Source organism: Microcoleus sp. S36b_A4 (assembly GCF_036700645.1).
In the GTDB taxonomy this organism is placed as follows: Bacteria; Cyanobacteriota; Cyanobacteriia; order Cyanobacteriales; family Microcoleaceae; genus Microcoleus.
The window spans coordinates 1-57,671 of sequence record NZ_JAUBPI010000037.1 but is presented as its reverse complement, the minus strand read 5'-3'; the positions used below and the strand labels follow the sequence as shown (position 1 = coordinate 57,671).

Here is a 57,671-nt window from a genome sequence, read left to right as displayed (position 1 = left end):
TTTTGATTCTGCCTTCTACCTTCTACCTTCAGATCCGGCTGTCTTCTACCTTCTACCTTCTACCTTCAGCTTTTTACCTTCTACCTTCGGTAAGTGCTTCTTGCCGAAGCCCAAATAACCCGTATTCTTTGTTATAGCTTAACTTGGATTTTTCAGAGAATTGGATTTTAAGCAAAATAGGTGCTATATTAGTTTTTCCAACACCTGATAATTTTTTTATAAAAAAACGCCAAATTATTGTATACTTGAAAATTGCGCGCAAGAAACCGTGACTTTAACTCGTGACGGTGGAAACACCGCAAAACGCCTCCGTAACACCCGTGTCATACCTGTGGGTATTGTCAGGGGTAAAAAACAGGCAGTTAAATGAGTCAATAAAAAATTATTGCGCGGGCGTCGCCAAAAAGTAGCCACAGACTCAGCTCAATCTGAGCGAATCGAGAGTGGCTGTCTCACTCCGCTCTTAAAAATCAAGCTTTTTGCGGATCGATCCCGAAAAGGTTGTCCTTCAAAATCCCCGTGTCTTGAGACTGTCTTGAGACTAGGGTGTATCAATGAATACCTACTTCCAGCAACTGAACTATGGCAAATATTAAGTCCGCCGTCAAACGAGTCAAAATCGCCGAACGTAACCGCTTGTACAACAAATCTTACAAGTCAGCGGTCAAAACTTTGATGAAGAAATATTTCGCTGCCGTAGACAAGTACGCCGCAGCTCCGAGCCCGGAATTAATGCAAGAAGTTCAGCAGCGCATGTCTGAGGCCTACAGCAAAATTGACAAAGCTGTCAAAAAAGGTGTACTCCACCGCAACAACGGCGCTCGCAAAAAGTCCCGCTTGGCAAGAACCCTCAAGCCGCACGAAGTATCGGTAGCATCTTAAGGAAGCAGAAAGTTCGGCAACGAAGCAGTGTACAAGATTGAAGGGATGGATGTTGAGGGAAGAAGTCAATCGATTTTCGATTTTCGATTTTCGATTTTCGATTGAAGCATTGACCCCACGGATAAATTCGGGGGGCAAGTTTCATCGGATACAGGTTTTTTATTTCTGGACGGATGAATCACGTGGCGGGTATCCTGGATGCTTGATTGTCAAGCGTGAAGAAGTCCAGCGTGAAGCAGGAAGAAGGAAGAAAGAAAACGGAAGATTTTTCCCATACACTCTCTCCCACTCCCACTCCCAGACTCTCTCACTCCCCCCTCGCACTATCCCACCAGGACTCTCCCGTATCACCTCTAATCTGCTTCCCCCATGCAGCTCATCGACACTCACGTTCATATCAACTTTGAGACCTACAAATCTGAGTTAGAAGCCATTCGAGAACGCTGGCGCGAAGCTGGTGTAGTTCGGCTGGTTCATTCTTGTGTAGAGCCAGAAGAGTTTGCCGGCATTCAAGCCATCGCCAACCAGTTTCCAGAAGTGTCCTTTGCGGTTGGACTCCACCCCCTAGATGCCGACAAGTGGAAAGACGAGACTGCGAGCCAGATTAGGGAATTAGCAAGTTCGGACTCTAGGGTCGTGGCGATCGGCGAAACCGGACTGGACTTTTATAAAGCTGACGATCGAGAACACCAGTTTAAAGTGTTTGAGGCACAGCTTTCAATCGCCCAGGAACTTGACAAACCAGTCATTATCCACTGTCGCGACGCCGCCGCCCCAATGGCCGAAATGCTGAGGAACTTTTGGCAAACACGCGGGCCAGTGCGCGGAGTTATGCACTGCTGGGGAGGCACACCCGAAGAAACCCAGTGGTTTTTAGACCTAGGTTTCTACATTAGTTTTAGCGGAACAGTCACCTTTAAAAAAGCCTTGCAAATACAAGAATCAGCTTGTATGGTAAATAGCGATCGCATCCTAGTCGAGACAGATTGCCCTTTTCTCGCCCCCGTACCCCAGCGGGGAAAACGCAACGAACCAGCCTATGTCTACTACGTAGCCGAGCAAGTTGCTAAATTGAGAGGAGTTTCTCTATTAACTTTGTCCCAGCAGACAACCAAAAATGCCTGTCAGCTATTCGGCTTTTCAGTTTAGTTATAGCAGAACAGAGAAACGAGGAAAACAGGTTGATTTAGGAACCCGCGATCAGGAAAATCCCATTTCTATCCTGCCAGAAAAACCGGATTCATCCTTTATTGGAGATTCTTTTGGCGTTGCCTGTTGCGATCGGATTTGCGTCCTATAATAAAAAGAACCAACCGATCGGGCGTTAGCTTAGTATCCGCGACTGCGATGTCGCCCAGTTCCGGCCAACACAACGCGAGTACGCTAACCTTCGGAATCGGTCAAAACTTCACGCAATACCTCAAACTTACACATCAGAAGAAACTTGGAACCTCAGCAATTTGGCAATAGCTGTCAAGTCAATTTTAGGAGTCAAAAGTGTAGGGAATTCACCCTGGGATACCACGAGATCGGAGCTAAAAGCATCTCGATCGAAACTCAAATCCGCACAAAAATACTGCGAGCCACAAGCAAAAATAACCATTGCAGCAGTTGGCAGGCGATCGAAAACATCATATAAATTCTCTCACACAATCAATCAAAAAAACGCAACAAGGTAAAAAAGCCCAGCCTTGGCGCCATGTAAAAAGCTAGAGCCACTGCGGAAAAAGGACCCCCATGACCACTAAAGATTACACAGAATTCGCCTTCACCTTGCCCGACCTGATCGAAATCCAGCGGGCAAGTTTTCGCTGGTTTCTAGAAGCCGGGCTGATCGAAGAACTCGACAGCTTCTCTCCGATTACAGACTACACGGGGAAGCTGGAACTCCACTTCATGGGCAAAGACTTCAAACTCAAGCGCCCGAAATACGACGTGGACGAAGCCAAGCGCAGGGACAGCACCTACTCGGTGCAAATGTACGTACCCACCCGCCTGATTAACAAAGAAACAGGGGAAATCAAAGAACAAGAAGTCTTCATCGGCGATTTGCCCTTGATGACCGAGCGCGGCACTTTCATTATCAACGGCGCGGAACGGGTCATCGTCAACCAAATCGTTCGTTCCCCAGGCGTGTACTACAAATCGGAAACCGACAAAAACGGTCGCCGTTCTTACAACGCCAGTCTGATCCCCAACCGCGGCGCTTGGCTGAAATTTGAAACAGACAAAAACGATTTAGTCTGGGTCAGAATCGACAAAACCCGCAAACTATCGGCTCAGGTGCTGCTCAAAGCCCTCGGACTCACAGACGGCGAAATCTACGACTCACTCCGCCACCCGGAATACTTCCAAAAAACGATCGAGAAAGAAGGACAATTCGGCGAAGAAGAAGCTTTGATGGAGCTCTACCGCAAACTCCGTCCAGGCGAACCCCCCACCGTGGCAGGGGGCGAACAGCTCCTTAACTCGCGCTTTTTCGACCCCAAACGCTACGATTTGGGCCGAGTCGGCCGCTACAAACTCAACAAAAAATTGCGCTTGACAGTCCCCGATACGATGCGGGTGCTGACATCGCAAGATATCTTGACGGCGATCGACTACTTAATTAACCTCGAATTCGACATCGGCTCCACCGACGACATCGACCACTTAGGCAACCGTCGCGTCCGCAGTGTCGGAGAACTGCTGCAAAACCAAGTCCGAGTCGGCCTCAACCGCTTAGAACGGATTATCCGCGAAAGAATGACCGTCTCGGATGCCGACTCCCTCAGCCCCGCTTCTCTGGTCAACCCCAAACCGCTGGTAGCAGCAATCAAGGAATTCTTCGGTTCCTCCCAGCTATCGCAGTTCATGGATCAAACCAACCCTCTGGCAGAACTGACTCACAAACGTCGGCTTTCCGCCTTGGGCCCTGGAGGTCTGACTAGGGAACGCGCCGGGTTTGCAGTGCGGGACATTCACCCGTCCCACTACGGCCGGATTTGCCCGATCGAAACACCAGAAGGCCCTAACGCCGGTCTGATCGGTTCCTTGGCAACCCACGCCCGCGTCAACCCCTACGGCTTCATCGAAACTCCTTTTTATCCAGTAGAAAAAGGACGGGTGCTGCGCGACAAAGCCCCTGTTTACATGACAGCCGACGAAGAAGACGATTTGCGCGTCGCCCCCGGAGACATCAGCCTCGACGAAAACAACAACCTCTTGGGCGAAACCGTAGCCGTCCGCTACCGCCAAGAATTTACTACCACCACTCCGATGCAGGTGGACTACATGGCGATTTCGCCCGTGCAAATCGTCTCCGTCGCGACATCGTTGATTCCGTTCTTGGAACACGACGACGCCAACCGAGCTCTGATGGGATCGAATATGCAGCGGCAAGCTGTGCCGCTACTGAAACCAGAACGGCCCCTCGTCGGTACGGGCTTGGAAGCTCAGGCCGCCCGAGATTCCGGGATGGTTGTGGTTTCCCGGATCGACGGCGAGGTGATTTACATCGACGCTACCCGGATTATTGTCAAACCCCTGGCTGTAGATGCCGAATCGAATTCCAGCGAAGAACATTTCCTGATTAAGGAATACGACGATCTCAAAGTCAAACAGCCCTCGGTTTGGAAGCAAAAATATGCTGGCTGCATCGAACACGAACTGCAAAAATATCAGCGTTCTAACCAGGATACTTGCTTAAACCAGCGTCCGCTGATTTATGAGGGCGATCGCGTCGTAGCAGGTCAAGTGCTCGCCGACGGTTCCTCCACCGAAGGGGCAGAACTCGCTCTGGGCCACAACATCCTCGTAGCTTATATGCCTTGGGAAGGATACAACTACGAAGACGCCATGCTAATTAGCGAGCGTTTGGTGTACGAAGATGTCTACACTTCGATCCACATTGAAAAATACGAAATCGAAGCCCGCCAAACCAAACTCGGCCCCGAAGAAATCACCCGCGAAATTCCTAACGTCGGCGAAGACGCGCTGCGCCAGCTAGACGAACAGGGGATTATCCGCAAAGGTGCTTGGGTAGAAGCCAGCGACATCCTAGTCGGAAAAGTCACCCCCAAAGGTGAATCCGACCAACCGCCGGAAGAAAAACTACTGAGGGCAATCTTCGGCGAAAAAGCCCGCGATGTACGCGACAATTCCCTCCGCGTCCCTAACGGCGAAAAAGGCCGCGTGGTGGACGTGCGGGTGTTTACCCGCGAACAGGGCGACGAACTGCCCCCCGGCGCTAACATGGTCGTCCGCGTCTACGTGGCTCAAAAGCGGAAGATTCAAGTCGGCGACAAAATGGCCGGCCGCCACGGGAATAAGGGTATTGTGTCCCGGATTTTGCCGATGGAGGATATGCCCTACTTACCCGACGGGACTCCGGTTGACATAGTGCTCAATCCCTTGGGCGTACCGTCGCGGATGAACGTGGGTCAGATTTTTGAGTGCTTGCTGGGATGGGCCGGCGAAAATCTCTCGATGCGGTTCAAGATGGTGCCTTTTGATGAAATGCACGGCGCTGAAAAGTCGCGGGAAACCGTACACGGTAAGCTACAGGAGGCACGGGAAAAAACCGGTAAGCCTTGGGTGTTTAATGAAAAGCACCCCGGCAAGACTATTGTCTACGATGGCCGAACTGGGGAACCGTTCGATCGCCCGATCACAGTCGGCATCGCCTATATGCTGAAGCTGGTTCACTTGGTAGACGATAAGATCCACGCCCGTAGCACAGGCCCTTACTCGCTGGTAACGCAGCAGCCTTTGGGCGGCAAAGCGCAGCAAGGGGGTCAGCGGTTCGGAGAAATGGAAGTCTGGGCTCTGGAAGCGTTCGGCGCAGCTTATACTTTGCAAGAGTTGCTGACTGTCAAGTCGGACGATATGCAGGGGCGGAATGAAGCGCTGAATGCGATCGTCAAAGGCAAAGCTATTCCGCGCCCCGGTACGCCGGAATCTTTCAAGGTGCTGATGCGGGAGTTGCAGTCTTTGTGCTTGGATATTGCTGTGCACAAGGTGAATACGTCCGACGAGGGCAGCGAGCACGTTGAGGTGGATTTGATGGCGGATGCTGGGGGCAAGCGATCGCCCTCCCGGCCTACTTACGAATCCCTTTCTCGTGACGAACTTGACGAGGATTAGGCATTAAAGATTAAAGATTAAAGATTTTTTGACAGCATTGAATTCTTTAATCTTTAATCGACAATCTCAAATTAAAATGCCTCAGCAGTGGTACGAACACTGCTGAGGCGAATCAACGCTCTAAACAGGAGAGACGCTGAACATGAATATTGTAACAGTTGTCCCAGGAATTCAAGGAGAAGTTGACCGGGCGACGGGCTGTATTAATTGGCAAGGGAGCAAGTTTGGCAACGGTTACGCGCGCAAGTGGATCGATGGCAAAACAGTATTAGTCCACCGTTTAGTCCTCGAATCAAAAATAGCAGGATTCCTCGGTTCCGGTTATTTTGGTTGCCATACCTGCGACAATCGAAGCTGCATCAACCCGGCACATCTGGTAGTAGGTACTGCTGCTGAGAATACTGGGCAGATGATTGGGCGCGATCGCAAAACTCCCAGACGCAAAAGTATTCCCGGTATTGGCATATTGTCGATCGCACAACTACGGGAAATTCAGACTAAATATTTATCTGGAACAGTCAAAAACCACCTAGCAAAAGAGTATGGGGTACAACATGAAACTATTACTAAGATACTTCAGACAAATATTCCCGATAACTTCACTACAGTTTCGCCAGGTTTTTTAGGAGAAATTCAAGACAACGGCTGCATCATTTTTCAAGGCTCAAAGGACGGTCAAGGCTATGGCAGGTACTTTAAAAATGGGAAATCGAAATCAGTCACTCGTGCTGTTTTAGCAGAGAAATTAGGATGTGAAATTCCCACTTCAATAGATGCTTGTCATAGCTGCGATCGTCCCAGTTGCATCAATCCAGAACACCTGTGGGGTGGTACCCGTTCCCAAAATTCATTAGATGCTTCTAAGAAAGGACGCACTCAAGGCAAAAGTCATCCCCTTTCCAATGCCAAATTAGATTGGGAAAAGGTGCGAGAAATTCGACAAAAGCTAGCAGCAGGAGAGAGGATGAAGGATGTAGCACAGGAATACAGTGTCGGCCGCAAAACCATACACGATATTAAATATCACGTCACTTGGAATGAAGCAGGTCAACAGGTTCCACTTCCTCGCATGGGTGGACATCTTGATCGCAAATTTACTTTTGCTCAAGCTCTTGAAATCAGAGAACGAATTCAAGCCGGAGAATCCATTGCTAAAATTGCTCAGGAATTTGGGGTATCCAGAAATGTCATTTCTGATATCAAAAGGAATGTCACATATAGAGGAGAATAAAATTGATTTAAGCCGCAAAAAAATCCAACAAAAAAGATAAATTACCACAAATTATCGACTGTAAATCATCAATTGGAGTCAAGAATGGCTAAAATAGAACAACGCTTTGATTACGTCAAGATCGGGTTAGCTTCACCAGAAAGAATTCGACAGTGGGGAGAGAGAACTTTACCCAACGGTCAGATAACCGGCGAGGTGACAAAACCCGAAACAATAAATTATAGGACATTAAAACCTGAAATGGATGGCTTGTTTTGCGAGCGCATTTTTGGGCCTGCAAAAGATTGGGAATGTCATTGTGGGAAGTACAAACGAGTTCGCCATAGAGGCATTGTTTGCGAAAGATGCGGTGTAGAAGTCACTGAATCTCGCGTCCGCCGTCACCGGATGGGATTTATCAAATTAGCGGCTCCAGTAGCTCACGTTTGGTATCTCAAAGGCATTCCGAGTTACATGGCTATTCTGCTAGATATGCCGCTCCGAGATGTCGAACAAATCGTTTATTTCAATGCCTACGTTGTCCTCAATGCAGGTAATGCAGAAAAGCTGCAATACAAGCAATTGCTCACAGAAGATGCTTGGCTGGAAATAGAAGACGAACTTTACAGCGAAGATTCCACACTCACAGGTGTAGAAGTAGGGATTGGTGCTGAAGCTTTGCAAGTTTTGCTGCAAAATATTCCGCTAGAAAGTGAAGCGGAAAAGCTGCGGGAAGATATTGCTAATGCTAAAGGTCAAAAACGGGCGAAGTTAATTAAACGCTTGCGAGTGATTGACAACTTCATCGCTACGGGTTCTCAACCCGATTGGATGGTGCTCAATGTGATTCCGGTGATTCCCCCCGACTTGCGGCCGATGGTGCAGCTAGACGGCGGGCGTTTTGCAACGAGTGACCTCAACGACCTTTACCGGAGAGTAATCAACCGGAATAATCGGTTGGCGAGACTGCAAGAAATTCTGGCACCGGAGATTATCATCCGCAACGAAAAGCGGATGCTACAAGAAGCTGTGGATGCGCTGATTGACAACGGTCGCCGGGGCCGGACAGTGGTGGGGGCAAACAACCGCCCGCTGAAGTCGCTGTCGGACATCATTGAAGGGAAACAAGGTCGCTTCCGGCAAAACTTGCTGGGGAAACGGGTTGATTACTCCGGGCGTTCGGTGATTGTGGTGGGGCCGAAACTGAAGATTCATCAGTGCGGTTTGCCGAGGGAAATGGCGATCGAACTTTTCCAGCCTTTCGTCATCCACCGCCTGATCCGCCAAGGATTGGTCAACAACATCAAAGCTGCCAAAAAACTGATCCAGCGCAACGATCCCAGCGTTTGGGACGTGCTTCAGGAGGTGATTGAAGGACACCCGGTAATGCTGAACCGGGCGCCGACGCTTCACCGTTTGGGGATTCAAGCCTTTGAGCCGATTTTGGTGGACGGGAGGGCAATTCAGCTTCACCCGCTAGTCTGTCCGGCTTTTAACGCTGACTTTGACGGCGACCAAATGGCCGTGCACGTGCCTTTGTCTCTGGAATCTCAGGCGGAAGCGCGCCTGCTGATGCTGGCTTCTAACAACATTATGTCGCCGGCAACCGGAAGACCGATCGTTACTCCTTCTCAAGATATGGTGCTCGGTTGCTATTACTTGACAGCCGAGAATCCTGACGCTCAAAAAGGAGCCGGTCACTATTTCTCCAACCTTACCGACGCGGTTGTAGCTTACGAACAAGGAATCGTTGACTTGCACTCTTATGTGTGGGTGAGGTTTCAAGGCGCCATAGAAAACACAGAACCCGAGGGAGAACCGCTGAAGGTGGAACGCTCTACCGACGGTATAGTGACAAAAGAATACAAGTTCCGCCGGGTTCGGGAAGACGGAGAGGGCAAGGTACTCAATCAGTTCATTCGCACTACTCCGGGCCGGATTATCTATCACCAAACGATCGAATCGGTAATTAACAATTAGAAATGGGTAATGGGTAAGAGGTAATGGGTAAGAGGTAATGGGTAAGAGGTAATGGGTAATAAGTGACCAAAGATCGCTAACAAATAATAGTGATTGAATCCGGAAAAATTACCCATTACTACTCAGCAATACTTCGGCTCTGCGGTTCCTGAGCGAAGTCGAAGGACAGTAAAAGTTACCAATTACCAATTAAGTAGGTAGGTGAAAATAAACTTTCTTATGGGAAGAGCAGGTGAGTGCATTCATCTTCTAGCTTAGCTCTCTTCCTTATACGCTAAACCCACTCCTACAAAATGCTTGGTGTTTTTCCCCACCGCTCTACTTCTCAATTACCAATTACCAGTTACCAATTACCAATACTTCGGCTACATGGTTCCTGAACCCTTCGGCTTCGCTCAGAAACAGAAGTCTAACGGCAGTTAAAGTTACCAATTACCAATTACCACTACTCAGAAAAATGACAGAAAATAAGGAAATTGTTTTTCGCAATCGAGTTGTTGACAAAGGTCAGCTCAAAAAATTAATCTCTTGGTCTTTCATGCACTACGGAACGGCCCGTACAGCGCAAATGGCCGATAAACTCAAAGACTTAGGTTTCCGCTTTGCGACACGAGCGGGAGTTTCGATTAGCGTAGACGACCTGCAAGTGCCCCCGTCAAAACGATCGCTCCTAGATGCAGCCGAAGAAGAAATCCGCATCACCGAACAAAAATACACCAGAGGCGAAATCACCGAAGTCGAACGCTTCCAAAAAGTAATCGATACCTGGAACAGCACATCAGAAGACCTCAAAGACGAAGTAGTCAAAAACTTCCGAGCCACAGACCCCCTAAACTCGGTCTACATGATGGCATTCTCCGGGGCGCGGGGAAACATTTCTCAAGTGCGGCAGCTAGTCGGAATGCGCGGATTGATGGCTGACCCCCAAGGCGAAATCATCGACTTGCCAATTAAAACCAACTTCCGCGAAGGACTCACTGTCACCGAATACATCATCTCTTCCTACGGCGCGCGCAAAGGCTTGGTAGATACAGCGTTGCGGACGGCAGACTCTGGCTATCTGACTCGCCGTTTGGTGGACGTATCCCAAGACGTAATTGTGCGGGAAGTGGACTGCGGCACTCAGCGGGGAATTCGAGTCCGGCCCATGACAGACGGAGCAACAGTGCTCATACCCCTCAAGGACAGGCTGCTAGGGCGGGTGTTGGCCAGAGATGCGGTACACCCCAAAACAGGGGAAATCGTGTCTTACGGCAGCGAAAAAGCCGTCCGAAATCAGCCAATTACCGATGAGTTGGCGACGGAAATTGGTAAAGCTGGGGTGGCAGAGGTGTATTTACGATCGCCCCTGACTTGCGAATCGACCCGATCCGTTTGCCAGCACTGCTACGGCTGGAGTCTTGCCCACTTGAAAATGGTGGACATGGGAGAAGCGATCGGGATTATTGCAGCTCAGTCGATCGGGGAACCGGGAACCCAGCTCACCATGCGTACCTTCCACACCGGGGGCGTATTCACCGGAGAAGTCGCCAAACAAGAACGCGCCCCCTTCCCTGGCGTAGTGAAATTCAAGAACCTGCGTACTCGCTCCTTCCGCACAAGACACGGCGAAGAAGCACTGGTGGCAGAAAACAACGGCAAACTCGTATTTGAGGGCGACGGATTTGAAGAAGGAAAATCCGGTGCCAAAAATCAAAAACTGAAAATCGAATTGGCGATCGTCCAGGGTTCGACTCTGATGGTCAAAGACGGACAGCGCGCCATTCCCGGTCAAGTTTTGGCAGAAGTGCCGATCGTCGGTCGCGCCGCCCGCAAAACTACGGAAAAAGTGACTACAGACGTGGCTTCCGACTTAGCCGGAGAAGCCAAATTTGCCGACTTAGTACCAGAAGAAAAAACCGACCGCCAAGGGAACACCACCCGCACAGCCAGCAAAGGCGGGCTGATTTGGATTCTCTCAGGAGAAGTCTACAACTTGCCCCCTGGTGCCGAACCGGCAGTGAAAAATGGCGATCGCATTCCAGCAGAAAGCGTGATTGCCGAAACTAAACTCGTCTCCGAACACGGTGGCGTAGTCCGCATCGCTGACCCCAGAGAAATCGAAATTATCACCGCCCAAGTCCTGCTCGACCAAGCAGTCGTGCGGGCTGAAAGTGCAGGCGGCCGCGACCACTACACGATCGAAACATCTTCTAAGCAGCGGTTTTCCCTGAAGACTGCTCCTGGGAGCAAAGTCATCAACGGGGAAGTCGTCGCCGAACTGCTCGACGACAGCTACCGCACAGCTACAGGGGGCATTGTCAAGTACGGCGGGGTGGAAGTCCACAAACGCGGCAAAGCTAAACTTGGCTACGAAGTCGTTAAAGGTGGCACTCTGCTCTGGATACCGGAAGAGTGCCACGAGGTGAATAAGGATATTTCTCTGCTGCTGGTCGAAGATGGTCAGTACGTAGAGGCCGGTACAGAAGTCGTTAAGGATATTTTCTGCCAAACCAGCGGGGCAGTGGAAATCACTCAGAAAAATGACATCCTCCGGGAAATTGTGATCAAACCGGGCACACTCCATGTGGTTGACCGCCCGCCGCTAACTTTCGGAGAAGGTCAAATCGTCAACGCGGGTCAAGAAATTTCCCCGGGCTTGATTGCCGAAGAGTTGGGCTATGCCGAGTATATCGAAACTCCCGAAGGCCCGGCTTTGCTGCTGCGGCCTGTGGTGGAGTTTCCGGTGCCGGATAAGCCACCAGTGCCTTCTCAGACGGCGCTGAATGAGTCAATCTCTTTGAAAGCGGTGCAGCGACTTCCTTATAAGGATGGGGAGCGCGTCAAATCTGTCGAGGGATTGGAACTGCTGCGGACTCAGCTTATTTTGGAAATTGGTTCTGGAGCTCCGCAACTGGCGGCGGATATTGAGCTCCTGCCCGATGAAGATGATGCTATGGCTTTTGGAGCAGACGGTTCGGGCCCGGCTTGGGGATCGGCTGAAGACGGTACGGAGTCGCAAGAAGTGGCGATGACAGTAGCCGATGGGGGCGATCGAGTTTCCAAGACTTTCCGCTTGCAGCTAGTCATTTTGGAATCGCTAGTGATTCGGCGGGATGTGTCTGCTGATCCGACTCAGGGCAGCACTCACACGCGACTGTTGGTCGAAGATGGGCAGTCGATCGCGCCCGGGGCCGTAGTCGCCCGCACCGAGATTCTCTGCAAAGAAGCCGGTATCGTTCGGGGCATCCGTGAGGGACATGGCGAACCAGTGCGCCGACTGTTGGTGATGCGAGATGCCGATTCTATTTCGATAAGCGTGGCCGGTACGCCGGATGTGAGTCCGGGTCAACTGCTGGTAGCCGGTACCGAAATAGCTCCGGGGGTTGTTCTCGAAGAGTCCGGCCAAGTTGTGAAAGTTGTACCTGCGTCGGAGACAGAACCGGCGAAACTCTTGCTCAGGGTGGCTCGTCCTTACAGGGTTTCGGCTGGTGCTGTGCTGCACGTAGACGACGGCGACTTGGTGCAGAGGGGTGACAATTTGGTGATTCTGGTGTTTGAGCGGGCAAAGACTGGGGATATCATTCAAGGTTTGCCACGGATTGAGGAACTTCTGGAAGGGCGGAAGCCGAAGGAAGCTTGTATTTTAGCCAAGCGGCCGGGGACGGCTCGTGTGGTTACTGATGACGATGTTGTGGAACTTGCGGTGATTGAGGATGATGGCCGGATTGAGGAGTATCCTTTGTTGCCTGGTCAAAACCCGATCGTTTCCGACGGACAGCGCGTCGGCGTCGCCGAAGCTTTGACCGACGGGCCTGCTAACCCTCACGAAATTCTGGAGGTGTTCTTCCACGTACTCAAGGAGCGACAGTCTACTTTTGAGGCTGCCTTGGAGAGTTTCCAACAGGTGCAGACGTTTTTGGTGAATGAGGTGCAGTCGGTTTATCAGTCTCAGGGTGTGGATATTTCCGACAAGCATATCGAGGTGATTGTCCGCCAGATGACCAACAAAGTCAGGATGGAAGATGGCGGCGATACTACTATGCTCCCCGGCGAGTTGGTAGAATTGCGGCAGGTTGAGCAGGTGAATGAGGCGATGTCAATTACTGGTGGAGCGCCGGCGGATTATACTCCGGTGTTGCTGGGGATTACTAAGGCTTCGCTGAATACTGATAGCTTTATTTCCGCTGCTTCGTTCCAGGAGACTACGCGGGTGTTGACTGAGGCTGCGATCGAAGGTAAGTCTGACTGGCTCCGGGGGCTCAAGGAAAATGTCATCATCGGCCGCCTGATTCCTGCGGGTACTGGGTTCAATGCCTATGAGGATGCTGGGGTTCAGGATGCGGGTTTTGATGGTGCTGTGTTTGATGAGGACATCCACGATTTGCAGGAGGATGTGGTACTTGATGACCGATCGGCGCGCCGTGCTTATACGATCGAGAGCGGTTTTGAGATCGGGCGCCCGTCTGATCTTGAGCCTGATGAGGATTTTGAGGAAGTTGAGGTGGATGAGGACGATTTTGTCGCTGAGACTGAGGATGATGCCTTGGGACCTGATGTTGACGATGATGATGATATCGGTTTTGACTTCGATGAGGACGAAGACTAATCATAGTTTTGAGATTGCATGAATGAGTGAACAGCGTTGCGATCGCTGAGGATAATTTGGTTCCTCGCAGCAACGCACACTTCGATTTCATGACTTGAAAAATCTCAAATTATCCTCACTAATTAACAGCCCGAACTCATAGCCTTGTGCGATGAGACATCCAAAGGAAGAAGGAAGAAGGAAGATTCAGAGTTTAAGCAAACTTTGTAATTCTAGAGTTTTAATTGTTTGTTGGTTTAAACAAACAATTCTTTCTTCCTTCTTCCTTTTTCCTTCTTCCTTCTGCATATATGGTTCACTCAATCAGGCAGCAAAGCCTTGATTTGATTAACAAACTCTTGATGGTCTACCACAGGTTTAGAGATGTAACCGTCGGCACCGCTTTGATCCAGAAATGTTTCTTTATCACCAGCCATCGCGTGAGCAGTCACCAAAATAATCGGCAGCGATGCCGTTTGTGGGTCAGCTTTGAGCAGTTGAGTAATCTTAATCCCGTCAACAGATTTGCCCTGGTACACGCTGCGCGAAAGAGACACATCCATTAAAATCAAATCAGCTTCGCCGTTGGCAGCAATCTGCATCACCTCTTCAACATTTTCCGTGTGCTTCACGGCTAAGCCCCCCCGCTTAGTCAGAATTTTGGAAAAAACCCGAGCATTAACCAAATCGTCCTCTACAATCAGAACGGTTTTCATAAATAAATATGGGAAGTATAGAAACTTTGTGACTTTAGTCCAAAGAGGAACACGACACGGGGACTACATTCCCCGTCAAAAATGCAGAGTTTTTAGCGCCATCAGCCGGGAACCCTGCAAAACCCGTATGTATATCCTTGAGCCACTAGCTGTGAGAGGGTTTACAGATGCCTAGAAGCATCCAGTACCATCATTTAGACTACTACACACAGACAGTTTAGTTGTTTTTTATAACTAGACCTGGCACTCGTGAGAGCCTCAAGATTCTCAGGTAGCAGGTTTCTAGTACAATCTAGGAGGCAGGGACGGCGCCTCGCAACCCAGCTTTTGCTCGTTTCGGTCGGCTATAACGAACTATTTCTATGAAAAAACCGGGTTTCTGACTACCCGTGCGTCTTGGACTTATAATATCCTCTCTTTCGGTAAAGCCTCCGGCTTCTACCATTTTAGAATTTAGAATTTAGAATTTAGAATTTAGATTTTAGATTTTAGATGGGAACTGATTGACTGGATATAAGTTTGGAACACGGGCCTACAGTTGCATTATTTTTTGAACGGGGATTAGAGTCGGGAATGTGTGATAATTATTTTCCTTCTTGCTCATTATAATCAAGCCATGTTTATTCACATACTCCCGTCGCCACAGCCTTTGAAGTAGCGAATCTAGCGGGGATTGTTGGAGATTCCTAATACTCAGTTTTAACCCCTCAAAACGGCTCAAAATATCGACGCTTGCGTTCATCAAGGGGATGTCAGACTAGGAGATATCGCCAGGAGAGCTTTTGACTGATGAATTCATAAATATCGGCATTTTTGACACTCTCAGCGAGTCACGGCCACGCTCTATGGTTCAATAAGCCCAAAACTTGGACTTCACTCATAGTCCAGTCGCCTCTACACGATCAGAACAAGTACCAGTACCAGACGTATTCCAATTCCGCTTACTTTTCTTTTTTAATACTTTCGGAGTCCATCACGCTTGCCAAAACACGGTAAGCTCGATCGTCTACCATTGCTGCTTGATCCACGCTACGGCTGTACTGAGACGAGATCAATCTGGGGTTTCTCCTGAATAAAATATTTCTTCGTGTAGATGGTTATTCCTAATTGCAATTAAATTCTATCATGGATTGACGGGGACTCAAGTCCCTCGTGACGCTTTCCTAGGAAAAGCTAAAGCCTCACTAGGTTCTGAGTTTTGGGCATTCCGTGTTCTCCTGTGAATCAATCTTCTCACGGCAGAAGGTAAATAGACAGGTAGGCACAAATGAAGGCAACATAGAGGTTAGGGTAAGAGTGGAGAGTAAGAGGCAAGTGTTGCCCGTCTTCGGGACTCTGATTCTGCTTTCACAAGTTAAGTTTATTTTTATTCTTCAACTGGGCGGTTGGGTCGAACTTTCGGTTCGCCTGCGGCAAAGGCTTTTCAATCGAGACAGGGAACCTCGGCATTATTGACAGAGGCTGTTTTCACTCAGGAATTAACGGACACAAAGACTCATGGCTAAACAACTCAACCTACTTTCCGGGCAAGTAATTTCTACGCCTCTGCACGCCGAGATGCAGCAATCGTACCTCGAATATGCCATGAGTGTGATCGTCGGGCGAGCTTTGCCTGATGTCCGCGACGGTTTAAAACCTGTTCACCGTCGAATTTTATATGCGATGCACGAACTTGGTCTGACGCCAGACCGACCTTACCGTAAGTGCGCCCGGGTAGTTGGAGATGTTTTGGGAAAATATCACCCCCACGGCGACCAATCGGTTTACGACGCTCTGGTACGCATGGTTCAGGAGTTTTCGAGCCGGTATCCCTTACTGGCGGGTCACGGCAATTTCGGTTCGGTGGACAATGATCCGGCGGCTGCTATGCGCTATACGGAAACGAGGCTGGCACCGATCGCCCACGAAGCTATGCTAACCCAAGTCGGCGATGCAACTGTTGATTTTACTGCTAACTTTGACAGTTCCCAGCAGGAACCAACGGCGCTGCCTGCTCAGTTGCCGTTTCTGTTACTCAACGGCTGTACGGGCATTGCTGTGGGGATGGCAACTAATATCCCGCCGCACAATTTGGGGGAGGTGGTAGACGGTTTAATTGCTTTGATTGAAAACCCGGAACTATCCGACGAGAAGTTGATAGAACTGATTCCGGGCCCTGATTTTCCAACCGGAGGGGAAATTGTCGCTACAGAGGGCATTGTTGACGCCTACACTAAGGGCCGAGGCAGCATTGCGGTCAGGGGTGTGGCCGGGGTGGAAGAGGTGCCAGGTAATCGCAAGGTGCGTACTAAAACGGCGATCGTGGTGACGGAGTTTCCGTTTCAGGTAAATAAGGCGGCTTGGATTGAAAAGGTGGCGGAGTTGGTTAATGCTGGCCGCCTCGACGGTATTTCTGATTTGCGTGACGAGAGCGATCGCGAAGGGATTCGAGTTGTGATTGAACTCAAGCGGGAATTTACCCCAGAAGCGGTTCTGGCTCGCCTTTACCAACAAACTGACCTGCAAACAAATTTTGGCGCGATTTTGCTGGCAATTGTCAACGGTCAACCGCGACAGTTGACACTCCGACAATTGTTGCAGGAATTTCTGGATTTCCGGGAAGTGACTCTTACCCGCCGCTACAATTACGAGTTGCAGGCTGCTGAACGCCGCTGTCATATTGTCCAAGGCTTAATGTTGGCTTTGACAAATCTTGATACCGCGATCGACATTCTCAGAAATTCTCCTGACGGCTCTACTGCTAAGCAAACTTTCCAAGTTCGCCTCAATTTGAGCGAAAGTCAAGCTGATGCGATTTTGGCGATGCCTATGCGGAGGCTGACTGGTTTGGAAAGGCAAAATTTGCAGTCTGAGTTGGATGAGTTGATGGCTAATATTCAAGAATTGCAGCGGTTGTTGAGCGACAGGCGCGAACTTTTGAAGGCTTTAAAGAAGGAATTTCGATCGCTAAAACGCAAGTACGCCGACCCCCGCCGCACTAAATTCGCCAATGGAACTGCACGCGCAGCAAACGCCGAATCACAATTTGCTGGTAAGAAAAATTCTGGGGTGAAGCAGTTGTCACCGGCAACGATTCAGCCTAACTTATTGCCCGTTCTTGAGCCAGAGGAAACTATTGTTGAATTTTCGCACAAGCAGTACGTGCGACGCTTGCCGACAGGGGAAAAGCCACGCTCGAAAAGTCGCGAAAAATCGGTTTCAGCTTTAGAAAAAAATGAAGATTTTATTGTGACGGCAAATCTGACGAAAACCGATCGCACTTTGGTCATCTTAACTCCTAACGGCAAAGCTTACCCGTTGAAAGTGGCCGATATTCCTAGTAGTAGCGCCAAAGACCGGGGAACGCCGATCGTTAGTTTGTTGTCGCCGAGTGCTACTAAAGACAGTGCCGGTCGCGCTTTGTCGGAAATCACAGTTGCACATTTTATTTTGCCGGGAAATTCGGAAGCGGCAGATTTAGTAACTCTGACTCAGCAAGGAAAAATTAAGCGCTTGCCGATGCAGGAATTTGCTGATTTGACTAATCGTGGCGTTACTGTTGTTAAACTCAAGGAGGACGATCGGCTGCGCTGTGCGAGTCTGGCTAAAGTCGGCGAGCAAGTGGCGATCGCAACTTCAGGAGGCCGAGTCCTTCGGTTTGAGATTGATGACGAACAACTGCCGCCAATGGGCCGCGCGGCCCAGGGTTCTCAAGTAACCAGGTTGCGGAAGCAGGAACAGTTGGTGGGCTGCATCACTCTCTACCCGGACGACAGTCTGGTGCTATTTTCCGAGTTGGGTTGGGCAAAACGAATGCCTGCAGGTTCTGTCAGACTTACTAACCGGGGCGAAATTGGCACTCAAGCTTTTCGTTTCTCAGAGCCTAAAGATGCTTTAGTTGGCTTGCTGCAGGCTGTTCCGGGTACGGATGTCAAACTTTTTACTAATTCTGGCCGCGTGCTGCGATCGACTATTGATGCTATAGCTTTTTGGGGGAAAGATGCTGCAGGCGATCGAGTTTTTGACCTAAATCCAGGTGAAAGAATCATCAAAGTTATCAGCAGTCAATAGTCAATAGTCAATAGTCATGGGGCATGGGGCATGGGGCATGGGGCATGGGGCATTAATCTGATTTGTGACCTCTGACTTCTGACTTCAACATCCATCCGTTAAATCATTTAAATCCTGTACACTGCTCGTTCCCCAACTTCCTCCTTCCTTGAATATCTCAATTACCAAGACCCAATGCCCTATGCCCAATTCCCAATTCCCAATTCCCCCATCTAAAATCTAAAATCTAAAATCTAAAATTGTTTAATGGCGCAAGTTGTATTAGAAAATATCTACAAAAGTTTTCCTCTCCGCCAAGGAGAACAGGAAAAAGAAGCAAACACTGTCGCAGAAAATGTCTCGCCTATAGCCGATCGCCCTGCGTCTAACAGCGTTTTGCGGCGCATTAACCTAACGGTCGAAGACGGGGAGTTCATGGTGCTGGTGGGCCCTTCTGGCTGCGGAAAAAGCACTTTGCTGCGATCGATCGCCGGTTTGGAAGTTTTGACTGCCGGCAATATTTGGGTGGGCGATCGGCTGGTTAACGATTTGCCTCCTAAAGACCGAGATATCGCTATGGTATTTCAAAATTATGCTCTCTATCCTCACTTAACAGTTTACGATAATCTCGCCTTTGGATTGCGCCGCTCGGAAAGGGAGAAAGACCAAAGAAGGAAGACGGAAGACGGAAGACGGAAGACGGAAGATGAAAGACGGAAGACGGAAGATGGAAGACGAAAGATGGAAGAAGAGCTAAGGCAGAAGGCAGAAGGAGGAAGAGAAGGAACTAGCCAGAATGCAGAAGGAATCAGCAAGAAAGTAGAAGAGGTTATTAATTATTTAGCTTCTAATTCTTTTAAAAATCCTCTTATTTATCTTTTGTTTGAGGACTTTTTAGGAGGAGCGACTCGCAAGCTGCCTCCGGGTTTGCGCTATTTATCGGAACGGGAAAAAGCCGTAGGAGAACGAGTCCTGAAGGTAGCTGAATTATTGCAAATAGAATCTCTTTTAAGTCGCTTGCCGAAACAACTTTCGGGAGGGCAAAAGCAGCGGGTAGCTTTGGGTAGGGCGATGGCTCGAAATCCTGAAGTTTTTTTGATGGACGAACCGTTATCGAATCTTGATGCGAAATTGAGGGCGGAAACTCGATCGCAAATTGTGCAGTTGCAGCGACAGTTGCGAACTACAACTATTTATGTGACTCACGACCAAACTGAGGCGATGACTATGGGCGATCGGATTGCTATTATGAATAGAGGCCAGCTTCAGCAAGTAGCTCGACCTCTAGAGCTTTACAATAAGCCGGCTAATTTGTTTGTTGCTGAGTTTATCGGTTCTCCGCCGATGAATTTTTTGTCGGTGGAATTTAGTGCTCCGCTGTTGATTTCTCACCCGCAATTTCGCTTTACTTTACCCGATATTTGGGCAAAAAGTCTACAACAGTATGACGGGCGAAAGCTAATTTTGGGCATTCGGCCGGAACATCTGAGCATTAACCCTCCGGCTACCAAAAATCTTTCGGTACAAGTGGAAATTGTAGAGGCTTTGGGACACGAAACTTATTTGGGGGTTTGTTTGACGGATGCTCCGGCGGTGAGGATGCAAGTGCGGGTTCCTCCTGAGCGATCGATCCGAGTTGGCGAGGAGCTTTGGTTGGCCATCGCCCATGACAAAATTCACTTGTTCGATCCTGATACAGAGTTGGCTATTTTTCCTGTTAGGTAAAATCCTCAAGGTCGATCGACCCTTGTTACCGATATCACTTTCACAGGTTCGTACTTTTTTCAAGTTAATGTTATATTTATTTACATAAGCCTTACTTACAAAAGTTAACGAAAGGAGTTCGCACTATGCAAGAACAAAAACGCAACGCTTGGAACTGGGGCTTTAGCGAGGGAGCCGAAAATTGGAACGGTCGTTTGGCGATGATTGGTTTCTCTGCCGCTGTCATCATCGAATTGGTTTCCGGTCAAGGCCTGCTGCACTTTTGGGGTCTGATGTAATTTTCTAGTTAAGAATTTGGTGACACTGCAAAGTTTGGGAGTTCCGTAATGGACTCCCTAATTTTTGGCAGCGGGATTTGGGCAGCAAATAGCCACTTGCTCCGGGCAGTTAGCAGCACAAAATTTAACCGCTATAACTCAAACCGGGGCGGGGGGTCTCCCCCCCAAAAAAAAGAGTGCGAATCACTCTTTTGGGTGATGCTAGCAAATTACTCTAGCGGATATATTCTTTTAAGATGCTGTTGCGGTTAGGATGGCGCAACTTCCGCAGGGCTTTAGCCTCGATTTGGCGAATTCGCTCACGAGTGACGTTAAAGATTTGACCAATTTCCTCCAAGGTCTTCATCCGTCCGTCATCTAACCCATAACGCAGCCGCAGTACATCTCGTTCTCGGGGGCTGAGAGTATCCAAAACGCTTTCCAAGTCTTCCCTAAGCAAGTTTTTCGAGACTTGATCTTCTGGTGTTTCCCCGTCAGATTCAATAAAATCTCCCAGACGTGAGTCTTCCTCTTTGCCGATCGGAGTTTCTAGAGAGATGGGCAACTGTGCGGACTTAGCAATGAACCGCAACTTCTCGATCGTCATCTCCATGCGGGTAGCAATTTCTTCTTCCGTAGGCTTGCGACCCATTTCCTGAGACAGGAGTTTGGTAGTTTTTTTGATCCGCGAAATGGTTTCGTAAAGGTGAACCGGCAGGCGGATAGTGCGCGATTGATCGGCGATTGCCCTGGTAATGGCTTGACGTATCCACCAAGTTGCGTAGGTAGAAAACTTGTAGCCTTTTTCGTGATCGAATTTTTCCGCGGCCCGGATCAGACCCAAAGAGCCTTCCTGAATCAAATCTTGGAAAGACAAACCGCGATTCATGTATTTTTTGGCGATCGACACCACCAAACGCAGGTTTGATTGCACCATTTTTTCCTTGGCCCGACGACCGACGTGGAGTCGGTGACGGAATGCAGGAAGTGCCATATCTACAGCATTCGCCCATTCGCTGTCTTTAGGTTCGCGGTTATACTCTTCGAGCAGTTGTTCTCGAACTCGCTCTAATTCCAGCAAATCTGCAATCTTGCGTGCTAGTTCAATCTCTTCGTCAGCTCGCAGCAGTCGAATCCGACCGATTTCTTGCAGGTAAAGACGAATAGAGTCTTCAGTATAATGCTTTTTCTTTGCCTGTGCTCGACGGCGGGCTTTGGCGCCTTTGCCAGATTTAGGATCTTCCTCAGATTGAGAGTCTAAGAATTCTTCTCGATCGTCTTCTTCGTCGATAAAGAGTTCTAACTCGCTCTCAGGTAGAACGCTTTCGGCGCTGCGAAGCAACTCGATTGTTTCCATTTCCGGTGTAATTGTGGTTGCGAGTACGGTGTTAGCTGGGATCATGCCGTCTTCCTCATGCTCCTGAATTAAAGAATAAATAACAGTGGAATAGTGTCTGTTTGTAGTTTAGACAAGTTAGCCAGTATTGACATTCCCGCAGGAAGAAATAGTGGGATTTTTGGTCTGCTAGCTGAATTTGTTACCGAAACTGCACCTGTTTTATGAGTCACGGTTCGAGTTCTGGTTTGAAGCAGTCAGCGCATTCAATTGATCGCAGATTTTAACATCGCGACCTTAAATTGAGCTAGCGGCTTTTTCTTTCGGAGCGAGTTACCACATCATCTGCAATACCTTGCCCAGAGAAGCAAACCATGAAGTGCGATCGATCACACTTCCAAAAATACTGGCTTTTTTACTCGGTACTTCGAGCTTTTACCCGTACAAGTTTTCCCGCACGGAACCCTCTAACTTTTGTATTGGAGGTGTCGAACTTTTGATTCGCCTTGCTTTCACTCTGGTTGTCAGACATGACAGTTGCACGGCAAGTTTTCGCCACCTTGGATGCCGGTCTGCTGCCTCAAATGCAACAGCAGAGGGTTGAAGCACCAAACGGGGAGAATCGGATCTTGCAAAGACCTTCCCGATTGTAGCCTTTCTCACAAAAAATGGAAGTTGTTTTCCATTGTTGGTCAAGAACTAGGAAAACTCTGTCAGCTTAGCTTGACAATACTAACTCATGTCCGGCTCTGCTAAATCCTGAGAACGGCCCGCAAAAACTTTGGCACGATCAAACGGCCCTGTTTTCTGCGTATATCTGGGTGAACGGCTGCGGCGTAGTTGGCCAGACAGTTAGCAGACAATTTTTGAGTTGCCCAAATGGGAACCAATACAATCCGTGTAGATACACCCATCATTACCCTGTTTCCCTGAATTGAATCATACGCAATCTGCGATTGAATAAAGCTCGTAGCTTTAGTTTTAAGTCGGTAACTCTGGATTAAAGACCGACTCTGACCCCCAATGAAGCGTTGCGGGTTGAGTAGTGCAACAGGGGCTTTCATTGTTAAGTTAGCTCAAATCTCAGAAATTGGGTTTAATTTTCACGTTAAATCACATTAAGTTCTTAACGTCACATTCTTATTTAAGCAGTTCGACACGAGTTTGTCGCGTCCATGGCAAAAACCACCAGGATAAATTCTACTGAGAGTTAACCCGCCGCGCAACTCTAGGCTGCGGACTTCTCTAAAATTTTTGGCTTTCGGTTCGCACTTGCGCGATCGCACGGTCTCACAAACAATACAATTCGACATCTCCCGGAAGTATAACTTCACGATTCCTTTAAATACATTGTGACAGTGTGAAGATTCAATAAACTCATTCCATCAATTTTAGGTACTATTCCCGAATTGTCTTGATAATTTCAAGCAGACGGAAAAAAGCCACAGCCGACTTTGCTGCAACTGCCTGCCGATGATAACTCTGCCAGGGAAGAAAAATTTATCCAGTTAGCGATGTGCTTGCTATGGTTAGAGAAGGCCTCAACTTCAGGATACTTAAAGCAATGGAACGGTAGGACGTTGGTGCGATGCTCAAAATTTTGTTATTATTTACAGCGTGTCCTCAGAAAGCACAGAGTCTCGCTTTATCCTCTACTCTGGTTTAAATTATGTGGCTTGACCGTTAGGGGATGAAGCTATCAAGAAAAATTTCGGCTCCCTGTCTATATTGACAACCCAACGAAGGTTTACTAGAAAGAATTAACCTTATTGAGAGAAAGATTTAGTAATTAATTAATCGGGCTGATATTACCATCTCTTTATAGCGTGTGTTTGTAGTCAGGACTTCAGTTTTTGTTATATTGCTGAATAACCACTAAAGTCCTAACTGCCAACTTAATTTAACCCCAAGACAGGTTACTGCTGATTCCGCAGGCGAGGATTCACAAACTCGTTTAATCCTTCTCCCACCAAAGACAGTCCCACCACCATTAAAGTCATTGCCAAACCGGGAAACAAAGCCGTCCACCAAATGCCGGTAGGTAGCGCATCTAAAGCTAAACGCAAGTCGTGTCCCCATTCGGGAGTTGCTTCGGGAAGTCCTAATCCGAGAAATCCCAAACCTCCTAATGTTAAAATTGCATCGGCAGCGTTGAGCGCAAACAGCACCGGTACGCTCTGAATCACATTGAGAAACAGGTAGCGCGAAAGCACTGTCCAAGTGTCAGCACCCATTGCTCGCGCGGCTTCGACAAACAATTCGGTTTTGACGCTGACGGTGTGATTCCTGACGACGCGGTAGTATTGAGGGATGTAGGAAATGCTCAGGGCGATCGCAGCATTAAAAACTCCTTTTCCCACTACAAACGCTAGCGTCAAAGAAAGTAGCAGCCCCGGCAAAGTATAAATTGTATCCATTAAAAATAACAACACTCGATCGAGCTTACCGCCCAAATAACCGCTAACCAAACCCAGCGGCACACCGATAAACAAACTCAAAGCAGTGGCTAAAATTACCACTTGCCAAGCCGCGCGAGAAGCAAACAGCGTGCGCGAAAACACATCGTAGCCGCTGCGGCTAGTACCAAACCAATAATTCGCCGACGGCGGTTCGTGGATGGGGTTACTCAAAGCCTCGGTAGGATTTTGCAGCCATCCCCAAGCTTGCATAGCTGGAGACAAGGTGGCTACCAATATAAACACGACAGTTATTGTCAAACCTGCCCACATCATTTTCATTGACAGGCTTGACGGTGAGGCACTGTTGAGAAATCGCGGCAGTCGGAGGCGGCTTTGAGCCATAATTGATAATTGGTGCGTCAGATTTGTTTTCATCAGCATATCAATATTTACCGAAAACCATAGGAAGACTTTTTAACCGCAGATGAACGCAGATACACGCAGATCAGATTACATCAGCGTTCATCCGTGTTCATCCGCTGATCTCTGCGGTTAAAAAGTCTTCGCTAATTTGCCTTTCTACAAATTACTGGCAATTAACTCGCGGTACTGGCTTTTCGGCTTAACTCCTTTGAGCTCAGCCACCAAATCTTTGTCTTTGAAATACTGAATCGTCGGCGTACCAATCACGCCAGCATTTTCAGCAATTTCTGGATCTTCTTCGATGTCAATTTCCACATAGTGGATTTTGCCCTCGAACTCATCTACTACTTTGCTCAAAATTGGCTTGAGGCTGTGGCAAGGCCCACAACTCGGAGAGGCATATTTGACCACAATCAGTCGATCGCTATCGTGGAAAAGTTTCCGCAGAGCATAACCTCCTTCGTGGCGCGTGTCTTGGATATCAAAGTTCGCGCTGGTTTTGCGTACTTTTTGAGCTTCCGGCGCTGCGACGGGTTGCTCGGATTCCTCGGTTTGGTGGAATTCCTGAGCTAAACCATTGGACGACAGCCACCTTTCTGCCAACATCGCCCCCATACAACCGCTACCGGCGGCGGTGATGGCTTGGCGAAACTCGTGGTCTTGTACGTCGCCGACGGCGTAAACTCCCTCGACGCTGCTTTCTACCGAACCGTGTTTGGTAATGATATAACCTACTTCGTCGAGTTCTAGCTGACCTTGGAACAGTTGAGTGTTGGGAGTGTGACCGATCGCATAAAACAATCCTTTCACCAGCAAATCGCTCTCGACGCCGGTCTCGATATTTCTAAGTCTCACCCCGTCCATTTTGCCCCCTGGCTCTCCCAAGATATCCACTGCTTCGGTGTTCCAGTGCACGGTAATTTTGGGATTGCTCAGCACTCGGTCTTGCATGGCTTTGCTCGCGCGCATTTGATCGCGCCGCACCAGCATATGTACGTGAGAGCCGTATTTTGTCAAATAAATAGATTCTTCCGCTGCTGTGTCGCCCGCGCCGATTACAGCTAAATCTACTCCTTTAAAAATTGGGGTAGCGCCGTCGCAAATCGCACAGGCAGAAATGCCGTGACTCCAAAATACGTGTTCGCTAGGCAGCCCCAGCCTTTTCGCTGTCGCGCCTGTAGCGATTACTATCGTGTGGGTTTTGATTTCTCTGTCTTCCGATCGCACTGTAAACGGACGCTTGGTCAAATCCACCGAAATTACATCTTCTGTGTATAATTCGGCACCCCAGCGCGCTGCTTGAGCTTTCATCCGATCCATCAGTTGCGGCCCGGTGATGCCTTCGGGAAAGCCGGGGAAGTTTTCGACTTCTGTGGTGGTCATCAGTTGACCGCCGGGGACGCCTCCCGCTTGGTAGCCTTCAAACACTAAGGGTTTCAGGTTTGCCCTCCCAGCGTAGATGGCTGCGGTGTAGCCGGCAGGGCCTGATCCGATAATTACTAGGTTTTCTACGGTTTCGTTGGTCATAGCTCTTTACTTAAACTCATAACGACTTCGTTTTACTAATTTTAGCAGAGTTCGATCGAGTTTGGTTGGATGCCATTGGGCGATCGAGCATCTGTATCTATTTTTGAGGGTCGATCGGTCTTCGGGGCAATTCCAGCTACTTTAATAAGCAAAAACAATCTAAAAGTTGATTTAGTTTTAAATGTTCGATCTATTTTGACGGCTGAAATCTTAAGAAAATCTAAAAATGACGAAAATTATTGACTTCATTCTCAATTATTTTACCTATTTACTTGCTTTGAGGCTTGTGGTACGATTTTCACAATCCAGGGGCATTATGACTAATTTAAGTTTTTGACCCTGAAAGCTTTTAAAATCGTAAAATTAACGAACTCTGCAAATGTAATAAGTACAATTATTTATGCAAAACCCGCATTTTATGGTTTAAGAATTGTAACGCCGATTTTGCCAAGTTTGACAAAATATAGTATTTGTGGTAAAGAAGGTGCGATCGGGGGAAAATTAGAAGGAAATTTTTAACCGCTTTGGAAGCACAGGCGGGACGCCTGTGCCACGATAAACATAGAATTTTGTAATTGTGTCTGAATGGATAAAATCAAGATATTGTTTGTGTGCAGTCAGAATAAGTGGAGAAGTTTGACTGCCGAGAAGATATGCGAGAAGGTTAGCGGCTACAGTGTACGATCAGCTGGAACAGAAAAAGGTGCAAGAATTAGAGTCACTGAGGGTCTTGTCGGTTGGGCGGATTTAATATTTGTGATGGAGAAGAAGCATGGCGATCGACTTCGCAGCAAATTTCCCGAAAGTCTCGAAGGCAAGAAAGTTATTTGCCTGCAAATCCCGGACAATTACGAATATATGGAACCGGAGTTAATCGAGCTTTTGCAGGCGAAACTGAACCCCTATATGGCAATGCCAGATAACGAGATAAATTTTATGCAGCGAGTTTTAGAACCGGAAGTGATGGATTCCTTGGATGAGGCGATCGAATACGATTCGATGGACTTTACTGAGGTTAATGCTGCTTTTGCTCAGAGTGCTGCGGCGTTGGGGCCGGTTTTTGGAAACGTTTTGGATGCGGGGACGGGTACGGCGAGAATTCCGATCGCAATTTCTCAAATGCGGCCAGCATGGAAATTGACCTGCATCGATTTGTCGGCAAATATGCTGAAAGTCGGGGCCCAAAATGTGGAAAAGGCGGGCGTGCGATCGCAAATTAGTCTCGAACTGATCGATGCTAAAGCCATGCCTTACCCTGACAATTATTTTGATATGGTGATTTCCAACAGCATTATCCACCATTTGCCCGATCCGCTGCCGTTTTTGCAGGAAGTCAAACGGGTGTTGAAGCCGCAGGGAGCAATTTTTTTGCGGGATTTGCTGCGGCCGGAAAAAGCGGAAATCAGGGATAATTTAGTCAATCTGTATGCGGGAGATTGCAACGCGCATCAGAAACAGTTATTCAGCGATTCGTTGCAAGCAGCATTTACGCTGGATGAAGTTGAGGAGATGATCCAAAATGCCGGGTTGGATGGGTTGAGGATTTATGAATCTTCAGACAGGCACTGGACGGCGGAGCGTGCTTGGTGCGAGTCTTTGTAGACTGGGGACGATCGCCCGATAACATTTCAAATGAGAATAGGAGCGATCGCGCCTTTCCAGCTATGCGCCTTAGCGTTGCGCGATCTGTTTGTGGTTTAATTACTGTTTTCGGGTCGGAAAAATTAGTATGATTGAACCGCGAAGACGCGAAAAACGCGAAGGAAGAATCAGAAGTAGATAATCTTCTCCGAGGAAGGAAGTAAGATGTTTAAGCATCTGATCGGAAAAATCTGCGATCAAGGATATGCCGAAAAAGCCCGTTCCGCGACCTGAAGATCAAGAGTCGCATTTGAAGAAGCTCAGGGAAGAACTGGAGATGAGTCAGGAAGATTTGGCGCGAGAGCTTGGCGTTTCGTCGCAAACAATCAGCCGTTGGGAGTTGGGGAAGAATGTACCCACCTTCACCGTCAAGCAGATGAAAGCTTTGGAGAAATTGCTGGCTACCATCGGCAGGTCGATCAGCGATTTGCTCGATAATCTATGATGGAAACCATTAAACAAGCCCCGGATAAATCCGTGGATCACTTTTTTCAATCTCAAATCTCAAATCTCAAATCTCAAATTACTCGATCGCGCCCTAAGTCTTTAGCTTGATAAAGCGAACGGTCTGCCGCCGCAAGCAGTTTTTCCGGGGAAGTTTCGGGCTGAGGAACCGTACTCGCTACCCCCAAACTCAGGGTCACGAAAGAACACACCTCTGAATTAACGTGTTCAATTTTTAGTTTTTTAATCCACACTCGAATTTTCTCTGCAATCCAGACAGCTATTTCCGGTGAAGTCTGAGGCAAAATCACTGCAAATTCTTCGCCTCCGTAACGGGCTACCAGACTCTCGCCCGAAACTTCGCCTGTTGAGTAATTTACCGCTTCCAAAATGGCTTGGGCTACCTGCTGCAAGCAAGTATCTCCCGCCTGATGTCCATAAGTATCGTTGTATTTCTTAAAAAAGTCTACATCGCATAAAATTAAAGATAGTTCTGATGCTGCTTCCGCCAATTCTTGCCACTTTTTCTCTAAGTATTCGTTAAAACAGTGACGGTTGGCAACCTGAGTTAAGCCATCTAAGTTGGCAAGGCGATACAATTCGGAATTAGCTGCTTTTAATTGAGAATTAGCTGCTTCTAACTCGGATTGCGTGAGCGATAAATTGTAATAAAGTTCGCTCATAGACCAAGTAGCTTGTTGGTGAATTTGGGATAAAGCTACCCAGAGTTGATGCACGTCTAAAAGTCGGTAAACTTGAGGTTCTAACTGCACAACAATCGGCTCGTAAAGCAGTTCCGGCGGTCGCTGCACGGAGCGCTGAGCTGCCATGACAATTAAGGCTACTCCTGGTAAAATCAAAATATCGGTTTGAGCTATTTGATACAAGGCTATAATCGGTCTGCAAGCAAATATATCTACTCCGTAAGGGCGGCTCATGCGTTCCATAAATCGCCGACGCGATATCATCCCTAAAAATTCCCCATTTACGGTTAAGATAACTCCCGGAAGCAGCGGGTGAGATTGAAACAACCGAGCTATTTCTTTGGCGAGATATGAGGAGTCAACCTGGAAATTAAATAGAGATAGATCCTGAAGAGTAGACTCTAAAGATAAATTTTGGGGTGAGTTTTCGGGCGAGTTAGAGGGTTCAATAAATTCAACAGACACAGCGCAGATCCGAATAAACAATAAACCAGCAACAAAGCTAGTGTCAGCTATTAAATTATATAATTATTTATTTATTGCCAGTACCTGTAATCTTTACTATATTATTTTTTAATAATGGAAGAAGCTGCTGCGTTAGTTTTTGCGGTAGCTGCCTTGCATTGATTCATGCTCACTAAATTCCCGATTTATTGAATTATTATGGATTTTTTACTAGATTTTTTACTAGGGGATTTTTACGGCGTAAAAAAAACCGATTTTTGCGCCATTCCTCAACTCATTTATGGTGTATACAAACTCAAGAAACGTGGTTTTTAAACCGGGTTGAGGCTGTAACGAGGTTTTGCGTAAAAAAACGCGGTGTCTGCCCCTGTCCTCGACTCAAAACTCAAAACTCAAAACTCCCTCACCACCCCCAAGTTCCTGGCCCTCCCTTAAACGGGCCGACAATATCTTTGGTAATCCAGCCGCCGTAAAAATCCCCAGGTTGAGATTGCACTAATTCCCCGTCCACATAACAGGCATCCATCTTGCTCGGATAAAAAGCCACATAATCTTTAATAGCTGCAAAAACCTGATTAGGATTGGGATAAAACCAAGCCGCATTTACTACTTCTTTTGACTCTACCGTCACAGTGTAATAACCGGCTTGTCCCTTCCACTCGCACCAAGAACCCCGTAAAGTTTTGTGCAAATATTCTATTTTGATGTCATCGGGGCAGATATAGTAGACAGGAGGGTGACTGGTCTCCAATACCCGCTGAGGACGGCGCGTGTCGGCGATCGTCACTCCATTAAAAATTATCTGTACGTGTTTGGTCGATTCCTCAAGCCGAGGGGGACGCGGGTAATCCCAAACAGACTCTTCACCAGGGCCGGGCTCTATTCGATCGAAGTTCATTCGCACAATCTCCCCTGCAAAAAAACACTTAGCGACTTAGTATTACAATTTAATGTACCCTTAATCGAGTCGCTGCTTCAGAGCAAACCAGCTTTTCTCAACTCTTCGTAATATGAGTATTCGCGGTATAGATGTTTCCGACTACCAGCCCAATGTCAATTGGCCAGCCGTTGCGCGGGATGGTATTACCTTCAGTTTTGTCAAATCGACCGAAGGTGCAACGTTCGTTGCCCAAACTTTCGCTCGCAATTGGGTGGCGATGAAAGCGGCGGGGATTCACCGCGGTGCTTACCACTTTTTTCAACCTGCCAGCAGCGTTCAAGAACAAATAGATTTGTTCTTGAAAACTGTAAAACTCGAAGCGGGGGATTTGCCACCTGTCTTGGATTTGGAAACTACAGGCGGTTTGAATGTGGATCAATTTTGCGATCGAGCCGCAATTTGGTTAGAAGCAGTCGAAAAAGCCACCTTGATGCGGCCGATTATCTACACCTACCCCGCTTTCTGGGACAACTTGGGAACAAAACGGTTGGCAGATTACCCACTGTGGATTGCTCACTATACCACTGCTGAGGAACCTTGGGTTCCCGGCGGCTGGAAAACATGGACTTTTTGGCAGTACAGCGACAGCGGCACCGTGTCGGGCGTATCGGGCAATGTAGACACCAATATTTTTGAAAGCGTCCGAGAAGGCACAGTAAGTTATAAAGTTGCAGACATCCAGAAGGAATTAAGAATTAAAGGTTTCTATCAAGGGGCGATGGACGGTAAATTTGGGGCCAACACCACAGCGGCGCTCATCTCGTTTCAGAAATCTCAAGGTCTCAATCCAGACGGCATTGCCAGCCTCAAAACCTGGGCCGCTTTGATGCGAAAACCTCCCAAAGTAATTGTTCCCCCTCCAGTCCCGACACCCACTCCGCAGCCGACTCCCACTCCGACTCCCCCTCCCATCTCAGACGTGCGGCTGACTCAGGTATTCTCGTCTTATCAAGCTAAGGCTAGCCAAGATACTGCCTTAATTTGGCTGCAAAGTCAGGTTCCTACCTCTGTTTTAGGGGAATTTGCTCAAAAATGGCGGGCAACTACCTTACCTCAAGACAGTAATTTGCGATTGATAGATGTGGGCAAATTTTATCGCGGTTTAGCACAACAAGACCAAGCTTTAGATTGGCTGCAAAAACAAATTTCTCCGGCTATTATTAACGAGTTTGCACAAAAATGGCGAGCTCAATCTATTGTCACTAATTCTCCGATTCGGCTGATAGATGCGTGCAAATTTTATCGGGCCGCACCCCAGCAAAACCAGGCTTTAGATTGGCTGGAAGGGCGAATTTCGCCGGCCATTCTATCGGAGTTTTTTCGCAGGTGGCAGAATGCCAGTCGATTATAAATTTTAGATGGGAGTTTTTAGATGGGAGATTGACTCCACAGATAAATTTGGGGGTTTGATCGCTCTGTAATTGGAAAGCCGACAACTCTTGCTATTTGAGATTTGAGATTTGAGATTGACAAGCGAATTTCAAAGGTGGTACCCGCCACGTGATTTATCCGTGGAATCAATCCCAAATCGAAAATCCTCAAGCCTCCGAATTTATCTCGCGCAAGTCAATCCAAAATCTCAAATCTCAAATCTAAAATCGAATGACTCCCCATCAAAATTCGTCAAATCCTCTCCCTCTGTTCCCGCATCCCCGTCCAACTCTCTAACATAACAGACAATCTCTCGCTTAGCTACAGCTTACTCCCATCTTTGACGGCAAGAGAATTATCTGATAAAGTTATAGCGACTATCAAGGTTTTTTAATCTTATTGGGAAAAATCCAGGGCCGTGCCGAGTTTGTAAGCTGCGCCGAAAATAGCGCCTGCACTCCAATTACCCGCGATCGAACATTTAAAACTGAGCGGGCAGCCTGTAACAATTATATCTATGGAAATCCCCTTTAACATCACCCAGTTGATGGTCATGACCGTCATCTGTGGCATCAGCGCTCAAGTTCTCGCCGCTTATCTGAAAGTTCCGGCGATCGTCTTTTTGCTGTTGTTTGGCATTTTAGCCGGCCCAGACTGCTTGGGAGTGCTGCACCCGAATCTGCTGGGAAGCGGTTTGGAAGTTATGGTATCCCTTTGCGTAGCTTTAATTCTGTTTGAAGGTGGCTTGAATTTGGAATTGCGAGATTTGGGTAAACTTTCCGGCAGCATCCGCAATTTAGTTACAGTAGGCACTTTAATTACGCTAATTGGCGGCGGAATGGCCGCACACTGGTTGGGGGAATTTCCCTGGCCGATCGCATTTCTGTATGCTTCTCTAGTAGTCGTCACAGGCCCGACAGTAATCGGCCCTTTGCTCAAACAAGTATCAGTTGACAAAAAAGTTGCGGCCTTGCTAGAAGCAGAAGGCGTTTTAATCGATCCTGTCGGGGCAATTCTGGCAGTATTGGTGCTGAATATTATTTTGAACGGCAATGCTGATTTGCTAATTGTGTTCCGAGATTTAATCGTGCGACTCTTCGTTGGCGCAGTCATCGGAGTTGCGGGAGGTTGGCTGCTGGGATTCATTCTCAAGCGATCGCAATTTCTCTCAGAAGACCTCAAAAACTTAGTAGTTTTAGCAGGTTTGTGGGGATTTTTCGGCTTAGCAGAAGAAATCCGCAGCGAATCGGGACTGATGGCAACAGTCCTCTCCGGCATCGTCCTCAGAGCCGCTGCTGTGCCGGAAGAAAGGCTGTTGAGGAGGTTTAAAGGTCAACTCACAGTCCTGGCTATTTCCATGCTATTCGTGCTGCTGGCGGCAGATTTATCCCTCGCTAGTGTGGTCGCCCTCGGTTGGGGAAGTTTGTTTACAGTTTTAGCTTTAATGTGGGTAGTGCGGCCGATCAACGTTTGGCTGTGTACTTGGAACAGCGGACTGAATTGGCGGCAGAAATTATTTATTTGTTGGGTAGCGCCCAGGGGAATTGTCTCAGCGTCGATCGCATCTTTATTTGCAATTTTGCTCACCCAACGGGGAATCAACGGCGGCGACTCGATTAAAGCCTTAGTTTTCCTAACAATTATTATGACAGTTTTCGTCCAGGGACTAACAGCCGGACGGATGGCTCAACTTTTGGGCATCACCTCAAAATCCGCAACCGGTGCGGCAATTGTGGGATCAAATCCTTTGAGCAGATTAATTGCTCGCTTGTTTCAAGAACGCGGAGAATCGGTGGCAATTATTGACACGAACCCCGAAGCTTGTGCGCTAGCAGAACGAGAGGGTTTGCGGGTGTTTTTGAGCAGTGCTCTGGATCACAGCGTGTTAGAAGAAGCCGGACTGGAATCGATGGGAACTTTTCTGGCAATGACTAACAACGGCGAGGTAAACTTAGTGTTAGCTCAGCGAGCTGCCGAAGAGTTTGCACCCCCAAGGGTTTTGGCAATATTCCCCAAAGATCCGCAAGCAAATACGCCTGCAAATCCGACTAAAATCAATCAAGCCTTTGTCTCCGATTTATCGCTGAAGGATTGGAACGAATATTTAAGCGACGGCGAAGTGAAATTGGGGGAAACTGAGTTAAAAACAGAGGGATTGCAGTTTCAGATTGCTCACTTACAAGCTTTGGTTAAAGCCGGGGAGTTGGCGCCGCTGCTGGTGGAAAGGCAAGGATACTTGCAAGTAGTGTCGGCGACTCAGATTTGGCAAGCGGGCGATCGAATTATTTATTTGCTGTACGATCCGACACCGAAATTGTTGAAAAGATTGTCTGGTTCGTCGCAGTCTCGCTTGACTTTGGAAAAGCATCAGGTAGTGGAAGAAGTGCCGATTCCTTCTCCGGTTTTAGAGGAGGTTTTGGAGTCAGCGGAAATAGCAAAGGATGCTAAAGTTTTGCAGCCGCCAGTTTCGCGGTAAGAGTTAGTATCCCGATCGTACTCTATAATCTGCTTGTCGCGATCGTCCTTACTCTGCCTCCCCAATTAAAGTAAATGCTGCCCAATTTCGCGGCTGGGGATGAGTTTTCATCGTGGTTAACATTGCCTGCCGCAATGCCTGTGCTTTGTCGGGATTATTTTGCAAGTTTTGATAAAATGCCTGCATCAATTCCGATGTCGGCGCATCAGGAACCGCCCATAAAGAAACAATCACACTCGGCACTCCTGCCGAAATCAACGCCCGCGACAAGCCAATCACCCCATCCCCGGTAATCCTGCCTTCTCCAGTGTTGCAAGCACTCAAAACGACTAAGCTTGCTTGCAGTTTCATGTCGAAAATCTCTTCTGCGGTCAATAAGCCGTCATCGCTGCCAGAGGGAGCCATAGCGATCGCACTTCCCAATCCGCGCACATCATCGAGCAATCCATGCGTTGCTAAGTGAATAATCGATGCTTGCGGCATTTTTTGGACGATCGCAGCTTTTGTCCCTTGTGCGCCTGTGATGGCTTGAGTTTTGAGTAGAGGCGCGATCGCTCTAGCTTCAGCTTCGGCCCCAGGTAGAGGAGACAATTGCTGTTTCGGTTCTCCGGGAGACAAAGATACCTGTGGCATCGTGGGATTACCGAGCACCAGAGCATTTCCGCGACCGTTGGCTGGCTGATTGCCTAACTTCTGCCGTTGCTGTCGAGTCAAATCCAATACTTGAATCGAGGGGGCGGTGAGAATCGTGTGTTTTTCGATTAAGTAAGTGCCGCTGGCATCTTGCAGGGCGGGAAAGGGCACCTGGAACAGGGAACCTTGGGGAATGAAAATTACATGGGCGTTGGGGTCTTTGGGCAGAAGCGTTTGAATTGGATCGATCAGCAGTTGATGCAGTGTCGGTAAGTTGGGTTGGGGTTGGGTGGAGCCAAGACTGCTGCGACTGCGGACGGCGAGGAATTCTTGATTGCCAACGATCAAGCTGGCTAAAGAGGCGTTGTGTTTTTGCCAAAGGGGTTTGAGGTCAACTTGACGAAAGGTGATTTCACCCGTGGGTTGAATCACCCAAATGTAGAGCGCGGATTCATGCCCTACTGTTTTGCCATGAATCTGGAAGTCGTCATAGACGATCGAATACTGCACCAAAGTAGCGTTCTGTGCTTTGGCGATTTGTCGGATTTGCTCCCGATCGGGAGAAGTGTTAACCGGATTGGTAGAACTTGAAGATAAGCGTTCTGTCAGAAGATCGACAAAGGCACGAGCGCGTCCCCGTTCCGCAATTTCTAAAGCGGCGATCGGGTTATTCTGAGCCACCCTGACTTGTTGTAAAGCCCAATAGGTGCGAGCTTGTCCTTCAAAGATGGAGACTTTATTCGCATCGTTGGAGCCGAGCAGTTGACGCATCGATTCCCAAACTTGAATGGCTTTGACGAGGATTTTTGCAGATTCTGTGGGGTTGCCAGCTTTCAAGAACGCCACTCCGAGGTTGTTCAGTGCATTACCTTCCCCTTGGCGGTCTTTCAGTTCGCGGGCGATGGCTAAACTATGCTGTGTATATTCAATGCCTTTGGCATGCTTGCCCAGAGAGAGGTAAGCGTTTCCCAAATTGCCCAGTCCTCTACTCTCCCCCTGGCGGTCTTGAATTTCACGGGCGATGGCTAAACTGAGCTGTAAATACTCGATCGCTTTGGCATAGTTGCTCCGCTTGAGGTAAGCGTTTCCCAAAGTCCCCAGTGCATTACCTTCCCCCTTGCGGTTTTTAATGGAGCGGGCGATGGCTAAACTGAGCTGTAAATACTCGATCGCTTTAGCCGAGTTGCCCAGAGAGCTGTAAGCCTCTCCCAAATTGTTCAGTGTCCTACCTTCCCCTTCGCGGTCTTTAATGGAGCGGGCGATGGCTAAACTGAGCTGTAAATACTCGATCGCTTTGGCCGAGTTGCCCAGAGAATTGTAAGCGACTCCCAAATTCCCCAGTGCGATACCTTCCCCCTTGCGGTCTTTAATTTGGCGGGCGATGGCTAAACTGAGCTGTAAATACTCGATCGCTTTGGCCGAGTTGCCCAGATTGAGGTAAGCGCCTCCCAAATTGTTCAGTGCATTACCTTCCCCTTCGCGGTCTTTAATGGAGCGGGCGATCGCTAAATGTTGCTGTAAATACTCGATCGCTTTGGCCGAGTTGCCCAAATAGAGGTAAGCACGTCCGAGATTGCCCAGTGCCAAACCTTCACTGTGGCGGTTTTTAATTTCACGTGCGATGGCTAAACTTTGCTGTGAATACTCAATGGCTTTGGCCGAGTTGCCCAGATTGAGGTAAGCGGCTCCCAAATTGCCCAGTGCCTTAGCTTCCCCGTCGCGGTCTTTAATTTCGCGAGTGATGGCTAAATATTGCTGTGAATACTCAATGGCTTTGGTCGAGTTTCCCAGAGAAGTGTAAACACTTCCGAGATTGCCCAGTGCCAAACCTTCCCCGTAGCGGTCTTTAATTTCGCGTGCGATGGCTAAACTCTGCTGTGAATACTCAAGGGCTTTGGCCGAGTTGCCCAGAGAGCGGTAAGCGTATCCCAAAAGGTTTAGTGTCAAACCCTCCCGTTGGCGGTTTTTGAGAGCGCGATAAATTTGCAGTGCCTGTTGCCAGGAATTCATCGCTGCTGGAAATTGCCCAGCCTCATAATACGCAAGCCCCTGCCCTAAGAGCCGATCGCCCTCTGCTTCACGAGCATCAGTAGTTTGAGCCATCGCTGGGAAGAGAGAGTCAGGAGTAGTTAATAGGGGGATAGTGGCAAGCAGGAATAGGGAAATGGAAGCTAGGAAAACATTAGTGAGCCTAGAGTGGGTCGATTTGAGTCGCTTAAATGGGGAATACAGCATAGGATTCTAGAGTTGGAATTTAGAGAATTAGCCCGATCGCTCTTTCTGCCGTCGTGCGATCGCCTCACTCTGCCACCGGCGATCGACCATCATAGAAGTTTACTCTGCCTCCCCAATCTCGCTGCAGGGATGGGGACTCTAATCTGAATTAGACGACTATTTTAGCGATCGGGCGATCGGTTTGAATCAAACCATTACCCACTGGCATAGTCAAGTCCAAAATCAAAACCTGGGGTGTTTAGATCGTCCATATCCAGAGCCGTCTGCTCTAATGCTCGATTAATGTCCCCAGGACTTAAGTGGGGATTTGCAATGCTATCCTATCAACCCATTCCGATTAGCTGTTGTCGTCAAAATTTGCTCAACTTGAGCTGGAGTTAAAGTCGGATTGGCACTCAAAACTAAAGCCGCTACACCCGCTACCTGTGGCGTTGCCATAGATGTGCCAGTTAGGGTGTCATAGGTTCTATAGGGAGTTGTAGAATAGATGTCTACTCCCGGAGCAACTACGTAATCCAAAGCTGTGGAACCCGCACGGTTTGAGGTGTCAGGCATCCTGCCGTTTATATCAATACTGCCCACGGCAATTCCCAAGCGATCGGCATTACGAGCTGGGTAATCTGGTTGGCTAAAACCCGAATTTCCCGCTGCTATCACCACAACAGAGCCTTTGTTATTTGCATACTCAATTGCGTTATTTACTACGTTGGAAGGGTAAAACTCATTTCCCAAACTGAGGTTAATTACATTGGCTCCATTATCAGCAGCATACCGGATTCCAGCAGCAACATTATTCAACTCGCCGTAACCAAAGGTGTCTAACACTCTGACAGGCATAATCTTAGCATTGGGCGCAACTCCTGTGATGCCAAAATCATTTCGTTCCGCCGCGATCGCACCTGCTATGTGAGTCCCGTGACCGTCGAAATCCAGATCCATTGGGTTGTTGTCGCTAGCCACAAAATCCCAACCCCGAATATCATCAATATATCCATTGCGCTCGTCATCGATGCCATTTCCAGCAATTTCACCAGCGTTCCGCCAAATATTGTCATCCAAGTCAGGATGGGTGTAGTCAACACCACTATCCACGACAGCTACAACAATCCCATTTCCTGTAATGTTTTGATTCCAAACTTCCGGTGCATTTATGAGATCTAGCGCCCAATTATTCCCGCCCAAATCAGGAATATCAGGGAAAGGATTTGAGCCGTTTAAGGTGCTAGAAACTGCTGCATTTGCATTCACCAAACCGTAGCCGTCATTACTATTAAAAGTACCGCTAGGTGTGGGAATATTTAGTTCAGGAATAGAGGTGGCAGAAAGATTCAGATTGTAATTAGTAGAGTTGCCTAAAAAGCTAGAGACTTGGACATAGTATGTTCCTGGAGCCAGATTGGGTACATTAATCACATCGGGAACAGTGCCACTCTCAAGAGAGTAGTCAATAGTTTCCCCAAAATCAACTACACCGTTGCGGTTTCTATCTTGAATTAGCTTTACGTCAGCATCCGCTCTCAAACCGTCTAGACGCAGGTTAAAATTGCTTTTAGTGTTGATATCGAATCGATAGAAATGGTTGGAATCTCCAACTCCGACAAAATCAGTTAAGTTGATGCTACCATTCTCAACACCAAGAATATTACGAGCTGTCAAAAGATAGTTACCTGGATCGGAGGAATTCAACCCAGAAGCAGATGTCATTCCTGTTAGTGGATCTGCGTTTATATTCGCCGATTGTGACTGCGGTTTGAGTTGAGCATCGGCGACATCGCCACTAACTCGATCGCCCGCAGAGACACTGAGGCCCTCGCCTGCATTAGCTACAATAAAATCTGCGATCTGGGTCTGTTGGTCGATGCACGATGGTGTGAGATTAGTCAAGCTAGATTCAGGACTGTAACCAGAAGCATTCAGTGGAGCGATCGCTGGGTTGAGCAAGTCGCTGTTAGCCGGAAATGTTGATGTAGCGAACTCGTTTGGCTGTTGATTGAAATAAAGGCGATCGTTAGGATTTGTTGTGATGTCTAACATAATTTAAAACCTCAGATATTTAGATTCATTCTTGATTTAAATCTTACGCAGCACAGATCGAAAAATCATCCGGTCTACCCACAGACTTGATCAAGTACGGGGTGCAAAATAGATTGCGGGAAAGTGCAATGTAGGTGAATATGTAGAGTAGATGGTTTACTTCCATCAGTGTTAAGATTGAGACGGGATCGCGAACAAAAATTCATTCCACAGTTCGCCAGGGAATTAATTCCCTGTCTGATAGCGCAAGTCCTCTCAAAGAGGACTAAATAATATAACTAATTAGTCCTCTTTTAGATATAAACTTCGCTTTTAAATACTGAAATTTTCAAGAGCCATTTATGAGAAATAAATTATTCATAAATGGCTATAAAAAGTGATTAAAATCCCTGAACCGAGATAATACTACCTTGAAGATCGGCCACTCTTACATTTGACACAAAGCCTACTATCTCGCCGGAATTCCTAACTTTAATTAGAGTGCCTTGACTCTGGATCGGTTGAAGATCGAATGTACCGGGCGGGGTAAATAGTTTGGCACTTTCTGGTGCATCATACCCAAATAAAACTGTGACGTTTGTCACGTATTGCAAGTCTACATCGCTAGCAGTCAAACCGTCGGCCAATCCTATTCGATCGAAAGCGGGTCTGAAACCTACAATAAAATCGGCATTGTTGACATCTGTAACTCCGGGTTCTGCTTGGAGGACGTACAAATTGCTGCCCCCGATTTTGATTGAACTATTATTATCATCCAAAGCTCCTAAAATGTCGCGACCCAAACCTCCCACCAGAGTGTCATTTCCGTTACCGCTGACTAAAAAATCATTGCCTCTACCGCCCAAGAGAATATCATTTCCCGCACCACCTATCAGAAAATCTGCATCTTGACCGCCGCTGAGAGAGTCATTTCCATCATCTCCAATCAGGAAGTCTTTACCTTTTCCTCCGAATAAAGAATCGTTGCCCAAGTCCCCGCTGATAATATCTTCTCCTTCATTGCCATAAACCAAATCATTAGCTGTTGAGCCAGTGACGAAATCGTCACCTGCAAGCATCCAAACTCCCAAAGGAAAATTAGTTGCATCTGCGATCGACAAAGTAACAAATTCGGATGTATTGTCGCCAATTAAGCGTCGAAGTTCTGACGTATCGGGTTGTAAAGACATAAAAAAAATCCTCTTAATACTTGACTTAAATCTTAAGCAACGCAGATGGGAAAATCATTCGTTCTACCCACAGACTTGATTAAGTATGGGGTGCAAAATAGATTGCGGAAAAGTGCAAAGTATGTGAACATGTAGAGTAGATGGTTCACTTCCATCAGAGATTGAGATAACTCGGCGGTTGAAACCGCGTCTACAAAAACAAAGTCGGCCTGCGCCGACTAAAGAATAAAGATCGTTTCCGATTGCATCGGAATTATTAGTATCCGAAAAGGAGATGGCAGTGCCGTTTCCCTACAATGTTATTTTGGGTAGGGAAACGGCACTGCCGTCTGCTCTATCATTCCGGTACAACCGGAATTGATATAACTTAGGATAAAATTTAGGAGAAAAACATTGAGCCAATTCGCTATTAATAAAAACTTACTCTGCCTCCCCAATTAAAGTAAATGCTGCCCAATTTCGCGGCTGGGGATGAGTTTTCATCGTAGTTAACATTGCCTGCCGCAATGCCTGTGCTTTGTCGGGATTATTTTGCAAGTTTTGATAAAATGCCTGCATCAATTCCGATGTCGGCGCATCAGGAACCGCCCATAAAGAAACAATCACACTCGGCACTCCTGCCGAAATCAACGCCCGCGACAAGCCAATCACCCCATCCCCGGTAATCCTGCCTTCTCCAGTGTTGCAAGCACTCAAAACGACTAAGCTTGCTTGCAGTTTCATATCGAAAATCTCTTCTGCGGTCAATAAGCCGTCATCGCTGGCAGAAGGAGCCATAGCGATCGCACTTCCCAATCCGCGCACATCATCCAGCAATCCATGCGTTGCCAGATGAATAATCGATGCTTGGGGCATTTTTTGGACGATCTGGGCTTTTGTACCTTGTGCGCCCGTAATGGCTTGAGTATTGAGCAGAGGGGCGATCGCTCTAGCTTCAGCTTCGGCCCCAGGTAGAGGAGACAATTGCTGTTTGGGTTCTCCCAGAGAAAGAGACACACTCGGCATCGTGGGATTGCCCAACACTAGAGCGCTGCCACTGTTGGTTGGCTTCTGTGCTAACTTCTGCCGTTGCTGTCGAGTCAAATCCAATACTTGAATCGAGGGGGCGGTGAGAATCGTGTGTTTTTCGATTAAGTAAGTGCCGCTGGCATCTTGCAGGGCGGGGAAGGGTACTTGAAAGAGCGAACCTTGGGGAATGAAAATGACGCGGGCATTGGGATCTTTTGGCAAAAGCGTTTCAATGGGGTCAATCAGCAGTTGATGCAGTGTTGGTAAGTTGGGTTGGGGTTGGGTAGAGCCAAGACTGCTGCGACTGCGGACAGCCAGGAATTCTTGATTGCCAATAATTAAGTTGGCTAGAGAGGCGTTGTGTTTTTGCCAGAGGGGTTTGAGGTCTACTTGGCGGAAGGTAATTTCACCCGTAGGTTGAATTACCCAAATGTAGAGCGCAGATTCTCGCCCTACTTGTTTGCCCTGAATCTCAAACATCTCGTAGATGATGGAATACTGCACCAAAGTGGCGTTCTGTGCTTTGGCGATTTGGCGGATTTGATCCTGGTTGGGAGCAGTGGCGATGAGCGAACTGACATCACCAGAGGATAAGCGCTGTGTCAGGAGATCGACAAAGGCACGGGCACGTCCCCGTTCGGCAATTTCTAACGCGGCATTGGGGTTATTCTGAGCCACCCGGACTTGTTGCAGAAAGTTATAGGTGCTGACTTGTCCTTCAAAGATGGAGACTTTATTCGCGTCGTTGGAGCCGAGCATTTGCCGCATCGATTCCCAAACTTGAATGGCATTCACGAGCATTTTGTCAGCTTCTGTTGGGTTGCCAGCTTTCAAGAACGCCACTCCGAGGTGGTTGAGTACCCTACCTTCCCCGTTGCGGTCTTTAATGGAGCGGGCGATGGCTAAAGTCTGCTGTCCATACTCAATGGCTTTGGCCGAGTTGCCCAGAAAGTAGTAAGCATCTGCCAAATTACCCAGTGCCACACCCTCCCCCTGGCGGTCTTGAATTTCGCGGGCGATGGCTAACCACTGCTGTGCATACTCAATGGCTTGAGCATAGTTGCCCAGATCAAGGTAAATGAGTCCCAAACCGCCCAGTGCCACACCTTCACCTCGGCGGTCTTGAATTTCGCGGACGATGGCTAAACTCTGCTCTGCATACTCAATGGCTTTGGCCGAGTTGCCCAGAGATTTGTAAGCATCTGCCAAATTGCCCAATGCTTCACCCTCCCTCTGGCGGTCTTGAATTTCGCGGGCGATGGCTAACTGTTGCTGTGCATACTCAATGGCTTTAGCCGAGTTGCCCACAGAGCTGTAAATCATTCCCAAAAGGCGCAGTGCCACACCTTCACCTCGGCGGTCTTTAATTGCGCGGGCGACGGCTAACTGTTGCTGTAAATACTCAATGGCTTTGGCATAGTTGCCCAGAGAGCGGTAAGCGAGTCCCAAAAGGCCCAGTGCCAAATCCTCGCTCTGGCGGTCTTTAATTTGGCGTGCTAGGGCTAACAGTTGCTGCGAATACTCAATGGCTTTGGCATAGTTGCCCTGAGAGTGGTAAGCACCTCCTAAATTCGCCAGTGCCAAACGTTCAATGTGGCGGTCTTTAATTTCGCGTGCGATGGCTAAACTCTGCTGCCCATACTCAATGGCTTTGGCAGAGTTGCCCACAAAGCGGTAAGCGAGTCCCAAATTAGCAAGTCCTGCACCCTCACTGTCGGGGTCTTTAATTTCGCGTGCGATGGCTAAACTCTGCTGCCCATACTCAATGGCTTTGGCATAGTTGCCCACAGAGCGGTAAGCGAGTCCCAAATTGCCTAGTGCCACACCTTCACTTTCGGGGTCTTTAATTTCGCGTGCGATGGCTAAACTCTGCTGCCCATATTCAATGGCTTTGGCATAGTTGCCCACAGAGTAGTAAGCATCTCCCAAATTCGCCAGTGCCAAACGTTCAATGTGGCGGTCTTTAAGTTCGCGGGCGATGGCTAAACGTTGCTGTAAATACTCAATGACTTTGGCCGAGTTGCCCAGAGAGCGGTAAGCATCTCCCAAAGTGCCCAGTGCCACACCTTCCCCTTTGCGGTCTTTAAGTTCGCGGGCGATCGCTAACAGTTGCTGTGCATACTCAATCGCTTTAGCATAATCGCTCAGAGAGTGGTAAGCGATTCCCAAACTGCCTAGTGCCCAACCCTCCCTTTCGCGGTCTTTAAGTTCGCGGGCGATCGCTAACAGTTGCTGTGAATACTCAATGACTTTGGCAGGGTTGTTTAAAAAGTGGTAAGCAGATCCCAAAATGCCCAGTGCTTTACCTTCCCCTTGACGGTCTTTAAGTTCGCGGGCGATGGCTAAACTTTGTTGTGCATACTCAATCACTTTGGCATAGTTGCCCAGAGAGCGGTAAGCGATTCCCAAAATGTCCAGTGCTAAGTCTTCCCTTTTGCGGTCTTTAAGTTCACGGGCAATGGTTAAACTCTGCTGTGTATACTCAATCGCTTTGGCCGAGTTGTTCAGAGACAGGTAAGCGAATCCCAAATTGCCCAGTGCTGCACTCTCCTCTTTGCGATCTTTAAGTTCGCGGGCGATGGCTAAACTCTGCTGTGCATACTCAATGGCTTTGGCATAGTTGCCCAGAGAGCGGTAAGCATCTCCCAAAGTGCCCAGTACCGCACCCTCTCCTTGGCGGTCTTTAAGTTCGCGGGTGATGGCTAAACGTTGCTGTGAATACTCAATGACTTTGGCATAGTTGCCCAGAGAGCGGTAAGCATCTCCCAAAGTGCCCAGTGCAGCACCCTCCAATTGGCGGTCTTTAATTTCGCGGGCGATGGCTAAACTCTGCTCTCTATACTCAATGGCTTTGGCATTATTGCCTAGAGAGTCGTAAGCGAATCCCAAAAAGCCCAGTGCCCAACCCTCCCCTTGGCGGTTTTTGATGGCGCGATAAATTTCCAGTGCCTGTTCCCAGGAATTCAGCGCTGCTCTTAATTGACCAGTCTTATACTGTTGAAGCCCCTGCTTCATTAGCCGATCGGCCTCACTTTTACGAGCATCGGTAGTTTGAGCAGCAGCGGGGAGTGGGGAGTACGGAGGAATATAAAAAGCAACAGACAACAGGCAAAAGGCGAGGGGAAAGAGGAAGCCCGATCGCACTTTACAATTGCTGGATTTAAGCAGTTTTAGCGAGAAAGATTTCATAGGATTTAGTCTTTAGATTGCGAAGGTTAGCGCTGTCCTTGGCGCTGTTGTTCGATCGCCCTAATTTGCTTCAATCGATCGCTCCAATCTTTCAAAGGTTCGGCTTCCGAACTAGCAAGAGAATCTAGCAATTCCAGCACAGCCGCTTGGTTTTGAGAAATCTCAGAGGCTTTGCGCGCTTCCGCGATCGCGTCATACCACAGCCCAGACTCCGCATACAGGTCGATCCGCTGTTGGGGAGTTTGCGCCGCTGCAAGTTGAGTCTGCAACGAAGCCGCAGGCCCAACGACTTGGATTTCTGCCGCCGCCACGACATTCCTCGAAGGAACATTCGGATCGCACACCAACACCACTTGCCACTGATAGGATTGCCCGATCGACAGTTGGGGCAGATTTGAGGGCAAAGCAACCGACATTATTCCTGGTTGACTCTGCATCTCGGTTCTGTAAAGCAGTTGTCCCGTGCGAGTAAACAGCCGGAATAGCAACGGACGAGGAGTGCGATCGGGTACAAACCAGGTAAAAGTCGGATGCCCAGAAATCGTCTCTCCCACATGGCTAAACGGCACTAAGGCAGTCAATCTCGCCGATGAATTAGCTTCGCAACTGCCGCCGCGAGTGGTATTCGTCCCCGTTTCTTTCGGTTTAGAAGGGTTTTCAGGAGGAGTGTATTGTGCCAGCGCTACAGGAGCGATCCAGAACGAAACACTCAGCATTAAACTCGCAATGCCCGCAGAGTAAATGGTTCGACGCTTCAACTCGTGAGTCATCATCGCAATCCCCTCTGTAACTATTTCTAAAGTAATCAACAATACACAAACACAATAGAGGACTGCCCGCAAGCGTTGTTTGCGGGAAGGTGCAAAGATATTGGGAATCGGGCATGGGGCATGGGGCATTGGGCATTGGGAATAGTCCTGGACTATTGGTGACAACTTAAGCCTGAAACCCTATGTATCTCTCGCTGGTAGCCGAGTCTCGATCCCCCTAAATCCCCCTTAATAAGGGGGACTTTGACCAAGTTCTTGTCCCTGCCTTAGTAGGGGCAGTGCCCCCGTGCCCGCCCTTGGCTAGGGGCGATCGAACCCTAACCGTCTTGACGGTTGATATAACAAGCGTGAACCCAACCAATTACCAGAACCACCGCCGTTTCGCTGGCCAGGTTAACTCGCACACTGTCCCCTTCGGTTGATTCGGGTAGCGCCGAAATGCTCCGCCTAACTGTTTGGCTAAGTTCTTTGCAAGCTGGGTTCCTAATCCTGAAGGTTGAAGTTTAGGGTTTGGATCTTCGGTTGTTTCCCTCTCTCGCTCGATTTGGGCCAAGCTAAGCGTTTCTGACTGAGACGGTTTCCCCCTACCATTATCCGCCACCCGAATCACCTGCCGATCGCCTTCTTGAGTGCAAATTACAGTCAAGCGAGTGGCTTCGATCGCGTGTTTCCCCACATTGCAGAGCGCTTCTTCCAGAAAGCGGCAGAGTGCTCGCTTGTGTTCCAACCGCAGATGCGAGGTGTTCAAAGGATCGAACTGCACAATTTTGAATTTGATCGTTTTGAGGTGAGGCAGTTCTTGTTCGAGCGTGTTGGAATAGACTTTGTAGAGCAATTCATGCAATGGAGCCTGCAGGGCCAATTCGATCGCACTTCCCATGCGAAGATGCGGTTCATCTGCGATCGCATCTCGTTGCACAGAGCCGTAAACGGCCCGCAATTCTTGATTCAAGCGTTGCAACTCCGGTAGAAATAACGGCGGTGTGGCTTGTTCTTGAGCAGTTCTCAAAATTCCAACCAATGTTTGTAACGGGCCACTGTGAATTGCATTAAAGGTCTGCTCGATCGCAAACTGACGTTCCTCCAACCGCAGTCGGAGTTCCTGTTCGTGGCGATAAAATAACGCTGCCGTCAACCCAGCCCCATTCAACACGAGTACGAGCAACACAGGCACGATTGGCACCCACCATCCCAAAAGAATGAACCAGTAACAGAGCGCGATCGGGCTAATAGTAGCGACTAAGATCCCGATCAAAATTTTCCAGGGCGATCGCAGAAATCGTCCCAAACTCATCCCCAAGAGTCCCCAGACCGCAATCCAGAGCGTTTCCCAGCCCTCCCCCCAAACCTGAAGCAACGGCCGCCGATCGAGCACCGCACTAATCATCTGGCTCGTTTCGTGGGCTTGCATTTCGACTCCGTAAATCTGTCCGGGATTGATGCCTGCGATCGCACCCGAACTTGCCAAATCCTTCGCGCTAAAAGACATCATCCCAATCAGCACAATTTTGCCTCGAATCCAGTTCGCATCTACTTGTCCCCCCTTGATTTGCTCCAGGGAAAGCACGCGAAATGGCATTGTCCCGCTGCGAACATTCAGTAAAATTTGGTTCCCGCCTGCATCCGCCCCCACATATCCGCCACAGTTTGACTGCACTCTGGTAAATTCAATGCTGCCAAAGCGCATCGCCTCCCGATCGCGAATTCCATTACCTAGCTTAATTCCTCGGGTTGCTAAATAGAGTTCTGCCAGCCGGAGCGCGAAGGAAAAACGGTATTCCTGTCGATCGTTGTTAGTACCCAATAAACTGCGGCGCTGGTAGCCATCCGCATCGAGTACGAAATCTGCAAAGCCAACCTGTTTGGGTGGTAGCGCGGGCGGAGGTGCGACGGTAAAGCCACTGCGATCGGGCAAAGCAATCTCCACTCCGATCACATTCTTGCTGCTGCGAAACACCGATGCCAGTTCAGCATTACCCGGTTCAACCGGAATATCGCGGACAAGATCCAGCCCGATCGCGCTCGGTTGATAGGCCTGCAAGCGTTTGAGTAAATGGGCTATATCGCGATCGGGAATCGGATAAGTTCTAGCGCGTTGAATATCCTCCTCAGTGATGCCGACAATTACAATCCGTTCATCCATTGACTCAGGAGGACGCAAACGCAGAAATCGATCGAACGCAACCAACTCCCAAAACTGAAGCGCACCGCTCAATCTAGCCATCATCACAGCGACAATCACCATCAACCCTGGAAGCGCTCCTCGTCCCCAAGTCGTGACACCTGCTTTCACTGCTTGTTTTCGATCACGCTTCATAATAATGTCCGGTTGAATAGTTATCATACTTTTGTACGACTGTTTGGCCGATGCCCGATGCCCGATGCCCGATGCCCGATGCCCGTACAGGACTTATAAGTAATTAACCAGACTTGATATCACTAATCAATCAATCCTTCTTCCCTAGCTCGCACTTCCGTTTGAATCCGCAGATTCTTATCATCATCAGGATACACCTCTAGCACATCTCGAATCTTAGTCCAGTAATACTGCACAGTGCGTTCAGAAACATTCATTCGTTTGGCGATCGCAGTATCCTGTAAGCTCTCGTGAAAAGCAAATTGCAACACCTGCATCCAGGCGGGTTTGAGTTGCAGCCCATTGCGGATCTCTCTGGGTGTATAAATCCGCTCATGCAGCGCCCAATCAACCATCGCCAGCAAGTCTTTCATCGGCTGGCTTTTATCGACAACTGTGAAGCCGCCCATGTGATTGTCGATCGACGGTTTCAGCCAAACTAAAGTCCGAACATGGGCACTCTGCACCACAATATTCAGACTCGGATACTTCTCCATCAACGTTTTGAGAAGTTGAAGCCCTGAATTTGCTTGCGCCGTTTCGCCGATCGTCTCTGGCATCACCAGATCCACAATCACCAAATCCGGGGTAGTCTGCGCTATTTGCTCAAGGGCAGCCTGAGCCGTCGGAGCCGTCAGAATGTCTGCCTCTGGATATTCTTGCTTCAGAATGTTAAGCGTGCCACCTAACACCATCGCATGGTCATCTACAACTAAAAATGTTCGTTTCTGCGGTTGAGGTAAAGTCTGGGGCATAGTTGATTAGTTGCCACACAACATCGTCAGTTTAGTTAATCCGTCCACCCATTTTAGATTTGGGATTTACGATTTTCGATTTGTGACCTAGTTGAAACTAGGGGCTTTAAACCGCTGAAATTCTCATTCAAAATCCCAAATCTAAAATTGTCTCTGTCATCTTCTTACAATAGAGGAATTACGTGGCTCCCGTCCTGCATCTGTCCGCCAACTGGGGTTGTGGATGTCCGCAACGAGAATTGCGCTAAAGTGCAATTCTATTATAATCTAGGTGTCGAAGCAGGAAAAAGGATGATTTTATGGCAGCCGAAGGTTCGTATCAAGTAAGCACGTACAATCTGGAACTTGACGCAGAAATTCAGCGGTTAAAAGGTCAAGTTCTCCTCAGTTGGGAAAAGGAAGCGCGCACTTTAAAGTGGTTCGGTTTAGCCGACGGGATGAATGTTTTGGAAGCGGGTAGCGGGCCGGGATTTTTCACCGAAAAACTGTTAGAATTGCTGCCAAACAGTTCGGTAACAGCGGTAGAAATTGACCCGGTACTGCACGAAAAAGCAGTAGAATACTTGCAGGACAAAGGGGGCGATCGATTAAATCGCATTCAAGCATCGGTGGCGGATACTGGTTTGGATGATAACACGTTTGACTTTGCGATCGCCCGTTTGCTGTTCGTTCACCTCCCAGAGCCCGTCGCAGCAGCTAGAGAAATATTCCGCATCTTGAAGCCTGGCGGAAAACTGGTGATTATTGATAGCGATGCGGATCTGTTTTGGCTGACAAATCCACCTTGGTCAGTCGAGATTGTCCGCGAGAAATTCAAGCAGGTGATAGCATCGCGGGGCGGCAATTTATGCGTCGCGCGAAATCTGTGCCGCATTCTCAAAGAAGCTGGGTTTGTTAGCGTTGATTTAGAAGCGGTTGTCAGCCACAGCGATATCATGGGAATTGAGGCATTTCAACCTTTGCTTGACTCCGGACCCATTTTGCAGATGGTCAAACAGGGGTTGATTTCAGAGTCGGAAATAGCCAGCTATCTGGTTTCGCGGGATAAGTTTTTTGCGGCGGGCGATCGATCGATGATGAGTTTTTGGTTAATGGCTTGCGGGGAAAAAAAGCAATAAAATTAAGACAGATATTTCACACAATATTGATGTCTCGTCGCAGCACAGCCTCTAGCACTCTCGCTACATTCCCAGCCAACAAATCAAACTTATTTAACAGCAAACCAGGAAAAACTTCAGAATAAATTATCCCCTCAGCATTAGTTTAAAGCTGCACGAATATCTCTAGAATCGTATCATATCAAATCCGGTAGCATCGTCGGGCGTCAAACATAGTCAACAGCCAAAAAGCACCGCTCGTGCAACCGGACTTGATATAATCCATCTGCGTTTATCTATGTTTATCTGCCCTCATCTGCCGTTAAAAAAAGAGAAATTTTTAACCGCAGATGACAATGGATTGACGCAGATTCACGCAGATTAAGAGAAGAGAGATAGAAATAATTCCGATTCTAAAAAAATTAATATCAAAGTTATAAATTTTCATATTAGCGAGCGCTTTTTTAAAGCTTTCATGTTCTTCGCCTTTCTTCTAAAATTTTTGCTGTCATAGCTATCACCATCCTATTTTAAATATTACTAGCCCCTACCCAGCACAAACCAGGCAGGGGCATTCACTCACATTCTAACTTAATGAACTAGCTCGATTGCCCTTTTAGTCAACGCCTCAGCAGTCAACCCATTAAACGCCATCAACTGACCAGCACTAGCAGTAGTTTCCCCCCGCTTCCAAGCAAAAGTATCCCGCTTGCAATTGCTGCGGAGCATCACTGGTTCCAACATCCCAGAAGCACCGCCTGTCACACCAATCAAGGCATCTCCGCCAAACAATTCCGCAAATTTCTCATCGCTCAAAAAGCCGCCGTCAGCTTCCGAACAAGTATCCCAAGCAACATCGCTAGCACGATACAAACGCCGAGGATTCACAACAGAAACAATCCGCACTCCAATGCCTTCTGTTTCCAAAAATGCCGCCGCTTCAAACACAGGCATTAACGTCATGTCGCCGACAACTGCAAACACAACTTTCTTGCTCCCCCCTTGATTCTGGGAAGCTTGCGGGGAATCGACTTCGTGCAGAACTATTGCACCGTCTTGCAAACCTTGGCGAGTCTGTTCAAAAGTAGTGCGAATTGGCAGTGGCGACTTGCTTGCAGTAATCACAACTCCCTTATTTTTAGCAGTCAAAGCCCACTCGTAACAAGCTTGAATACTGTTAGCATCCGGTGGAAACAAAGGAAACACATTTCCGTTCCGCATCATCGCCGCAAAATAAGCCTCAATTTCCGGCCGCTGGTGCGTCCAACCGTTACGGCCTTGTTCCAATGCACCCGCTGTAAATAAGGTGACAGTTGCCGGAGTTGGACGGCGCAATTCTGCCATTGCTTGGGTTACAGTTTGCCAAATTGGTAAACCGTTGATGGCAAAAGATTCGTAGGAACACCACAAACTCCGCGCTCCGAATAGCGATAAACCTACAGCTAAACCAGCGCAAGCATCTTCGCTCAAAGGTTCGTAAACTTGACCGTTGGGCGATTGATTGTACAGGTCATCTGTCGTTGGGTGGATAATCTTTAGAGCTTGGTTGATGTTGGCAATTGCCGATGCTTCGTTGCCGTCAGCATTAGTCACAAGAAAAGTACGATCGCGCTCGCCGACTTTCCCTACCAAACTTCCCATTGCTGTTGTCGAAATCTTCGCTTCTCCGCCAACTGAAAATTCTTCTAAAGGTAATTCGCCTAAATCTGCCAGCGGCAATGTAAACTCAGTAACAACTGTTTTCGCCGCCGGGCCGCCGCCCGCACGCTCGCAATTTGTCCGCACCAATTGCCAAGCAGCAGCAGTCAAAGCGCGCTCTTTTAAAGCACTGATAATGTGCGGAGCATCCAGCGTATCTTTTGGATAAAGGTTGTGAGATTTTGCTCCGCGCGCGTGGACGCCAGCACCTTTCAACTGTTTGATAATAAACGCAGTTAATTTGCCGCCGAGAGCAGATTTTGCCGCTTTGTCAACTCCTTCTAAAACAGCTTTGGTAAATGCCATGCGCTGTTCGAGCGAAAAAGCAGTGCTGTCAACATAATCTTCCGGTTGATTTTTATCGTCAAATTCCTTAGCATCAACTAAGATAACTTCTTCAAAACCGTTGCCTTGCCAATAAGCAATCATTTCAGCATTAGTTTTAGTCGAAACCATGCTGTGATGTTCCTGAGAATATCCGTTCCAAACCAACACAGGCAAAAAGTTAGTAACGCTGGGATAAGCAGTGTGGAAATGCGCCATACTGCTCATTGGATAGGGTTCGCCCATGCCGCCGTCACCCATTGTGAAAGCAAACAGTTTTTCGCGGTGCAAAAGCGCTCCAGCCATTGCGAAATGCTGCCCTTGTCCGAGGGGGCCGGCCGGTGCTAAAAGGCCGGGAATGAAACCGGAAAGATGTCCTAACAAACCGTCTTTTTCTCGGAATTTATCGCGCACTTGCTGCACGTTGAAAATTCCCATATCTTCCAAAGATCGATCGAGAAACATGGCACTGTAAAATCCTGGCGCGTGATGGCCGACTTCGGTGACAATGTTCTTGTGTCCCAGCATCACCAAAGCGGCATAAGCCTCAGCTTGGCTAGCAAAACCCCCCGGATGTCCCGATGCCTTGCTAGCGGTAACTTGCAGTGTCAGGTAGCGCAGCGCGTCTGCTCCCAGCATCGTTTGAAAGACGGCGACGGGATCGGCAGGATCTGCGATCGACTTGCTCCCCTCGGCGATCGCAGGTGCTTTCCCATAAGTGTCAAAACCAGGGACTGTTTCAGAAAAATATTGAATGCCTTCACAAAAAGCGGGCGTTGTTGACGTTGCCTGCGGAGTAGTTGCTGTCATGCTTGATACCTGAAAAATTGGAATTGGATTAATGTAAGAGTAATTTTATAGCTTCCGTGTTCCAAAAAATCATTAGTTCTATTATGTCAGTGATAAATAAGGAAAATATCTCAATTTTTAAGCTAATAAGTAGTTGTTTGAGAACCCCGACTTTTTTCATGAGTCGGGGTTCTGTGTTTACGCATTACTAATCCATCTCAAATCTCAAACCCCAAATCTAAAATTGTTCCAGCCGTTCCCTAACATCTATATAAGGCACAGTACCGCTTTCAGAAAGAGAAGGCACAGCCTTTTGATTCCGCAGCCAAACAAAAAAACTGCTCAGTGCAGGAGTCGGATCTTGATCGCGCCGCAGGGTGTAGATCAAACCTTCGCAAGGCCCATTAACACGGCTAGTCGTGCAAATCGCTTTCTGGTTATTTACCATACCCACAGTCACATAATTTAGCTGTTTATTTCGGTTATAATTCTCAAGGCGCTGAGTGACTTGTTGGCAGCGAGTTAGAGGATCGTAGCCCGAACTAGAAAAGAAATTGGAACTCCAGCGAATCCAAGGCTCCCTGAAACCTTGCGGATTTTGATACACAGTCACCGGCTCGCCCGTTGAGGTATCGCAGACAAATCCTCCATAACCCTGATTCGGTTGGTTTTGATCCGAGGCGCTGCTGATAGAAAGATTGCTGAGAATATCAAAACCGTTATGCTTATTTTGTGATAGCAACTCCCTAAAAGCATCGATCGGGATTGCCGCGTTCAACCCCGTTTTTATCTCCTCAATCTGACCGTTCCACTGACTCCTAATTGTGCCAACAGTATCCCCCTGGCCGTGAATTCCTACCACCCTGCCATCAGCATCAAATACAGGCCCGCCGCTCATCCCGCGCCTGGTTACAGCTTGGTAGCGCAGACGATACCCTGATGAGGCGCTGCCTAAGCGAGAAGAGATGATACCAGCAGTAAACTCAAGTTTTCGTTCAAATCCCGAAATAGGCAGCGGATACCCAGAAACATAAATAGCAGAACCAACAACAGCACGTTCTGACTCGCCCATTGGTGCTACTGGATACTGTTCTCGGCTCTGAAACTGTATCAAAGCCAAGTCTATATCCCTGTCATTTTTCGGTAAGCGCTGTATTCTAATCGCAGCATAATCCTTCTCCAAATGAGTGCGAATGCTGTATTTTTGAGCGAGGCTTGCCACCACATGATTAGCTGTCAGAACAGTGTAAATATTACCCTGTTTGGCAATAATTACTCCCGATCCACTAGCAAAAAAACCCAGTGTATTGTTGACTTCCACAGTTGTCAAAGTCGCTAGCTGGGCAATTTCTTCGGCTGTTTTGGCACAGGCAGCATATTGTTGGCTGACAACCGCCGTCACTGTTAATGCACCTGTCAAGATGATTGTCAGCGCGTCAAACCGCAAACTCCACACATTCATCGATAACTCCCTTTCTGGAGACGAGGCGAACTGCAAATATATACTAATCGGAATTCCCCAACAGGATTTAACCTTTTTCTCCGATAATTCCGCTGTTGGTTCACTTCCATCTTCATTCTTCATAGACGCCAAAATTTGAATCTCGATACTTGCCCCTACCGTTAATCTTAACCAAGAAACCTTTGGCATTAAAAATCGGGCTGCCACTCGTACCGATTTTAACCTCATTTGTATAGCCCAAGCTATAACCTTGAGGCAAAGATTTGGGTAGCAGCACCGAAACGAAGCCCGCGTCAATCGATTTTAGATTTTAGATTTTAGATTTTAGAGGCGACCCCACGGATAAATGCGGGGGCTTGAGGATTTTCGATTTTCGATTTGGGATTGACTCCACGGATAAATCACGTGGTGGGTACCACCTTTGAAATTCGTGGTCAGCGAAACTCCCAACCTCAGCACCCGCAGGAAAGCCTACTGCCAACACTGGCTCAGACACCGCTCCTGGCTCAAAGCTCAATGGTGCTATTTTATACTCGATCGCGCTGCGAAACTGAAAGATCGCCCGATCGATATCACCAAGCCGCCTCAGAACTCCTAGCAGTGGGTGGAGGAGGCTGTCGTCGCTGACAAGTCCGATCGCCACAACCTGCTAGTTAGTCAGCACCCTATAGGTTTAGCCCTGCTGCCGGACGATCGTCCCAGAACCAGGAGACATTCCCGTCGGGATGCGTACCGCTGTTTGACCCGCCAAAGTTGCCACATCAATCCTTGGAATTGGTGATGGGATGGAAAATTTGCCAATCTTTAAGGCTGTCCGAACGGTGGGGAAAAGGGGGTAGTTGCGCCTCATCATCCATACTTTCCCCTAGCTTTTCGCTGACATCAATGTAAGGAATTTTACTGGTTTCATCAAAAGACGGCATCCCGACATATCCTTGGCGCCAAGCCAACAAATTATACAAAGAGCCAATCGGGTCTTGGCCGGGTCTGAGGGTATAAATCAAATTTTGACACCGCCCATTAACTTGATTAGCCGTGCAGATGACGTTCTGGCCGTTCATTTGGCCCGCAGTAATGTACTTAAGCATTCGTTGGCGGCGATAGATTTCGAGGCGTTGACTCACTAATTGACACCGAGTTGCCGGATCATAGCCAGAACCGGAGAAATAATCGGAAGTCCACTCAATCCAAGGCTCTACAGCACCTTGAGCGTTTTGGTACACCGTCACCGGCGCACCGGTCGAGGTACTGCACCAAAATCCACTTTCCCCCGATGCTCGCCGACCGTAACTCGGTTGAGAAGCAACCGTCAGGCCGCTGAGGGCGATCGCTGTTGCCACAAAAACTTTTGTCAATAATTGCTGTTTCATGATTTTTTCACTGTGTTTTTATGAGATTCGGCACAAAAATCACCGAATGCTGCGATAACACCCTTGACACGCCTGTTCGTTAAAGATCCGCTGACTGAGGAATTATGTGATTCGCGACTTGACCAGAAACCAGTTTTTTTTACGAAAACACTTCGTTGCAGCCCTTATGCCTGGTTAAAAAACCCGGTTTTTTTGCTCTTGATGCGTAAGTTTTGATATTGTTCGCGACTTGCACGTTCCCTCTAACCGCCATTTCGGCGCTGTTAAAAAAGCGCTCCGAAGCCGAGCTTAAAATGCCCGCGCAAGTCGCAATTCTGTCCTCATTACTACTAATCAAACTCAGGCTTTTACCAACCGGAAGAGGCTTTTCACCTCAGACCTTGGAAAGGATCGAGTTGCAACGGTACATCACACCACTGACAAGGTATTTGATATCACTTACGAGCTGGGTCGCGAGCTTGATCTGCTGAGACAGGTAAACTACGGGGTTACGCCATCGAGGGGTAAAACCCCTCTTACCTGATCTAACACTAAAATCCAGGTATTAACAAGAACTCTTAACTTGTTTTCATCTCCGTACTGCGGGAAATACTTCTAAGTGAGTGTAATCAGGGTCTAAGTGCTTTCTACCACCAAAATTTACCCTCCATACACTGACGTTTAGTAGAGTATTAAAAACTATGAACCGTATCTGCAAACAGTTAGGATATTTAGGCGTTTGGTTGATTTTGATAGGCGGTAGCAGTTGTTCTAGCTCAGATGCAGCTACCTCAACCGAAAACCAGAGCCAACTCTCAACAAGCGCCCGTCAGTTCCAACACCTACAGCTAATGGGAAATCAAATTGAGGCTCGATCGAGTCAATTAACGCAACCTTCTAACTCTGTTGCCTCAGTTTTAGGCAGTGCTACCATCTCAGAAAATACTGTCACCGTTACGGTTTATAAGGTAGATAATTTGTGTCAAACTCTGAAGCTGGAAACAGTTACAGGCCCAGAGAGCCAGTTAATGTCATCGGCAGTTAATGAAGTGTTAAACCAGCAGATTTTCGATAGTCTTGGTTTGGCTGGTTATCGCCTCACGATCAATCGCGACCTCGGAATAGCTACCGTGGATCTTCGTGCATCGGGAAGTTCACGGCAGAAATTGCAAAATCTGTCCAGTTGTCAAATGTTAGGTTTGTTCGGGGGCGTGCGCCAAACTTTAACCAGTTATGCTCCTTGGCAAATCAAAACAGTTCGTTTTACAGAGCTTGGAGAGGATATTTTGAGCACAGTTCGAGAATAAGCTATTAAAATTATTGGAGATGGGACTTACACAATTCTCCCCTTAAAAACAAGGGTTGGGAGGGATTGAATAAACCTTCAAACCCTGTGAAGTTTTTTGATGCTGCTAAGTCCTGTGACCAAAAACCCGGTAATTCCTATGACACTACCTGACGGCCCCAAAAGCCCCCGCTTCGTGCAGCTAATTCAATGGATTGGCGATCCGCTGACATACCTGGATCTATCTGCCAAAAAGTACGGGGAGATTTTCACGACTCGATGGAGCAAGCTCAAACCATTCGTGATGATCCACAACCCGCAAGCCATCCAGGAAATGTTCAACAGCAAAGCTTTTGACGCTCCAGGCGAGATCAACGGTATTCTTAAACCCTTGCTGGGAGAACAATCCATGATTGTGATCTCTGGAGAAAAGCACAAACGCGATCGGCAATTATTAATGCCACCTTTTCATGGGGAACGGATGCGGAATTACGGCCAACTAATTTGCGATATCGCTCAAGATGTTGCCAGCAAATGGTCGGTCGATCGACCTTTTGTGGCCCGCAGCGCGATGCAGGAAGTCACCATGCGGGTAATCTTGCAGGCTGTCTTCGGTCTGGATGACGGGCCACGGTTGCAGCAACTGTCCCCGCTGCTGGCTGCGATTATCGATACGATCGGCTCTCCTTTGCGATCGAGTATGCTGTTTCTAGGCTGGATGCAGCAAGATTGGGGGCCTTGGAGTCCTTGGGGACGGATGAAACAGCAGCAGCGGAAAATTAACGAACTGATGGACGGCGAAATTGCAGAACGCAGACTGCAACCTGATGCCAACCGCACCGACATTCTCAGCTTAATGATGGCCGCGCGCGACGAAAACGGGCAACCAATGACCAATGAAGAATTGCGCGACGAGTTGATGACGCTGCTGTTTGTAGGCCACGAAACCACAGCAACGGCCCTAGCTTGGGCATTTTACTGGATTCACCACTTGCCGTCGGTGCGCCAGAAGTTGCTGCAAGAATTGGACAGTTTGGGGAAAAATCCCGACCCGATGGAGATTTTCCGCTTACCTTACCTGAGTGCAGTTTGTCAGGAGACGCTGCGAATTTACCCCGTGGCAATGCTGACGTTTCCGCGAGAAGTGCTCGCGCCCGTGGAACTGATGGGACATCAACTCGAACCGGGCACGGTTGTCGTCGGCTCGATTTATTTGACCCACAGACCATTGGTGACAAGTTAAGGAAAAAGGGAAATTGTCAAGGGTAGTATTTGCATGGGTCTGGGATCGTGGGAAACTTA

Annotated in this window: 36 protein-coding genes; 18 read left to right on the top strand and 18 right to left on the bottom strand. The window is 48.2% G+C overall.

All coding sequences use genetic code 11. The features are described from left to right. Positions 1-582 precede the first annotated feature (582 nt). Both rpsT and QUA03_RS14310 read left to right on the top strand, forming a co-directional pair. The gene (gene rpsT / locus QUA03_RS14315) at positions 583-882 is read left to right on the top strand and encodes a 30S ribosomal protein S20 (RefSeq protein WP_006632886.1); all 300 of its coding nucleotides are present in this window, start codon (positions 583-585) and stop codon (positions 880-882) included. Positions 883-1,251: 369 nt separating this feature from the next. Beyond that, entirely contained in the window at positions 1,252-2,031 is a 780-nt protein-coding gene (locus tag QUA03_RS14310) for a TatD family hydrolase (protein ID WP_333212961.1), read from the top strand. A gap of 277 nt (positions 2,032-2,308) precedes the next feature. Here the strand turns inward: QUA03_RS14310 and QUA03_RS14305 are convergent, their stop codons facing one another. Further along, the gene (locus tag QUA03_RS14305) at positions 2,309-2,485 is read right to left on the bottom strand and encodes a hypothetical protein (RefSeq protein ID WP_333212960.1); all 177 of its coding nucleotides are present in this window, start codon (positions 2,483-2,485) and stop codon (positions 2,309-2,311) included. A 134-nt stretch (positions 2,486-2,619) separates the two neighbouring features. Between QUA03_RS14305 and rpoB the strand changes: the two genes are divergently transcribed. From rpoB to QUA03_RS14285, 4 genes are all read left to right on the top strand, one after another. Further along, on the top strand, positions 2,620-6,006 hold the full coding sequence (rpoB, locus tag QUA03_RS14300; protein ID WP_333041547.1) for a DNA-directed RNA polymerase subunit beta: 3,387 nt from the start codon (positions 2,620-2,622) through the stop codon (positions 6,004-6,006). 142 nt (positions 6,007-6,148) lie between these two features. After that, positions 6,149-7,237, top strand: a complete 1,089-nt coding sequence (locus QUA03_RS14295) for an HNH endonuclease (RefSeq protein ID WP_333212959.1) — start codon at positions 6,149-6,151, stop codon at positions 7,235-7,237. An 84-nt stretch (positions 7,238-7,321) separates the two neighbouring features. Further along, positions 7,322-9,196 carry a DNA-directed RNA polymerase subunit gamma gene (locus QUA03_RS14290; protein WP_333212958.1) on the top strand — a complete coding sequence of 625 codons (1,875 nt, stop codon included), beginning with the start codon at positions 7,322-7,324 and terminating at the stop codon, positions 9,194-9,196. A 457-nt stretch (positions 9,197-9,653) separates the two neighbouring features. After that, the gene (locus tag QUA03_RS14285) at positions 9,654-13,784 is read left to right on the top strand and encodes a DNA-directed RNA polymerase subunit beta'' (RefSeq protein WP_333212957.1); all 4,131 of its coding nucleotides are present in this window, start codon (positions 9,654-9,656) and stop codon (positions 13,782-13,784) included. A 299-nt stretch (positions 13,785-14,083) separates the two neighbouring features. Here the strand turns inward: QUA03_RS14285 and QUA03_RS14280 are convergent, their stop codons facing one another. Continuing rightward, the gene (locus tag QUA03_RS14280; protein ID WP_006632892.1) at positions 14,084-14,479 is read right to left on the bottom strand and encodes a response regulator; all 396 of its coding nucleotides are present in this window, start codon (positions 14,477-14,479) and stop codon (positions 14,084-14,086) included. Positions 14,480-15,976: 1,497 nt separating this feature from the next. Between QUA03_RS14280 and QUA03_RS14275 the strand changes: the two genes are divergently transcribed. The 3 genes from QUA03_RS14275 to QUA03_RS14265 all read left to right on the top strand — a co-directional run bounded on the left by QUA03_RS14275 (position 15,977) and on the right by QUA03_RS14265 (position 20,511). Next, complete coding sequence (locus tag QUA03_RS14275; protein WP_333212956.1) at positions 15,977-18,529, top strand: DNA topoisomerase (ATP-hydrolyzing); 2,553 nt, start codon at positions 15,977-15,979, stop codon at positions 18,527-18,529. A 246-nt stretch (positions 18,530-18,775) separates the two neighbouring features. Further along, positions 18,776-20,233: an ATP-binding cassette domain-containing protein gene (locus QUA03_RS14270; protein ID WP_333212955.1), complete on the top strand. Its 1,458-nt coding sequence runs from the start codon at positions 18,776-18,778 to the stop codon at positions 20,231-20,233. A gap of 125 nt (positions 20,234-20,358) precedes the next feature. After that, the gene (locus tag QUA03_RS14265) at positions 20,359-20,511 is read left to right on the top strand and encodes a chlorophyll A-B binding protein (protein ID WP_172186457.1); all 153 of its coding nucleotides are present in this window, start codon (positions 20,359-20,361) and stop codon (positions 20,509-20,511) included. Between the two features lie 214 nt (positions 20,512-20,725). Here the strand turns inward: QUA03_RS14265 and rpoD are convergent, their stop codons facing one another. The 3 genes from rpoD to trxB all read right to left on the bottom strand — a co-directional run bounded on the left by rpoD (position 20,726) and on the right by trxB (position 26,175). Beyond that, positions 20,726-21,892 (bottom strand): RNA polymerase sigma factor RpoD, encoded by a 1,167-nt coding sequence (rpoD, locus tag QUA03_RS14260; protein ID WP_333212954.1) that lies wholly within the window; start codon positions 21,890-21,892, stop codon positions 20,726-20,728. A 1,850-nt stretch (positions 21,893-23,742) separates the two neighbouring features. Next, positions 23,743-24,627, bottom strand: a complete 885-nt coding sequence (locus tag QUA03_RS14255) for an ABC transporter permease (RefSeq protein ID WP_333165176.1) — start codon at positions 24,625-24,627, stop codon at positions 23,743-23,745. 177 nt (positions 24,628-24,804) lie between these two features. Next, entirely contained in the window at positions 24,805-26,175 is a 1,371-nt protein-coding gene (trxB, locus tag QUA03_RS14250; RefSeq protein ID WP_333212953.1) for a thioredoxin-disulfide reductase, read from the bottom strand. 333 nt (positions 26,176-26,508) lie between these two features. Between trxB and QUA03_RS14245 the strand changes: the two genes are divergently transcribed. The 3 genes from QUA03_RS14245 (at position 26,509) to QUA03_RS14235 (ending at position 28,261) form a co-directional block, all read left to right on the top strand. Further along, the gene (locus QUA03_RS14245; protein ID WP_333212952.1) at positions 26,509-26,694 is read left to right on the top strand and encodes a hypothetical protein; all 186 of its coding nucleotides are present in this window, start codon (positions 26,509-26,511) and stop codon (positions 26,692-26,694) included. Positions 26,695-26,934: 240 nt separating this feature from the next. Beyond that, positions 26,935-27,777 carry a methyltransferase domain-containing protein gene (locus tag QUA03_RS14240; RefSeq protein ID WP_333212951.1) on the top strand — a complete coding sequence of 281 codons (843 nt, stop codon included), beginning with the start codon at positions 26,935-26,937 and terminating at the stop codon, positions 27,775-27,777. Positions 27,778-28,021: 244 nt separating this feature from the next. Continuing rightward, positions 28,022-28,261, top strand: a complete 240-nt coding sequence (locus QUA03_RS14235) for a helix-turn-helix transcriptional regulator (RefSeq protein WP_333212950.1) — start codon at positions 28,022-28,024, stop codon at positions 28,259-28,261. A gap of 73 nt (positions 28,262-28,334) precedes the next feature. Here QUA03_RS14235 and QUA03_RS14230 read toward each other — a convergent pair whose 3' ends face one another. Then, positions 28,335-29,429 carry a diguanylate cyclase domain-containing protein gene (locus QUA03_RS14230; RefSeq protein ID WP_333212949.1) on the bottom strand — a complete coding sequence of 365 codons (1,095 nt, stop codon included), beginning with the start codon at positions 29,427-29,429 and terminating at the stop codon, positions 28,335-28,337. A 403-nt stretch (positions 29,430-29,832) separates the two neighbouring features. Beyond that, positions 29,833-30,327 carry a DUF427 domain-containing protein gene (locus QUA03_RS14225; protein ID WP_333212948.1) on the bottom strand — a complete coding sequence of 165 codons (495 nt, stop codon included), beginning with the start codon at positions 30,325-30,327 and terminating at the stop codon, positions 29,833-29,835. Between the two features lie 112 nt (positions 30,328-30,439). Here QUA03_RS14225 and QUA03_RS14220 point away from each other — a divergent pair, with 112 nt between their 5' ends. Both QUA03_RS14220 and QUA03_RS14215 read left to right on the top strand, forming a co-directional pair. After that, entirely contained in the window at positions 30,440-31,720 is a 1,281-nt protein-coding gene (locus QUA03_RS14220) for a GH25 family lysozyme (RefSeq protein ID WP_333212947.1), read from the top strand. A 537-nt stretch (positions 31,721-32,257) separates the two neighbouring features. Continuing rightward, positions 32,258-34,216: a cation:proton antiporter domain-containing protein gene (locus tag QUA03_RS14215; RefSeq protein ID WP_333212946.1), complete on the top strand. Its 1,959-nt coding sequence runs from the start codon at positions 32,258-32,260 to the stop codon at positions 34,214-34,216. Positions 34,217-34,264: 48 nt separating this feature from the next. Here the strand turns inward: QUA03_RS14215 and QUA03_RS14210 are convergent, their stop codons facing one another. The 7 genes from QUA03_RS14210 to QUA03_RS14180 all read right to left on the bottom strand — a co-directional run bounded on the left by QUA03_RS14210 (position 34,265) and on the right by QUA03_RS14180 (position 48,365). Further along, the gene (locus tag QUA03_RS14210) at positions 34,265-36,952 is read right to left on the bottom strand and encodes a CHAT domain-containing tetratricopeptide repeat protein (protein WP_333212945.1); all 2,688 of its coding nucleotides are present in this window, start codon (positions 36,950-36,952) and stop codon (positions 34,265-34,267) included. Positions 36,953-37,399: 447 nt separating this feature from the next. Next, complete coding sequence (locus tag QUA03_RS14205) at positions 37,400-39,118, bottom strand: S8 family serine peptidase (protein WP_333212944.1); 1,719 nt, start codon at positions 39,116-39,118, stop codon at positions 37,400-37,402. Positions 39,119-39,498: 380 nt separating this feature from the next. Continuing rightward, positions 39,499-40,287 carry a calcium-binding protein gene (locus QUA03_RS14200; RefSeq protein WP_333212943.1) on the bottom strand — a complete coding sequence of 263 codons (789 nt, stop codon included), beginning with the start codon at positions 40,285-40,287 and terminating at the stop codon, positions 39,499-39,501. 420 nt (positions 40,288-40,707) lie between these two features. After that, complete coding sequence (locus tag QUA03_RS14195; protein ID WP_333212942.1) at positions 40,708-44,484, bottom strand: tetratricopeptide repeat protein; 3,777 nt, start codon at positions 44,482-44,484, stop codon at positions 40,708-40,710. A 26-nt stretch (positions 44,485-44,510) separates the two neighbouring features. Continuing rightward, the gene (locus QUA03_RS14190) at positions 44,511-45,383 is read right to left on the bottom strand and encodes a DUF928 domain-containing protein (RefSeq protein WP_333212941.1); all 873 of its coding nucleotides are present in this window, start codon (positions 45,381-45,383) and stop codon (positions 44,511-44,513) included. Between the two features lie 232 nt (positions 45,384-45,615). Continuing rightward, a complete protein-coding gene (locus QUA03_RS14185) occupies positions 45,616-47,571 on the bottom strand; it encodes a CHASE2 domain-containing protein (protein WP_333212940.1) in 1,956 nt (651 codons plus the stop codon). 122 nt (positions 47,572-47,693) lie between these two features. Beyond that, entirely contained in the window at positions 47,694-48,365 is a 672-nt protein-coding gene (locus QUA03_RS14180; RefSeq protein ID WP_333212939.1) for a response regulator transcription factor, read from the bottom strand. 299 nt (positions 48,366-48,664) lie between these two features. Between QUA03_RS14180 and QUA03_RS14175 the strand changes: the two genes are divergently transcribed. Continuing rightward, positions 48,665-49,483 carry a methyltransferase domain-containing protein gene (locus tag QUA03_RS14175; RefSeq protein WP_333212938.1) on the top strand — a complete coding sequence of 273 codons (819 nt, stop codon included), beginning with the start codon at positions 48,665-48,667 and terminating at the stop codon, positions 49,481-49,483. 570 nt (positions 49,484-50,053) lie between these two features. Here the strand turns inward: QUA03_RS14175 and QUA03_RS14170 are convergent. From QUA03_RS14170 to QUA03_RS14160, 3 genes are all read right to left on the bottom strand, one after another. Further along, a complete protein-coding gene (locus QUA03_RS14170) occupies positions 50,054-52,294 on the bottom strand; it encodes a phosphoketolase (protein ID WP_333212937.1) in 2,241 nt (746 codons plus the stop codon). 217 nt (positions 52,295-52,511) lie between these two features. Further along, positions 52,512-53,858, bottom strand: a complete 1,347-nt coding sequence (locus QUA03_RS14165) for a COP23 domain-containing protein (RefSeq protein ID WP_333212936.1) — start codon at positions 53,856-53,858, stop codon at positions 52,512-52,514. Further along, entirely contained in the window at positions 53,848-54,012 is a 165-nt protein-coding gene (locus QUA03_RS14160) for a hypothetical protein (protein WP_333212935.1), read from the bottom strand. Before QUA03_RS14160 ends, QUA03_RS14165 begins: the two co-directional genes overlap by 11 nt. A 128-nt stretch (positions 54,013-54,140) precedes the next feature. On the opposite strand from QUA03_RS14160, the gene QUA03_RS14155 reads away from it, so the two are divergent. Continuing rightward, entirely contained in the window at positions 54,141-54,362 is a 222-nt protein-coding gene (locus QUA03_RS14155; protein ID WP_333212934.1) for a hypothetical protein, read from the top strand. 134 nt (positions 54,363-54,496) lie between these two features. Here QUA03_RS14155 and QUA03_RS14150 read toward each other — a convergent pair whose 3' ends face one another. Then, positions 54,497-55,105, bottom strand: coding sequence for a COP23 domain-containing protein (locus tag QUA03_RS14150; RefSeq protein ID WP_333212933.1), 609 nt, complete (start codon positions 55,103-55,105; stop codon positions 54,497-54,499). A gap of 680 nt (positions 55,106-55,785) precedes the next feature. On the opposite strand from QUA03_RS14150, the gene QUA03_RS14145 reads away from it, so the two are divergent. Further along, the gene (locus QUA03_RS14145; RefSeq protein ID WP_333212932.1) at positions 55,786-56,391 is read left to right on the top strand and encodes a hypothetical protein; all 606 of its coding nucleotides are present in this window, start codon (positions 55,786-55,788) and stop codon (positions 56,389-56,391) included. A 138-nt stretch (positions 56,392-56,529) separates the two neighbouring features. Further along, complete coding sequence (locus QUA03_RS14140) at positions 56,530-57,612, top strand: cytochrome P450 (RefSeq protein ID WP_333212931.1); 1,083 nt, start codon at positions 56,530-56,532, stop codon at positions 57,610-57,612. Positions 57,613-57,671 lie beyond the last annotated feature (59 nt).

Excerpts from the sequence above, each read along its gene's own strand:
- rpsT (WP_006632886.1), top strand. The coding sequence starts at position 583 with ATGGCAAATATTAAGTCCGCCGTCAAACGAGTCAAAATCGCCGAACGT.
- QUA03_RS14310 (WP_333212961.1), top strand. The coding sequence starts at position 1,252 with ATGCAGCTCATCGACACTCACGTTCATATCAACTTTGAGACCTACAAA.
- QUA03_RS14305 (WP_333212960.1), bottom strand. The coding sequence starts at position 2,485 with ATGGTTATTTTTGCTTGTGGCTCGCAGTATTTTTGTGCGGATTTGAGT.
- rpoB (WP_333041547.1), top strand. The coding sequence starts at position 2,620 with ATGACCACTAAAGATTACACAGAATTCGCCTTCACCTTGCCCGACCTG.
- QUA03_RS14295 (WP_333212959.1), top strand. The coding sequence starts at position 6,149 with ATGAATATTGTAACAGTTGTCCCAGGAATTCAAGGAGAAGTTGACCGG.
- QUA03_RS14290 (WP_333212958.1), top strand. The coding sequence starts at position 7,322 with ATGGCTAAAATAGAACAACGCTTTGATTACGTCAAGATCGGGTTAGCT.
- QUA03_RS14285 (WP_333212957.1), top strand. The coding sequence starts at position 9,654 with ATGACAGAAAATAAGGAAATTGTTTTTCGCAATCGAGTTGTTGACAAA.
- QUA03_RS14280 (WP_006632892.1), bottom strand. The coding sequence starts at position 14,479 with ATGAAAACCGTTCTGATTGTAGAGGACGATTTGGTTAATGCTCGGGTT.
- QUA03_RS14275 (WP_333212956.1), top strand. The coding sequence starts at position 15,977 with ATGGCTAAACAACTCAACCTACTTTCCGGGCAAGTAATTTCTACGCCT.
- QUA03_RS14270 (WP_333212955.1), top strand. The coding sequence starts at position 18,776 with ATGGCGCAAGTTGTATTAGAAAATATCTACAAAAGTTTTCCTCTCCGC.
- QUA03_RS14265 (WP_172186457.1), top strand. The coding sequence starts at position 20,359 with ATGCAAGAACAAAAACGCAACGCTTGGAACTGGGGCTTTAGCGAGGGA.
- rpoD (WP_333212954.1), bottom strand. The coding sequence starts at position 21,892 with ATGATCCCAGCTAACACCGTACTCGCAACCACAATTACACCGGAAATG.
- QUA03_RS14255 (WP_333165176.1), bottom strand. The coding sequence starts at position 24,627 with ATGGCTCAAAGCCGCCTCCGACTGCCGCGATTTCTCAACAGTGCCTCA.
- trxB (WP_333212953.1), bottom strand. The coding sequence starts at position 26,175 with ATGACCAACGAAACCGTAGAAAACCTAGTAATTATCGGATCAGGCCCT.
- QUA03_RS14240 (WP_333212951.1), top strand. The coding sequence starts at position 26,935 with ATGGAGAAGAAGCATGGCGATCGACTTCGCAGCAAATTTCCCGAAAGT.
- QUA03_RS14235 (WP_333212950.1), top strand. The coding sequence starts at position 28,022 with ATGCCGAAAAAGCCCGTTCCGCGACCTGAAGATCAAGAGTCGCATTTG.
- QUA03_RS14225 (WP_333212948.1), bottom strand. The coding sequence starts at position 30,327 with ATGAACTTCGATCGAATAGAGCCCGGCCCTGGTGAAGAGTCTGTTTGG.
- QUA03_RS14220 (WP_333212947.1), top strand. The coding sequence starts at position 30,440 with ATGAGTATTCGCGGTATAGATGTTTCCGACTACCAGCCCAATGTCAAT.
- QUA03_RS14215 (WP_333212946.1), top strand. The coding sequence starts at position 32,258 with ATGGAAATCCCCTTTAACATCACCCAGTTGATGGTCATGACCGTCATC.
- QUA03_RS14210 (WP_333212945.1), bottom strand. The coding sequence starts at position 36,952 with ATGGCTCAAACTACTGATGCTCGTGAAGCAGAGGGCGATCGGCTCTTA.
- QUA03_RS14205 (WP_333212944.1), bottom strand. The coding sequence starts at position 39,118 with ATGTTAGACATCACAACAAATCCTAACGATCGCCTTTATTTCAATCAA.
- QUA03_RS14200 (WP_333212943.1), bottom strand. The coding sequence starts at position 40,287 with ATGTCTTTACAACCCGATACGTCAGAACTTCGACGCTTAATTGGCGAC.
- QUA03_RS14195 (WP_333212942.1), bottom strand. The coding sequence starts at position 44,484 with ATGAAATCTTTCTCGCTAAAACTGCTTAAATCCAGCAATTGTAAAGTG.
- QUA03_RS14190 (WP_333212941.1), bottom strand. The coding sequence starts at position 45,383 with ATGCCCCATGCCCCATGCCCGATTCCCAATATCTTTGCACCTTCCCGC.
- QUA03_RS14185 (WP_333212940.1), bottom strand. The coding sequence starts at position 47,571 with ATGAAGCGTGATCGAAAACAAGCAGTGAAAGCAGGTGTCACGACTTGG.
- QUA03_RS14180 (WP_333212939.1), bottom strand. The coding sequence starts at position 48,365 with ATGCCCCAGACTTTACCTCAACCGCAGAAACGAACATTTTTAGTTGTA.
- QUA03_RS14175 (WP_333212938.1), top strand. The coding sequence starts at position 48,665 with ATGGCAGCCGAAGGTTCGTATCAAGTAAGCACGTACAATCTGGAACTT.
- QUA03_RS14170 (WP_333212937.1), bottom strand. The coding sequence starts at position 52,294 with ATGACAGCAACTACTCCGCAGGCAACGTCAACAACGCCCGCTTTTTGT.
- QUA03_RS14165 (WP_333212936.1), bottom strand. The coding sequence starts at position 53,858 with ATGAAGAATGAAGATGGAAGTGAACCAACAGCGGAATTATCGGAGAAA.
- QUA03_RS14150 (WP_333212933.1), bottom strand. The coding sequence starts at position 55,105 with ATGAAACAGCAATTATTGACAAAAGTTTTTGTGGCAACAGCGATCGCC.
- QUA03_RS14145 (WP_333212932.1), top strand. The coding sequence starts at position 55,786 with ATGAACCGTATCTGCAAACAGTTAGGATATTTAGGCGTTTGGTTGATT.
- QUA03_RS14140 (WP_333212931.1), top strand. The coding sequence starts at position 56,530 with ATGACACTACCTGACGGCCCCAAAAGCCCCCGCTTCGTGCAGCTAATT.